Below are 57671 nucleotides of genomic sequence, written 5' to 3'. Positions count from 1 at the left end.
CCGCGAGCACACGTCGACGTCGGCGGGCAGGCGGTGCGCTCCGGCGTCGACCAGTTACCGGGGTCGTGTCGGGACTACTTTACCGCTCAGCGGTGGGTCGAACTGTCGAACGACCACCGCGGGGTGACGGTCGGCTGTCCGCTGAACCCGATGGTGCAGTTCGGCGGCTTCCGGTTCGGCGACCACAACCGCGAATTCGCCCTCGATCGGGCGCTCCTGCTCGGATGGGTGACCACGAATTACTACAACACGAACTTCCGCGCTCACCAGCCCGGACGTGTACGAGCGCGGTACCACCTGCGCCCCCACGACGGCCCCTTCGACGAGGCGCGGGCCCACACCGCGGGCGCGGGCGCCGAACACGCGATACCGCTCGTCCAGCCGATTGCGGAAGCGGGAATCAACCCGGCGCTCCCCGAGAGTGGAAGTCTCCTCGATCTCCCCGAACCGCCCGTGCTCATCCCCTTCATCCGCCCGACGCGGGCGATCGGGATCGAGACCGCCCCCGTCGCCGGCGTGGGCGTACTAACTGGCGGAAGCGGGGATACGGTGACCGACGGGCGCGAGCTCGACATCGGCCTGTTGAACGCGAGCGACGAGGCCCGCACCGCAGCGGTCGGCCCTGGCGTGCTCGACATTGCGGCGGCGCGAATCGTCGGGCTTCTGGGCGAGGACACCCCCGAACGGTCACTCGACGCGACCCGTGACGCGTTTGAGGTCGACCTCAGTCCGCGGGAATTGCGCGTCGTCCGTCTCTCCTTCGAGGGGGGCGCATGAAGGCGAGCGAGATTCGCACTTACCTGCGGTCGCTCGACGACGGGTGGGTTGACTGGGACGACACGGTCGACACGTTCAAAACGGGCGATCCGCACGCGGACGTGGAGGGGATCGCCGTCGGCTGGATGAGCTATATGTGGGCGCTGGAACGCGCCGTCGAACTCGGCTGCAACGTCTTCATCATCCACGAGGGTACGTACTACGACCATGACGAGGAACCGATCCCAGGGAATCACCCGCCGAGCGTCGTCGAGCTGATAGACGCCAAGCAGCGGTTCATCGAAGAGCACGGTCTCGTGATCCTCCGCTGCCACGATCTCTGGGACCAGTACCCGGAAATCGGTGTACCGGACGCGTGGGGGCGTCACCTCGGCTTTGAGCCAGACGACGAGGTGCCGGTAGAAACGATGTCGACGCCGCCCGCGGCGTTCGGACGCGGTGATTACTACCGCGTGTACGACGTCGGCGAGCGAACCGCCCGGGAAGCGGCCAGCCAGATCGCAGGTGCGGTCCGCAACGTCGGCCAGGACGCGGTCGAACTGCTCGGCGAGGCGACGACGCCCGTCTCTCGGATCGCCGTCGGAACTGGCGCAATCACGCCCTTCCGACACCTATTCGACGCGTACGATCCGGACATGGTCGTCTGCTCCGACGACGGGTTCACGTACTGGCGGGACGGGCACGTCGCGGTCGACGCGGGCGTGCCGGTCGTCGTCGTGAATCACGCGACCAGTGAGGTGAAAAGCGTCGAACTGCTCGCCGAACACCTCGACGGTGCGTTTCCCGACGTGCCGGTCTACCACGTCGAGCAGGGCTGCATGTTCGAGCTTGTCCGCGGGTGAGCCGGCGATCCCGCGTCGGGAGCCGGGTTTACAGCGTGGACGGCGTCACGCGAGGCCGTGTTCGGCCATCTTCTCGCGGAGAAACCGAGCCGAGCGGTCGAGGTGATCCTTTCCCTTCTCGGCGTCGTAGCCGTCCTCGATGGAGATCCAGCCGTCGAAGCCGGCGTCGGCGAGTATCGAGAACACCGCGTCGTAATCGATCATCCCTTCGCCGACGACACCGTGCTGGAGGATGTCGGCGTACCCCCGACCGCCCTCCGCCTCCATCTCGCGGAGATCCTCCATAGTCCCTCCTTCGAGGTACCGGTCGCTCGCGTGCATCGTCGCGACCCGATCGGCTACCGCTTCCAGCAGTTCGAGCGGATCGTCGCCCGCGATGATGGCGTTCGAGGGATCGTAGTTGACGCCGAACCACGCACTCTCGTCTACGCGATCGAGTAGGTCGAGAAAGAGGTCCATCTGCTGGGCGAACTCCGGGTGCTCCCAGTAGTCGTCCTTGTAGTGGTTCTCGAGCACGAGCGTCACCTCGTAGGCGGCCGCGTGGGGGAGCAGTTCCTCGATACAGTCGCTCACCCACGCCAATCCTTCCTCCCGGGAAACATCCGGTCGTCGCTGGCCCGAGAGAACCCGACAGTAGCTCCCGCCGAGCCGTGCGGTCGATTCGATGGCGCGCTTCTCCCGTTCAACCTCCTCTCGGCGCGTTTCGGGATCGGGGTTGGTGAAGTCCGGCGAGTAGCACATCATCGGAATCGAGAGTCCGCGGTCGGCGGCGGCCGATCGCAGGTACTCCAGTTCTGCAGGATCATCGTCGGGCGTGATGCCCCAGTAGAACTCGACACCGTCAACGCCGATGTCGCTTGCGACGTCGAACCATTCTTCGAGGTTCATCTCGCCGTCTATCAGTCGGCCGAGATAGCACTTTGGAAACGCGGCGAGCGGCATGTCAGGCGGTCACCTCCGTCTGTCTGGCCTGTATCGGGATCCGACTCATGCGTTCGGCGTCAGGACGCACTTGATGTAGTCGCGGTCGTGCATTCCCGCGAAGCAATCGCGCCACTCTTCGAGCGGTGCCACGCGGTCGACGATCGGTTCGACGTCGAGTTGACCAGTGCTGAGTAGTGTGATGACCTTCTCCCAGATTGACCACGTGTGCGAGAAGCTTCCCTGTACTGTGACCGCCTTCTGGACAACTGGATCCATGCTGTACTCCATCGGTTGCGGCCCCCAACCGACTTTGGTGATGTGACCGTCCGGACGAACCGCCTCCATCGCCGTTTCGAACGCTGCGGAAACGCCCGCAGCGTCGATGACGGTGTCGACGCCGAGGCCATCGCCGACGTCGTCGACCAAATCCGAGGGGTCGTCGGTCGCGGTGTGCGTCGCACCGAGCTGCTCGGCGACGCGGAGTCGATCTTGGTCGGCAGGTACTCCCTGAACAACGACAGTGCTCGCGCCGGCCAGCGCCGCCATCTGGACGCACAGGAGGCCGATCGGCCCAGGGCCGAGTACGAGCACGCTGTCGCCGGGGTTGACGTCTGCGTTTCCGCAGACGGCGTTGTAGGCGACGCTGCACGGTTCGGCCAGCGCGGCCCGCTCGAACGGGAGATCGTCGGGGATGTGGTGGAGACACCGCACCGGGACGGCGACGTACTGCGCCATCGCGCCGTCGGTCCCGTAGCCGAACCCTTTCCGGGAAGGGTCGAGGTTGTACAACCCTCGACGACTGAGCGGAGACGTCTCGTCGATCTCGGCCGCCGTCTCGCTGACGACGCGGTCGCCGGGTGCGAACTCGTCGCTTCTCTCAATCTCCTCGATCACGCCGCCGAACTCGTGGCCGAGCGTGACGGGATAGTTCACGTCCCAGCTGTGACTCCCGTGCCACTGGTGGACGTCACTGCCGCAGATTCCCACCGCCTCGACCCGAACCAGCGCCCCGCCCTCGTCGATCTCGGGAACGTCAACCTCTCGAAGCTCGACGCGCTCCGGTTCGTAGTTGACGACCGCCGGCATCCGGTCGCTCCGCTGTGCGACCTGCTCGGTCGTGGATTGCCTACTCATATCTGCCTGCAAGTCTTCCTGCTCACAAATAACTACTGATTATGGAGGTTCCGAGCGCTACAGTCTGTCACCGATGGTACAACACGAAAGCGATAGATCAACCGGATCGACGGCCAATCACGGCGTAGCGCGTCGAGATCGGAGCGGAACTTCCCGTTGGAGGTCGGGGCAACCTTCGGCGTTGGCGACGGTGTGAAGAGTGGTCGCTCCCGTCGTCCAGCACCGCAGGAGCCCGATATTTTATCACGTCGAACTTTGAACGTCACCTATGCCGAAAATCGCGTTCATCGGCGCCGGAAGTATCGTCTTCGCGCGGAACCTGATGGGGGATATCCTCTCGTTTCCCGAACTGGAGGGCAGTACGATCTCACTCATGGATATCGATCCGGATCGGCTCGATCGGACCGCGACGGCGGTCGACGCGATGCTCGAACACAACGACGTCGAGGCGGCCGTCGATGCGACTGTGGATCGGAGCGAAGCGCTGACCGATGCGGACTACGTCATCACTACGATCCACGTCGGCGGGCGCGAACCGTTCGAGAACGAGATCTACATCCCGCGGGAGTACGGCGTCAATCAGGCGGTCGGAGACACGCTCGGCCCAGGTGGAATCTTTCGATTCCTCCGCACAATTCCGGTGATGCTCGACCTTGCCCGGGATATGGAGGAGCTCTGCCCGGGCGCCTTGCTGCTGAACTACACAAATCCGATGGCGATGCTGTGTTGGGCGATCGACGAAGCGACGGACGTCGAAATCGTCGGACTCTGCCACAGCGTTCAGCACACCGCGGAGGCGATCGCGAAGTACGCCAAGGTCCCCGCAGACGAGCTCGAGTACTGGGTCGCGGGCATCAACCACATGGCGTGGTTCCTCGACGCCGAACACGACGGCGAGAGCGTCTACCCCGACCTGTACGAGGCGATGAACGATACGGAAATCTACAAGCGCGACACCGTCCGCTTCGAGATCCTTCGTCACTTCGACGCCTTCGTCACCGAGTCGAGTAATCACATGTCCGAATACGTCCCGTACTTCCGAACGGAGCCGGAACTCATCGAGGAGTTCTCCGTCGACGAGAACTTCGACGATTACTTCGTCGAGTGGATGCCGACTGGGCGGTACTTCGAACACTGGTGTTCCTACCAGGAGGAGGCGGCCGAGATGGATCCGTCGGACATCGATCCGGAGATCGAACGGTCCGAGGAGTACGGCGCCCGGATCATCCACTCGACGGAGACCGGCAAACGCCGCCGGATGAACCTCAACGTTCGCAACACCGACGGGCTGATCACCAACCTGGCGACCGACGCCTGCGTCGAAGTTCCGTGTCTCGTCGACGGCAGGGGAGTGAATCCGTGCTCCGTCGGCGCCCTCCCTCCGCACCTGGCCGCGCTCGATCGGGCGAACGTCGACGTCCAGCGTCTCGCTGTCACGGCCGGGCTGGACCACGACCAGACTGCCCTGCGGCAAGCCGTTAAGCTCGATCCGCTGACTGCGGCGTCCTGCAGCCTCGACGAGATCGACGCCATGGTTGACGACCTGCTGGCGGCGAACGCTGACTATCTGTCGGATCAACTCCTCGCGTAGGATCGGCGGTACCTTCAGGCGGCGACCGATTCGGTCGCCGGCGATGCGGCAACCGTCCGTGGGCGGCAGCGCGGCTCGGCGGCCGAGACAAACCGGAAAGACGCGGCGGCGAAAGGCAAACAGTTTAGCCGGCGTCGTTCGTGTGAGAGAATATGTCACGAGATCGGTCGACAGCGCCGTATCGAGACGCGTCGGTACCCACCGAGAGACGCGTCGAGGATCTCCTCGATCGGATGACCCTCGAAGAAAAAGTCGCGCAGCTCACGTCGATCTCCCCGATTCCGGTCGCCGGATTTCCCGGAAGCGACGATGCGCTGATCGACGAAGACGGGGCCCTCGACCGTATTCGCGCCCTCGAACTGTTCGAAAACGGCGTTGGGCACGTCACCCGTGTCGGAGGCGGCGGGGGGCTCGATCCCGATCGTGCCGCTGCGGTGACAGTCGAACTCCAGGACCTTCTCGTCGCCGAGACGCGTCTGGGCATCCCAGCGATCCCGCACGAGGAGTGTCTGGCCGGCTACATGGGGCCGGGCGGAACGACGTATCCGCAGGCGATCGGACTGGCGAGCACGTGGGACCCGGACCTGATCGAGGGGATGACGAAGCGAATTCGGGAGCAGCTTCTCGCCATCGGCACGGTCCACGCGCTCTCGCCGGTGCTCGACGTCGCCCGAGACCCCCGCTGGGGTCGGACCGAGGAGACGTTCGGCGAGGATCCACAGCTCGTCGCCGAGATGGCCGGCGCGTACATCCGCGGTCTCCAGGGCGAAGATCCGAGAGAGGGCGTCTCGGCGACGGTCAAACACTTCGCCGGCCACGGCGTCGGCGAGGGCGGCAAGAACCGTCCGACCGCTCACCTCGGCGAGCGTAAGTTGCGCGAAGTCCACCTCTACCCGTTCGAAGTCGCCGTCCGGCAGGCCGGCGTCGAGTCCGTGATGAACGCCTACCACGACATCGACGGCGTTCCCTGCGCGGCCGACCGCGAGTTGCTGACCGGTGTGCTCCGCGAGGAGTGGGGGTTCGACGGACCCGTCGTTTCGGATTACTTCAGCGTCATGCACCTCATCACGGAACACGGCGTCGCCGAGACGCCGCGTGAGGCCGCCGTCAGGGCGCTTACCGCCGGCATCGACGTCGAACTTCCGGCTGTCGACTGCTACGACCGGTTGGTCGACGCCGTCGACTCCGGCGAGATCTCCGAAGCGGCCGTCGATACTGCCGTCCGACGCGTCCTCCGACAGAAATTCCGGAAGGGACTGTTCGAAACACGCGGTGTCGACCCCGATGACGCTGGCGCGGCGTTCGGATCCGACGTGAACCGCGAGTACGCCCGCAAACTCGCCCGCGAGTCGGTGACGATTCTAAAAAACGACGGGCTCCTGCCGCTCTCCGATCCTGATTCGGTCGCGGTCGTCGGGCCGAAGGCTGACGCGCCCGTAGGGCAACTCGGCGACTATACCTATCCGGCCCACTATCCCGACGAAGAGTTGACCCGTCACGTCGTGACGCCGCTCGAAGCGTTCGAGTCACGGCTGGGCGAAGATGTCGTCACGTACAGCGAGGGATGCACGACGACCGGTTCGACGACCGACGGGTTCGACGAGACCATCGCCGTCGCCTCCGACAGCGACGTGACCGTCGCCTTCGTCGGCGCCCGGTCGGCACTTGCGCTCACCGACGATGTCGAGTCGCGGGCGGAACAGCCCGACCTCCCGACCAGCGGCGAGGGTGCCGACGTGACCGATCTCTCGCTACCGGGCGTTCAGAACGACCTGCTCGAGGAACTACACGCGACGGGGACGCCGCTCGTCGTTGTGATCGTCAGCGGCAAACCACACACCGTCACGTGGGCCGACGAGCACGTTCCAGCCGTGGTCCACGCCTGGCTTCCCGGCGAGGAAGGCGGCCACGGCATCGCGGACGTACTGTTCGGAGACGACGACCCGGGCGGTCGCCTGCCGATTTCGATTCCGAAGAACGTCGGCCAGCTCCCCGTATACTACAGCCGGCGGCCCAACAGCCGAAACGAGCGCCACGTCTACACGGACAGCGACCCGCTGTACCCCTTCGGACACGGGTGTTCGTATACGGAGTTCGCGTACGGCGACCTCGAACTCTCCGACCGCGAAATCGGCCCGGCAGGAACGGTTACGGCCGCGGTCACCGTCGAGAACACGGGCGAGCGGGCCGGCTCCGAGGTCGTCCAACTGTACGTCAGCGAGTGCGAGCCGTCGCTCGTCCGCCCGGTTCAGGAGCTCAAGGGCTTCCGACGAGTCCGCCTCGATGCGGGCGAAGCGGTCCGGATCTCGTTCGAACTGTCGGCGACAATGCTGGCCTCCCACGATCTTAACATGACCCTCGCGGTCGAACCCGGGCCGTTCGAGGTCCGGGTCGGCCGCTCCGCCGCGGCCATCGAGACGACCGAGACGTTCGACGTCGTCGGCAACCGCTACGAAATCCCGAGGGGCGGTCGCGAGTACACGACGCCGACGAGCGTCGAGCACGTCGACGCGGACTCGGGGGAGCCCTGATTCGAAGACGCACCCGACGAAGCCTCGCCGCCTTCGATTCAAATGGCGGATCGGCTCCGAGCTCGCGGTTCGACCGCGCCGAACTCGATGCTCCGATCTCTCACAGAACGTCGCGGTACTGCTGTTCGAGCCGGTCCGCGACCGGCGCGCGGTCGGTTTCGCGGAGGCGGGCAAGATACCGTCGAAGCTTCTCGGGACGCCGGGTGGCGTGGTACGGACCGCCCTCCGCGATCACCATCCAGAGCGGATCCCGAAGCCCGGTGGGCGCGTCGGGGTTCCCACCGCGCTCGCCGCGGGCGGACTCTCCCATCCGGGCGGCGTGCCACGCTTCGAGGCGCCGCGTGCCCTCGGCGACGACGTCGGGGTGCCCGCCAGCCAGATTCGTCGTCTGGTGCGGATCCGCGTCGATGTCGTACAGTTCCACGTCGTCGAAGTCGTGGAGCCCGTCGTGATACGTCCGCAGCAGGAGCCAGTTGCTCCAGCGGACGCCGCGCTGGCAGGTCAGCGCGCCCTGGCTGAGGACGAGATGATCGCGGCCGCTCTCACCTTCGCCGGCGAGCGCGGTGGCGAACGATCGCCCGTCCCACCCGTCGGCAGCACTCGTCCCGATCAGTTCGGCGAGCGTCGGCGCGAGATCGAGGGCGTAGTGAAAGCCGTCGTCGACGCCGACCCCGACACCCGGTCCACTCATTACCAGCGGAACGCGACCGGTCGGCAGGTCGGCCGTGTGGTGGTCGCCGTAGATGTTACACTCGCCCTGGTTCTCGCCGTGATCGGCGCTGACGATCACCAGCGTCTCGTCCCGGATGCCGTGACGTTCGAGTTGAGCGAGAAGCTCTCCGACGTAGTCGTCCATGTACCTGATCCCGACGTCGTAGCCGTCGATCCACTGTCGGAAGTCCTCGTGGGATTCGATCTGCGCCGGTGTCCGCTCCAAGCCGGGGTCCGCACCCCAGTCGATGCTCTGGTCGGGAGTCTTGCCGACGCCGTGGAGATCGCGGGCGCTGTGGGGGCCGTACCCCTTCCAGTGCTCCCGGATCGCCTCCTCGTCGGGCCACTCGGGCGCCGGATCGTCCTCGAACGGGTTGCCGTACGCCGCGGGCGTGTCGTAGGGCGTGTGCGGATCCCAGAAGTTAACGTGGAGGTACCAGTTTTCGTCGCTCGCGTGCGCGTCCAGCCATCCCTCGGCCCGGTCGTACACTTCGTCGGCGCGTTCGAACCCGCGTCCGCCGGTGTCTCGCCAGTCCTCGAACCCGTCGAGTACGTGCCAGGCCCCGTGTCTGGTCGGGAACGAACTGACGAGCGCGGTGTGGTGGCCAGCGCTCCGAAGGACTGCCGGCAGTGTCCGGAATCGCTCGTCCGTCGAGAACCCCCGGTCTCGACCGGTCCGCCGTGGCTCCGACGCGAGCCCCCCGTGGTTGACGACCCCGGTGTGGATGCCAAAGCGGCCGGAGAAGAGCGCTGTCCGCGACGGCAGACAGGGGAGATCCGACGCGTAATAGTCGGTGAACCGCATGCCGTCGTCCGCGAGGGCGTCGATGTTCGGCGTCGTGTTCCGGTCGTATCCGTAGCAACCCAGGTGATCGGCCCGGAGCGAATCGCAGTCGATGTACAGGATCCTCATGTGTCGTGGATCAAGCTACGTCGTCTTCGTTCATTCTGGTCAGATGACGTCGTCAAGGGCGGCATCCTCGTAGACGAGCTGTTCGAGTTTGTCGAGCGTGGCTGTCGGATTCTCGCGCTGCCAGATGTTGCGACCGACGGTTAGCCCCCGGCCGCCGGCGCGCATGAACGTGTGCACGTCGCGGAGAAACGCCTCCTCGCTCACCGACGCGCCGCCGCTCATCAGGACGGGAAGTTCGCCGGCGACGTGGACGGCCCACTCGACGGCTTCCCTGGTACCGGGGTGTTTGATCTTCGCCATGTCGGCCCCGAGTTCGAGTCCGACGCGCGCCGCGTAGGCGACGGTGTCGGGAGCGTCGTGGTCGTTGACTCCCTGTCCTCGCGGGTACGACCAGAGAACGACCGGGAGATCGGCCTCACGCGCCGCGTCACGCGCCCTGCTGAACTCCTTGAACATGTCCGCCTCGCGGTTCGATCCCGTGTAGACGGTGTACCCGATGGCGGCGGCGCCCAGCGCCGCCGCGTTCTCGACCGTCCAGATCGGCGGCGAGTACCGGTCACCCATCACCATCCCTGTCTTTCCGTTCAGCTTCGCGACCAGCGTCACGTCGTCCTCGTAAGAGGGGTAATACGTCTCGGCCACTCCCTTCTGGACCGCCAACCCCGTCACCGCGTCGTGGGTGGCGACGTCGAACACGGTCGACGGGTCCGCTCGCTCGGGCAGCGACTCGAACACGCTCGGCCCGCGTTCGAGGCCGTGATCCATCGCGATGAGTATCGATCGTCCGTTTCGGGAGAGTGGCGTCTCGGCTACTGAGCGCATCTGATGTCCGCTGCTTCCGGTGGCACCGTGATATCAGTTTTGGATGCGACAGCCCCTCGAACGTCGGTCACCGCATCGCCGCAGCAGGTGTCGCTACGACATTCACCCCGATTCTGCGCGTGCGGCCGGTCGACCGCACCCGGATCCGACCGACCACTCCCTCGGGACAACAGTTTAGTCACCGGGGGGAGACGCATCTGCACGACTAATCATTCATGGGTATCGATACTGAAACTCGGGAATACCTCGACGCCTGTCGGCAGGGGTTACCGCGGTCGCTCGACGATCGAAAGGTCGCGTTCGGCTTCGACGGCGTCGTCGATCGCGTCCGGACTGCAATCGCGACGCGATTCGGTCCCGACGACTACGAACGGATGGCAACGCTCGAGGAGTTCGGCAGACGGATCGTCGACGCCGGCGCACTCGACACCTCTTGTAGCATCGAATGGTTCAGCGAGCGGAAGCGAGCGGGAGGCCACACGGCGCACCTCGGTCGGGCGATGGAGCGTCTCGGTCACCGACCGACCATCGTCGGGACGTACGGGTCGCCACCGCGCGAGACGTTCACGCGCGAGTACGACCGCACGCGCCTGGTCTCGATCGGCGAAGCCCCGATCACCGACGCGATCGAGTTCGACGACGGAAAGGTGCTGTTGAGCGAGACTCGCCAGCTCGCAAAACTCGACTGGGAAGTAATTAGCTCGACCGTCGGAATAAACTCACTCGCTGCGTCCGTCGACCGAACGGAACTGCTCGGCCTCGGCTACTGGGCGACCATCCCTCAGATGCCCACCATCTGGGACGGTATGCGCGAAGAGCTCTGGCCGCGCCTCCGAGACCCGCCCCGCCGAATTCTCGTCGACCCAGCGGACGTCAGACGACTTTCGACGGAAACACTGACGGAGGGTCTCACGTCGCTGCGCGCGCTTGACGAGGTCGTCCCGGTGACCGTGAGCGCGAACCGGGCCGAAGCGCTCCGTTTCGCGGACCTCGGTGCCTCCGACGCGAACGAGGGAAAGCTCGACGATGTCGCCGCCACGCTGTGCACAGATCTCGGCGTCTCTGAAGTTGTGATCCACGCATTGACCGAGGCAGCGATGGCGAACGACGACGGGCGCTGGCGCGTTTCTATCCCCCACGAGCCGACGCCGGCGATCACCACGAGCGCCGGCGACCATTTCAACGCCGGCCTTCTCGTCGGGAAGCTCGCTGACGTCGAGGGAGGTGCACAGCTCGCCGCCGGAAGCGCCGTCGCCGGCTGGTTCGTTCGGAACGGCGGTCCCCCGACGTACGACGAACTTCGGACGTTCCTCGGCGGCTACGAGGACCTGTTCACCGACCAATGAACGGAAACTCAAAAGTCGGGCGCTTCATGGTGTTTACACGGTCAGAAGGGTTGGATCGGTCGACGAGAGTGATCAAGCGTGAATAAGGGGAGTTCCAGCGCGATGTCAGACAATTATCTATTCGGCGTCGTCGGCTACGGTTGGCTCGGCGGCGTACTCGCCGGACAGATCCGAGACCACGAGCGGGCGAAGGTTGTCTGCGTCGCGGACGTCTCCGCGGAGGCGCGGCGGCGCGCCGGTGCGGAGCTCGATTTGCCGGCACGGTCGCTGTACGAGGAGTACGATGACCTGCTGGCGACCGAGGAACTCGATGCCGTTGTCGTCGCCACTCCGCACGTGTTCCACCACGAACAGGTCGCGGCTGCACTCGATGCCGAGCTCGACGTGCTGTGCGAGAAACCGCTCTGCGTCGAACCGAGAAACGCGAAGGAGATCGTCGATCGGGTCGAGACGAGCGACCGAACGGTAATGCTCGGCTACCAGCGCCACCTCAGCGGCGCCTATCGGACGGCTCGTCGGCGCATCGCGGAGTCGACGGGCGACATCGTTTACGTCGACGCCGAGATCACCCAGCCGTACATGGATCTGTTTGGCGGCACGTGGCGGACCGATCCCGAACTCAGCGGCGGGAGCGTCACGTACGACACCGGCAACCATCTGATCGACGGCCTCCTCTGGACAACCGGACTGACTCCCGTCAGCGTCTCCGCGGAGATGGCGTTCGAAGACGGCGACCGCCGGGTCGAGTCCGACGCGGCGCTGAGCGTCGCGTTCGAGGGCGGAGTGACCGGAACCGTCGCCGTGTCGGGACGAACTCCGCGGTTCACCGAGCGTATTCGCGTCTGGACAGAGGATGAGGAAATTCGGTTCAACGAGGACGAGGTAGTAACGCTCGATGAAGACGGGAACGAGTGGCGCCCGCGCGTCGATCGCGGAGACGACCCGACCAAAGTCGAGGCGTTCGTCGACGCAATCGAATCCGGCGACGAGCCGCCGGCGACCGCCCGTGACTCGTTTCGCTCAGTCGCGCTGACCGCAGCAGCGTACGAGGCGGCGCGCACTGGTCGACGGGTCGATGTCGACCTCGATCCGTCGTAATCGCCGCTACTTTCGATTGCAGACGCTAGAACCACGCCGTTTACCGTGGGTAGGTGTCACCGAAACGGTTCGAGAAACGCGATGCCGCGGTCGAGCGAATCGATCGGATCGTCCGGTTCGTCGTGCTCGTAGATGAACCACTCGACGCCCTCCGCGCGCGCGGCATCGATGCAGGCCGCGAGGTCGACGTCACCCGTCCCAATCTCGACCGACGCTTTTCGCGCCACGTTCACATCCTTGACGTGGAGGAGGGACAGCCGGTCTCCGAGGGTGTGAATCCGTTCGACGGGATCGGCGCCCCCGGCGGCTACCCAGCCGACGTCCAGCTCAACGCCGATTCGCCCGTCAAGTGAGTCGAGCAGGAGATCGAAGGGAGTTGCTCCGTCGAGTGAACGGAACTCCCAGTGGTGATTGTGGTAGAGAAGTTCGATCTCCCGCCCTGCGGCGCGGTCGGCGAGCCCACTCAGGCGAGCGGCCGTTTCGCGGACGTTGTCCCGGGAGCTGAGATGCTCCTCGCCTATCGACACGGCGAGCGTCTTACACCCTATCGCGTCGTACAGATCGATCGTCCGCTCGAGTTCAGTCGGAAGCCCCGACAGTTCGGTGAACGGCCCGAGGTGCGCTCCGGGGACAGCAAGTGCCGTTCGGTCGAGGGTCTCGACGATTTCTTCCTCGTTCGCGTCCGGGAGGCGGTGGAGGAACTCCGCCCCGTCGTAACCAGCTTCAGCGGCGCGTTCGAGTACGGTAGGGAGGGGGGCATCCAGGTCCCTGAGCGTGAACAGATTAATGCCGATTCGCATGACGGGGGTACTCAGGTCGTGGTTAAGAATCTATCTTGCGCCGTCGCTCTCAGTCCGTGCGTGGGATTCGTGTGGTCGCGCCATCGTTACGAGTACTGCATGTTCAGCTCGATGACGTTGGCGGTGCTCAGAACGGCCTCGGGGAGATCCCGCTTGTAGCGCTCTCCACGAGTGCGGCTGAGGGGCGCGGCCACGCTGACGGCGCCGACGGCTCGGTCGTCCATATCCCTGATCGGTGCGGCGACACAACGGAGGCCGCGGTGCCACTCTTCGTCGTCGTAGGCGTACCCTCGCTCACGTATCTCGTCGAGCACCTCGACGAGGTAGTTTCGCTCGGTGATCGTGTTTCGGGTCTTGCCCTCGAGGCCGTGCCGGTCGAGGATCTCCTCGACGCGTTCGTGTGGGGTGAACGCGAGGATTGCTTTTCCCGCCGCCGTCTGACTGAGCAGAACTCGTTTGCCCGTGTGGAAACTCGTTCTCACCGCGCTTTCGCTCTCCTCTCTCGCGACGTAGACTCCCCTTCCGTGCTCTTCGACCATTAGACTCGCGATCTCCCCCGTTTCCTCGGCGAGTTTCCGCAATTCCGATTCGGCCGACCCGAGCAACTCGACTCTGTCCCGGACGAACTCGCCGAAGTCGAGAAAGCGGAGACCGATGCGGTACTCGTCGCCGTCAGCGACGATGAACTCGGCCTTCATCAGTGTTTGGAGGTGGTAGTGAATCGTGCTTTTCGGCAGATCAAGGTGCGCGGCGAGTTCGGTGACTCTGGCACCCTCGAGGTGTTTGAGCGCCTCTGCGACACGAAGCGTCGTGATCGACGCCTGGATCACAGTCGTTTCATCCTTCATGTTTGAGGAGAGGATTGTTAGCGTTTAACTAAATAGTTGTTCATTTCTGATGAACAGAGAACATATACTCAAATGAATGTTGGGCCACGGAAAACGCCTCAGTACCTCGTGCTCCTCCACAAAAGTGGATATAGATGTGACAGTTCGGCGTTCAATGGTGCCGAACAACTCTGTGCTGAAACAACAATACTGGCTTTGTAACACTCAACGTATCCCACGGCATTTCGTACCGACGTACAGTCTTTTCGACTCGTTTGTAACCGTTATAACCGTTATCGACTAACAGATGGATCGACCGCTACTCGTTCTGCTCGGATGAACATCCTTGAAGCCAGATGTGGCAGTGGTAGTCGATTCCACGGGCGCGGATTGATATCTCGGCGAGTGAACCCGGAGATACCACCTCAGTCTGCACCGGAGGCAGTTTTGTCCCCGTCCAAGAGGTACGACCGGATGGTCGCATCGAGATCCGCCCGTCGGAGAGCGATGTAAATGCCGAACCCAACCGGCAGTCCGATCAAAAGCGAAACGCTCAGGAAGGGGAGACTCACCGCGGCGCCCACGAGGACGCTGAAGATGGCTGTGACAGAGTACCCGTTGACGAACCAGAAGTTCGACTCCCGATCCGTCCGATAGAGAGCGGCGATATCGGTGTCTCGGTCCCGGATGATCCAGTAGTCAGCGAGAAGTACGCCAAGTGCAGGGCCCAGAAAGGCCGCGTAGGTGTTGATGAAGGTATAGAAGATATCACTCGTGAATAGCACCCACGGAAACGAGATGACGGAGAGGGCGCTAGTGAGAACGACGCCCTGTTTCCAACTCAGTCCGAGAGAATCCTGAAACACGTGCGTCGGGGGGAGAATGTTCAACGTCAGATTGGTCGAGATCTGGGCACCGAGAACGAAAAGGAGCATCAGACTACCCATGAGCGGGTTCGGGGCGACGATCATGATCGCGTCGACCGGATTCGGATTTCCGGTTGATACGCCGAACACGAGTCCGACGACCAACATGAACAACATCGGCGGCGCGATGCCGAGGAGATGACCGAGCACCTGATTTCGACTGCTACCCGGGTTCTTCAGATGCCGACTGAGATCGGAGGCATTTAGCGCGCCCGTCACGACAAATCCGACGGTTGCGGTGATGGTGGCGAAAAACTGCATCCCCCACGATCCGGGATAGTTGATCACGTCCGCCGGGATCGTCTGCGTGGTCAGGACCGTGTATATCGTGTACCCGAGCAGAATCGCGAGGACGCCGGCGGCCAGGGAATCGAACCACTTTATCGAGGTCACCCCGTTCAGGGCTAACAGAAGATTAAGGAGGAGGAACAGTACGAAGTACACCCAGACGTTCCCGAATCCCCAAAGCGTACTGGTGATGCTCTCAAGGGCGAGGGCTCCGATCCAGTTTCCGATTCCGAGCCATCCAATGGCCGGGATGATCCGCAGATAGTTGGGGATGACGGAGCCTTTGGTTCCGAACGCCGACCGTGTTTGAACCACGAACGGAATCCCCTTTTCATATCCGGGAAAACCATTCGCGATGAATCCGGCAGTCACGATCAGAGAACCGATTCCGATCGCGATTCCTGCTTGGAGGAGGTTGAGGTTCCCGTGTGGATACACCGCGAAGAACGCGACGGCGAACGCCTGGACGATGATGAGAGACGACCACCACACCGGAATGTAGTGGACGAGCCCCATCGTCCGATCGTCCTTTGAGATCGGTTCTAAACCTTCGAGATTGGTGCGATCACTCATTCCTCTGTCCTCCGTGACATGGGACAACAATCAACATATATCGGCTCTTGCTTAATTCTTTTGGATGGTTGGATAAATACGTTGGAAACTCGGTTAAGAGGGAGGGGTGCCGAAAAAACGAGTCCAACGAAGAGTGGTCGTCGGAGTACTCGATAGTATACCTCGCATCGCCGACGCACGAGGGGTTCTGGCTGCTGATCGGCAGGGTCGAAGGCCACCTCGGTATCTCATGTCGAACCAGATGGCAGTTCTACAATATACATTCGCTCTCATTGTACTTCGAATATGATTTCAACGGAAGAAAGTTTTTTAGTATTTTCTTCACAAGTAGTGGATTATGCTGGTCGAGGTAGACAGAGAACGGTTCGTCGACACGATGAAAGAGCAAGCGGAAATCGGGGGCACGGATGGTGGCGGCCTACACCGACTTGCCCTCTCTGACGAAGACAAGCAGATCCGTGACTGGTTCGCGACCCAGATGAAGAACGAAGGGCTCGAGATCACCGTAGACGAGTTCGGCAACATGTTCGGGTACAGGGAGGGAACCGATCCCGACGCCGGCACCGTCCTCGTAGGCTCGCACTTGGATTCCCAACCCTACGGCGGGATCTACGATGGTGCGATGGGCGTCGTCGCGGCGCTCGAACTGGTCCGAACGCTAAACGACGAGAGTATCGAGACGGAACGTCCGATCGAGATCGTCAACTGGACGAACGAGGAGGGCTCTCGGTTTCAGCCTGCCATGCAGGGGTCCGGCGTGTGGGCAGGCGAACACGACATCGAAAAGGAGTACGCTAAGACGGACGCGAGCGGGGACGTCTTCGAGGAGGAGCTCGAGCGGATCGACTACAAGGGCGAGACGCCTGCGGAACCGCAAAGAGAGTACGACTCGTATCTCGAACTCCACGTCGAACAGGGCCCGTACCTGGAGGAGAACGACGCAGACGTGGGTATCGTCACGGGTATCGTGGGGTTCACGTGGGGGGCGATCACCTTCCACGGCGAAGCCGACCACTCCGGTCCGACCCCGATGCACTACCGGAGTGACGCACTCGTGGCAGCCGCCGACGTCATCACCCAGATCCGACGGATTCCGAGCACCCTGGGTGAACGCACAGTCGGAACTACCGGCTATATCGATTCTCAGCCCAATTCTATCAACACCATCCCTGAACAGGTGACGTTTACTTGGGGCTTTCGTGATCCTGACGCCGACGTGATCGAGGAGGCGCGGGCCCAAGTCCTCGCAGAGGCAGAGTGGGCCGCCGAGCGCGAGGGGGTCGACTGGGACTACGAAGACCGTATGTGGGTCGATCCCGTTCACTTCGCGGATAGATGCGTTGACGCCGTAGCGCGCGCTGCGGAGCAGCTCAGCTACGATGGTATGCGGATCTTCAGTGGTGCCGGTCACGACGCAACGCACACGCACAAGGTGATGGACACCGGGATGGTGTTCTCCGTCTCGGAGAACGGAAAGAGTCACACAGAGGATGAGTACACGAGCTGGTCGGACTGCTACGCTGCGGCGAATACGCTTGCGAACGCAGCCTTCAAACTCACAACGGAGTGATAACTCGTGAACGCCAATTTCGACCGTGAGTTCACGCGCGCCGGTATCTGGAACTGGGAGAGATCGCACGTCGAAGACGAGGTGAGATCCGCCCAGTACGCGGAAGAGACGGGTCTCGACTCGGTGTGGCAGGGCGAGTCTCGACTGGTCCGGGACGCCATGACCCTGATGGGCGCGTACACGCAGGTGACCGACGAGATAGATATCGCCCCGGGCGTTACGAACTGTTACACGCGAAACGTGGCGCTGATGGCCCAGACGTTCTCGACGCTCCACGAGCTTTCGGGAGGGCGGATGAAACTCGGTATCGGCGCGTGGTGGGATCCGCTGGCTTCGAAAGTCGGTATTGATCGTGAGCGGCCACTTCGACGGATGTGGGAGTACTGCACCGTGACTAAGCGCCTGCTCGACCTCGAGAACGTTACCTATGAGGGTGACACGCTCCGTGTCGAGGACATCGAACTGGATCTCGTCCGCTCCAACGCCGAACCGCGTGACGTACCAATATACGTCGGTGCGACCGGCGAGACGATGCACAAACTCACTGGCGAACTCGTTGGAAACGGTATCGCCGGGGGGATATTCATGAACTATCTTATCCCTCCCGAGCACAACCTCAAAGGACTGGAGAAACTGAAAGAGGGAGTCGAGAAGCAGGACGGATCTTTGGAAGACGTCGACCGGCCACAGCTCATCGCAGTATCGATGGACGAGGATGTCGACTATGCCATCGACCAAGCGCGCAACCTCGCCACGCAGTATATCGGCCAGCAACCGCACATCACGAAGGCGTGCGGCATCGACGACGAACGGGCCGAGAAGGTCAAGGCGGAGCTGGGCGGTTGGCCGGCCACCGCCGCCGACATCAAACGGGCTTCCGAGTACGTCAGCGACGACGTCGTCACTAATATCGTCGCAGCGGGGACCCGCGATGACGTGATCGAACGCATCCGGGATTACTGTGCGGCCGGCTGTACCGAACCGGTGGTCTATCCACTGACGGACAACATGGAGGACGTCATCGACGCGCTGGCCGAGGCCAAAGCCGAGACGTAGCCGTCGACTCATCTTCGAACGTCCTCCAGCAGAACTCCCTCGTAGTGGAATACATGTTAGACTTCCCATCATATGGTGAACTTTTTACTTAATCGGGGTTCTCCGTAGAATCGTGCTAATCGATACCATCATCGTGAATGGGACGATAGTGACGGAGACAAACATCTTCGAGGCCGACCTTGCCATCGACGACGGGAAGATAGTCGGCGTCGGCACGCCATCGTCAATGCCCGACGCCGAAGAGCGCATTGACGCGTCGGGACTCCTGGTTATGCCCGGCGTCATCGACCCGCACGTCCACATCGACGACATGTTCTCCATCGATACGCACGAGACGGCCTCGGCGGCGGCGGCGCTCGGGGGCGTAACCTCGTACATCGACTTCGCGTGGCAAGCGTGGGAAGGCGACCTTTCGATCTTCTCGGAGGAAGGGACGCTGATGGAAGGGATCGAACGTAAACGAAACAAGGCCGAGGACGCTCACGTCGATTACAGCTTCCACGGGGCCATCACCCGGGAGGATCCCGCGGTCCTGGACGAGCTTTCTGACGCGATCAAGGCGGGCGTCCCCTCGTTCAAGATGTTCACAGCCTACGAACACGGGCTTTCGAACGGGTTTATGCACCAGGTGATGGAGGAGATAGCCGAACTCGACGCAGTCGGCGTCTACCACACGGAAGACTCTTCGATCACCGACATGCTCACCGAGCGATTCAAGCGGGAGGGCCGAGGTGATCCGACGGACTACCCACAGTCTCGCCCGGACTACGCCGAGGCGATGGCGGCCGACGACGCCATTCGGATGGCTCAGCAGACGGGGGCGAAGTACTACGGCATCCACACGTCGTGCCGGAAGGCGGCGGCAGTGATAAAGCGCTTCCGCGAGGACGGATCGAAGATCCGCGCCGAGACGTGTACCCACTATACGACGCTTACGGACGAAGTGTTCGAGGAACTCGGGAACCTCCCCATGATAGCGCCACCTATTCGGACCCAGGACGATATTGAGGCGATGTTCACGCATCTGTCGGACGGCACGCTCGACGTTGTGTCGACGGATCACTGCGGCTACAAGCGCGAGTCGAAGGAGGTAGAAAACTGGTGGGACTCCACGTTCGGCGCGAACGCGCTACAGGTGTCGTTGCCGGTGTTCCACGACGAGGCGGTGAACGAACGAGGGTTCTCGTATCCCTTCCTCGTCCGCGTCATGAGTCGAAATCCGGCGCACATCTTCGGCATGCCGAACAAGGGCACTCTCGACCCCGGTACCGACGCCGACATCGTCCTGTTCGACCCCGATGAGAGGTACACCATCACCGCCGAAGACAACGCGTCGAACGCCGACTTCTCAATCTACGAGGGGCGGGAAGTCACTGGCCGGGTGAGGAAGACGTTCGTCCGCGGTCAACTCGTCGCCGACGAGGGGGAGATCGTCACCGACCCGGGTTACGGCGAGTATATCCACCGGGAACGTCCCGATTGGAGCGCCTAGCGTTCGACGAGAGCGGAGATCCGCCGGGTGGAAGGGTCATCCGCGCTCAACTTCAATTCGAAAAACGGACGTTACTCGAAGGGCAACGCTATACCGTTACTGCGCCCTTCGGACGGATCGCTTGCCTCCCGTGTCCGCGAACAGTACGCCGATCCTCGTATCGTCGAGTTTGATGAGTACGCGTCGTAGATCATGATTCCATTGGACTGAACGTGCGACAGAGAGTCTCGTCATGAACGAATGAGGGATGTGGTGGATGATTCGGATCATTTTCCGGAATTACGTAACACTGAAAATCTCTTAATCGTCTAAGCGTACGATAATGCCCGCTCTCTAGCTCGAACAATCCGTAGCCGATTTACAGTTAGTGGTCCGACGATAGTGAACAAGGAACACGGTGCGATCACGGTCGTAATCCTCCGAGAACACGGCTATTCGGTTTCAGCCACTTTCTCACGAGACGCTCGATCAGGCTCATAACTCGTAGACTGCGGTCGGTTGGTCGCGAACGGCAGTTCGCGACGACTGAACGTCTCTTCCCTACTGAGGAGAACTGATGACAACTATACGGTTGTAAGGCGCCGTTCGATATCGATGTACATCCTCGTGGCAGACCGCATCTGCGTGTTAGAGGCTCACAAAGCCCTCGGCTCGGACGGCTTCGAGTCACGTGACCCGGGTCCTCGCTGATGGCGTATTCGTCGGAACGAAGCGGCAACGTGCGGTTTGACGCCTAGTTTCACCGGCTTTACGGGGTCCTTCCACGGGAAAAGGCACGTTCGACGTGGACAAACGTTCGAGGCGGCTCAGAGCTCGAATCGCGCAGGGGTTGACACACGGATGGCTACTCTCGGGCTTCGAGGCGCCGCAACCGTAACCGACCACTCCGAGAACAACGCCGCTCTCCTCCTAGATCTCCGCGGCACCTATCTTTTTACTTCCCTCAGGTCGTTTTCGACTGTGACAGAGAACCCCACACGCCTGTCCGCTGCAGGTATCGCGAGGCGAATCAGAGACGGCGAGCGCTCCCCCGTCGAGGTCGTCGAGGCGCATCTCGATCGCATCCACGAACGCAACGATGGGACGAACGCCTTCGTCACCATCACCGACGAGCTCGCCCACGAAATGGCCAGGGATGCCGAACGGGCCGTGCGAGACGGTGAACCGCTCGGGCCGCTCCACGGCGTTCCCGTCGCTATCAAGGATCTCGATGACGTCGAGGGAGTCCGTACCACGTCGGGGTCGGTGCTCTTCGAAGATCGCGTCGCCGAGTCCGACTCGCCGTTTGTTTCGCGTTTGAAAGACGCCGGTGCGATCGTGGTCGGCAAGACCAACACGCCGGAGTTCGGCCTGGGGACGACCACGAACAACAGGATCGTCGGGCCGACGGGGACGCCGTTCGATCCCGAGCGCGTCGCCGGCGGGTCCTCGGGCGGCGCGGCCGCCGCGCTCGGGGACTCGCTGGTCCCTCTCGCGCCGGGCTCCGACGCGGGCGGATCGATTCGCATTCCGGCCAGTCTCTGTGGCGTCTACGGGCTCAAGCCGACGTACGGGCTGGTACCGAACGTCGGGCGACCCGACGCCTTTGCGAGTCACACGCCGTTTTCGCACGTCGGGCCGATGGCTCGAACCGTCGAGGACGCGGCTATTTCGCTGGACGTGATGGCGGGTGTCCACCCGCGGGATCCGTTTTCCGTCCCCGCTCAGAGAGACTACCGCGCCGCCGTCGATCGCCCCATCGACGGCGTGAAGATAGCCTACAGCCCCGACATGGGCACGTATCCCATCGAACCCGCAGTACGGGAGGTGCTCGACGAGGCCGTCACGGCGTTCGAGCGAGCCGGTGCGACTGTCGATGAGGTGGGTCCCGAACTCAGCCACGAGCGACAGGAGATACTGGACGCCTTCTACACGATGGCCACCGTCCGCTGGCAGGCGCTGTTCGACAACCTCGAAGGGCAGGGCTTCGACCCCCGCGGCGAGGACCGCGACCGCTTGCGGCCCTACCTGGTCGATCTCATCATCGACGCCGAGGAGCCGACCACGCGGGAGTTGAATCGCGCCGACGTAGTCCGGACGCACGTCTTCGACGGCCTGCAGGACCTCCTCGAAGAGTACGACTTACTGGTAACGGCGACGCTGGGAACCGCGGCGTTCCCCCACGGTGAAGAACCGCAGGAGATAGACGGCGTCGACGTCGAACCCCTCCGCGGGTGGGTGCTCACGCAGCCGTACAACTTCACCGGCCACCCCGCCGCATCGATCCCCGCCGGATTCGTCGACGGTCTCCCGATCGGGATGCAGATCGCGGGCCGACGCCACGCCGACGATGACGTTCTCGCGGCGAGCGCCGCCTTCGAGCGGCAGCGTCCCTGGCACGACCGGTACCCCGAGTGAGGGGGCGACCCGCGGACGCGGCGGGAGAGACGAGCCGTCCGGAGCGCGGAAGGCGGTCGGAAGTCCGGCTCGCTGGAAGCGGTTCGGTGGACGCCACGCCGTCGGACGAGGGACGCAAGGACCGCGTCACCGAACCGGAACGTCGTCTCGGCGTCCACGTCGTCCGATCACTGTCAGTTGTCTTCGCCGACCGACCGAATCGGAAGGTCGATCCCCGTCGGATGGGCGCGCTCGTGGTAGACGGTGTTGGTCGCGACGTTCCAGTCGCGGTCGGCGTACAGCGGCCCTCCCGTGTTCGGGTTCACGTCGTAGCGCGGGTAGTTCGACGACGAGATGTCGAGGCGAATCCGGTGACCGGGCTTGAACACGTTCGCGGTAGGGTACGGCTCCACGGGGAACTCGTACACCTCTTCGGGCTCGACGAAGTCCGGGTCGCGGCGGTAGCCCCGGTACCGGGCTCGACAGATGGAGTCGCAGAGGTTGAGCGCGACTCCGTCGGGAAAGTCCTCGCTGGGCGGGTACTCGTCGATCAGTTTCGCGGTGAAATCAGTGTCCGGCGCGTCGGTGGATCCGTACACGGTGACGCGAATCGGTCCGGCGATCTCGACCGCTTCCGTCAGCGGAGCCGTGCGGAATACGAGCACGTCGTCGCGCTCTTCGAGGGGTCGATAGGGCGGAGCGGCGCCGACCGTCCACTCGCGCGTTCGCTGGTCGTACCCTCCCTGCCCCGTGATGCTGTGGAACGGCCGATTCTCGAGCGGATACGCTTCGATGGTTTCGTCGCGCCGCTCGGGCGTGATGTACGACGAACAGTTCCCGCCGACCGTCGGCACCGGGTCGCGAGGATCGAACCGGTAGCTCGTACTCGACGCCTCGTCCCCCGGTCTTTCGCGGCGCAGCGTCCCGTCCGCGTGGGCGTAGTACGTCGTGGTCTCCGCGTCCGGGAGCGGCCACTCGTCGGCGCTGTACCAGGCCCCGCCGTGGAACAGTCGGTCGCCGGCGACCCGCGAGCCGTCGCCGGTACCCATCCCGAAGTATTCGACCGGCGACTGGTCGCTCCACGTTTCCTCGCCTTTGAGGTAGTGATCGAAAAATCGGAGCCGGAGTTCCAGGTACGCTCTGGGACCCGATTCGCCGAACGAAACCTCGCCGGCGTACGGTTTCGACCACGCGTCGACGCCGCCGTGTATCCACGCGCCCATGACGAGGTACTGCTCGCTCTCTTTCATCTCCGACAGCGCGGCGAAGTTGTCGCAGGTCGCTTTCGCGTACGAGTCGTACCACGACCCCGCGTACACGGTCGGAACGTCGGCCATCTCCTCGTAATGAGCCTCGAAGTTGACGGCGGGCGATTCCCACAGTTCGTCGTCGCCGTCGGCGGTCGCGTAGTCGAAGAGCCACTCCTCGTAGCCGGGGACGTGCCGGAGCGGCGACTGCCCCGGGAAAACGGGTCCTTCCGCCAGTAGTTCGTCCGTCCGGACGTTTGCGAGCCGACGCTGCACGTCGGGATCCTCCAGGGCCCGCTGGGCGAAGCCGCCGCCGATCGTGAGCGCCCAGCACAGCCACCGCAACTCGAACGCGCCGTTTTGCCGCAGGGTCGCCTTCCACCCGTTAGCGGCCCCCTGATTGACGAACATCGCCTCAAGGTGGGGGGGATCGAGGCTCGCCAGGGCGTTCTGTACCCACGCGCTGTAGGAGGTTCCCATCGTTCCCACCTGCCTGTCGCAGTAGGGCTGGTCCGCCAGCCACTCCACCGTGTCGTACCCGTCTTCGGCCTCGTTGGCCAGGAGATAGAACTCGCCCTCGCTCGCGTACCGACCGCGGCAGTCCTGAAGCGCGACGACGTATCCCCGCCGTGCGTACCAGTGGCCGTGGCGTTCGATGCGCTTTCGATCGCGCTTGTCGTACGGCGTCCGAAGGAGGAGAGCGGGTCGCGGTTCGTCGATCGGTTCGCCGCTGTCGCGCGACGCGGGCCGATACACGTCCGTGGCGAGCCGCGTCCCGTCGCGCATCTCGACCATCCGGTCGAGCGCGACCGCAGTCGCGTATTTGGGCTGAGAAACCATACCCTACGCTCCGGATGAGATAGCAAAAAAGTACGCATAGAAGCCACGAAGGTAGAGAGGAGTTCAGGGAGTTCGTCTCTACGGTCCCGTCGGCAGTACCGGGTAATCCGGCTTTCGGTCGTTCACTAGTACTTTTCAGGCATTTTGAAATGAGCTTGACGTCGATCGATCTGAAGCCTATTAGTTACGATCTGTTCTAACTATCACGAGAATTTTTATACTATTTCCGCATACCCTCGTGCATGTCAGTACTTGGCATGCCGACCGAGATGTTCCTGATCTTCACGGCGACGCTGCTCGCGGGGAGTCTCGGGGCGATCCACTACGTGACCGTGCACGTGATCATGGGAAAGCCGGTCGACGAGTACATCCGGGAAGAACCGCCTACGGGCGAACTGACGCGTACAGGTGAGGAGCCGACCGCGGGAGGCGAGTGACGATGGCCGAGGTCAATCCGTTCTACCTCGGCGTCTTCGTCCTCTACCTGCTGATCATCCTCGCCATCGGCGCGTGGGGGTACGTGCGGACCGAGGACGTCGACGACTTCTGGGTGTACGGAAAGAAGCTCGGTCCGTGGTTAGCGACGTGGTCGTACGTCGCCAACTTCGTCAGCGCGGTCAGCGTGATCGGCTTCGTCGGGGCGGTGTACGGCGGCGGCTACTCGATTCTGACCGGGATCATCCTCGGACTGATGCTCGGCGTCAGCGGGCTGTACTTCGTCGTCCACAAGGTCCGGGAGCTCAATCACATCACGTTTCCGGATATCATCGCGGAACTGACCGGCTACGAGGCCGCGAGACCGATCGCCGGCACCGTTCTGTTCGCGAACGCCTGGGTGTATCTGATCATGCAACTGGTGGGCGCGGGGCTGCTGGTCACGGTCGTCACCGGCGTCCCCTACGAGTACATGATCTGGGTGATCGGGGGCGTGTTCATCCTCTACACCGTCCTGGGCGGGCTCGTCAGCGTTGCCTGGACCGACCTCATCCAGGGGACGCTGATGGTCGCAATGGTCCTCCTCGCGCTGGTGGTCATGACATTCGACCTCGGCGGCATCGCCACGATCAACCAGGAGTTCGCCGCAATCGAGCCGAGTCACGTCCGGCCCCTCGGCGGCGGGACGTACACGGTCATCGGCGTCCTCGGTTCGCTCGTCGCGTTCTTCGGGACGATTTTCACCTCGCAGGCCACGGTCGTCCGGATCAACGCGACGAAGGACATCCGCACCGCGAAGCTCCACCTCGCGGCCGCTGGCGTCATCCTCTCGGTGTTCTACGTGGCGCTGATCCTGCTCGGCGGGGCGACCACCGTCGCGCTGGAGAGCGCCGGACTGGGCGTCGATAACGTCGACCGGGCGTTCCCCGTACTGATCACGGAGTACGTCCCGACCGAGGTCGGCGTCGTCATCATCCTCGCGATCCTCAGCGGCATCCTCTCGACGACCGACACCCGCCTCCACGCCGTCGGCGTCACGGCGGCGCGGGACGTCTACGACTACTTCGCCGACGATCCCAGCGACCGACAGCTGTTGAAGGTCTCGCGGGCCTCGACGATCTTCTTCGGCCTCGCCGCGACGGCCATCGCGGTCGATCCGCCGGGAACGATCATCGAGCTGTACGAGTGGCGCGCGATTCTTTTGACCAGCGCGTTCCTCGTGCCGGTCTACGTCGCGCTGTACGCCCGCGGGATACCCGGGAAGGCCGTGTTGCTGTCGATCGTGTCGGGGACCGCGCTCGGCGTCGGGTGGGACTTCCTCGGCGGCCCGGTGGGCATCCCCGCCACGTTCATGGGAGTCGGCGCCGCCATCGTCACGCTCGGAATCGGCTACGCCCTCTGGAAAGGGGAGGCCGAACCCACCGTCGCGGTCGGCGGCTGACGACGCCCACGCCGCGCGCTCGCGGGTGGCACCGTCACCGCAGTGGGCGATCCTCACGCAGTCGGCGCGCTCGCACGTCGTCAAAGGCGGAAACGTGGTGGCCCGCGAGGGCGCGGTCGTCGACGACTCCTGGGTGACCTAGTCGAGATCGCCCGAGAGGACGGTCCGGGCCGCACCGACGAGCGCATCGAGGCCGTCCCGCGCGGCCGAGAGGTCGACGTGCTCGTCGTACGTGTGGGCCTGCGTGATGTCGCCCGGCCCCCAGGTAATGGCCTCAATGCCGGCGTCGTTCACGAAGTTTCGCACGTCCGTCGAGGCGGTGACGCCCCACGGTTCCGTCGGCGCGTCCGCGACTTCGGCGGCGTGGCGTCGGAACACCTCCGCCAGGGGACTGTCCGTGTCGATCGCCGCCGACTCGTACGTCCGGGTCCGTTCCCACGACGCCTCGACGCCGTGTTCCTCGGCGACCTCGGCGAGCAGTTCGTCGATCTCTGAGTCGATGTCTGCGACGGTTTCGTCGGGGAGGAAGCGCCGGTCGACGGTGACGGTTGCACGCTCGGGCACGACGTTCTCCTTCGTCCCCGCCTCGAACATCGTGACGGTGGCGTACGCTCGCCCGACGAGATCGTGCTCGCGGGCTCGGATCTCCTCGTCGTAGGTCTCGAGCGCGTCGAGTACCGGTCGCGCGCGCTGGATAGCGTTCTCGCCCTGATCGGGGCGGCTCGCGTGCGACGGGTCGCCCCGGACGGTGATCTCGTACCAGGCGAGCCCCTTCTCGCTCGTCGCCGTTCGCATCCCCGTCGGTTCGAGCACGACCCCGTAATCGCCGTCGTAACCGCGCTCTAACAGGGTCTTCGTCCCCGGCTCCGCCGTCTCCTCGCCGATGGCGGCGTGGAACACGATCGAACCCGGAAGCTCGCCCGATCTGATCTCCTCGGCGAGCAGTGCCGTCGCGAGCATCCCCACCGCGACCCCGGTTTTCATGTCCACGCTCCCGCGACCGTAGAGGCTGCCGTCCTCGACGGCGGCGCCGTACGGATCGTGCGTCCAGTGGTCGCGGTCGCCCGCCGGGACGACGTCGATGTGGCCGTTCAGAACGAGCGCCGGGTCGCCTTCGCCGACGCGGACGCCGACCTGCGGTCGGTCCGGGTAGGGTTCGTCTACGAGCGACGCGTCGATTCCGCGCTCGGCGAACCACTCGACGATGAACTCCGAGCACCTCCGTTCGTTGCCCGGCGGATTCTCGCTCTCGATGCTCACCAGGTCGGCGATGAGCGCCTCTAGTTCGTCAACGTTGGCTGTGGCCGACATGGACTCCCGTATCGGGCCGCCTGTGAAAAATCATATTGGTGACCCGCTTACACGATCCGAGAAAACCAGCGTACTTTCGGATATCGTTCGAACATCGAGAAACGTGATGGCGAATTTACGAACCGTCCGTAAGAAAGCAGGAACCGGCGCACTCCCGCCCTGGCCGTGAAGCGTTCAAGCACCGGGAAGATCGGGCGAGTCCCCCTCCGAGATCGCGATGGCGACGTTCTTCGTCTGGAGGTACGTGTCGAGCGCTTCGAGGCCCTTCTCGCGCCCGACGCCGCTGTGTTTGTACCCTCCGAACGGGGTCTGCACCGTGTCGCCGAACCACTTGTTCACGTAGACGTTCCCGGCCTCTAACCGCCGCGCCAAGCGGTGCGCTCGCACGATATCACGGGTGAAGACTCCAGCGGTCAGCCCATAATCGGTCTCGTTGGCGCCTCAGCCTCGTCACCGAAGGCGATGACCGAAAGCACGGGGCCGAAGATCTCCTCCCGAGCGATCCGCATGTCGTTTTGCACGCCCGTGAAAACCGTCGGTTCGACAAAGTACCCCGGCCGGTCGAGCGCTGACCCGCCGGTGTGGAGCGTCGCGCCTTCGGCCTGCCCGTCCGCGACGTACTCCAACACGCGATCACGGTGCTCGCGCGAGGCCAGCGGACCGAGATCGGGATCATCCCACCCGGGGCCTATTTCGTAGCCCTCGGCGATCCCAACGACCCGGTCGACCAGCTCGTCGTGAACAGCCTCGTGGACGAGGAGGCGATCTACGGCCGAACAGACCTGCCCGGCGTTGGTAAAGATCCCCGCCGCGATGGCGTCCGCCGCCGTATCGAGATCAGCGTCCGGGAAGACGAGCGCCGGATTCTTTCCGCCGAGTTCGAGCGTCACGGGCGTGACCGTCTCCGCCGCCCGTTTCATGATCCGTCGGCCGGTCGGGACGCTTCCGGTAAAGGTGATCGTGTCCACGCCGGGGTGAGAGACGAGCGCTTCCCCCGTGGGATCGCCGGGGCCGGTGACGACGTTGACGACGCCGTCCGGAAGACCCGCCTCCGAGCAGAGTTCTGCGAGGCGGAGGGTCGTAAGCGACGTCTGCGGCGCGGGCTTGACGACCACCGCATTGCCGGCGACGAGCGCCGGAGCGACGCCGCGCGCGAACAGATTCCCGGGGAAGTTCCACGGCGTGATTTGCGCGCTCACCCCATACGGTTCGCGAACGGTGAAATCCACTTGCTGCGGCCCGATCGGGACGCTCCGCCCCTCGAGCTTGTCCGCCGCGCCCGCAAAGTACTCAAAGTACCGGCGGGCCCCGTCCACGTCGCTTCGGGCCTGTGAGAGCGGCTTCCCCTGATCTTTGCTCTCGATGGCCGCGAGTTCGGCGGCGCGTTCCGCCACGAGCTCGCCGACGCGGTGAACGAGGCGCCCGCGTTCGCCGGGATCCGTGTCGCGCCACGACTCGAAGGCGGCGCGGGCCGCGGCCACCGCGCGATCGACGTCGTCGTCGGTTCCGACCGCAACCTCCGCGAAGGGCTCGCCGGACGCGGGATCGTACGTCGGCGAGTAGTCGCCGCCGGACGGCCCCGTCCGCTCGCCGCCGATGTGGAGGTCGTAGCGTTGCTCGAAAGCGATGGTCGGCCGGGTCATACGGGGAGAGGGACTGCGGGGACGATAGTTCTTTGGCACCGGGTCGGTCGGCAGCGGCCGTGCGGACCGCCGTTCGGAGCTGTGGACCGATTCCGAACGGAGACGAAGGGGCGCGGCGACGAACCGAAGTTTGATACCAGTACCCACGGTTGAGAACGTATGAGTCTCTCCGGAAAGTCGGTGATCGTGACCGGCGCGGGGTCCGGTATGGGCTGTGCCGTTTCCCGGCGATTCGCGACGCGTGGAGCCGCGGTCGCCTGCGTGGACGTGGACGCGGACGCGGCGGAGGCGACTGCGACCGAAATCGAGCGCGAAGGCGGCGTGGCGCTCGCAGTCGAGGCAGACGTGTCGCGCGCCGACGAAGTCGAGGCGATGGTCGACCGGACCGTCGAGGCGTTCGGCGGGCTCGACGTGCTCCACAACAACGCGGGCGTTCCGCAGCGAGCGACGCCCGTCGAGGAGGTCGCGGTGGACGAGTGGGACCGGATTCTCGACGTTAACCTCAAGAGCGCGTTTCTCGGCGTTAAGTACGCCGTTCCTCACCTGCGCGAGGGGGGCGGCGCGATCCTCAACACCGCTTCGACCGCGGCGATTCGGCCGCGAACCGGGCTTTCGGCGTACGTCGCGTCGAAAGGCGGAATGGTCGCGCTGACGAAGCAGTTAGCCTACGAGCTCGCGCCGGACGTTCGCGTGAACGCTATCTGCCCGGTGGCGACGGACACGCCGATGCTGGCAGACTTCGCCGGTGAGGACCTCAGCGTCGAGGGAATGCGGGAGACGATCCCGCTCGGCCGCCTCGCCGTGCCTGGAGATATCGCGGCCGCGGCGGTCTTTCTAGCCAGTGACGACGCAGCGATGATAACGGGGACGGCGCTGGAGGTCGACGGAGGGAGAGATATCTGATGACCGCCCGGCAGGACGTGTACGATGCCGTCGACGCTAGACGCGACGAGGTCGTCACCTTCCTCTCCGAGTTCCTCCGAATCGAAACCGAGAACCCGCCGGGCCGAAACTACCGCGAAGGAGCGGCGTTTCTCGGCAATGCGCTCGCAGAGCGGGGCTACGACGTGGAGTACGTCGAAGTGCCCGAGGCGGTCGTGGAGCGTCACTACCCCGATCGAACCGCCTACGAGCGGGTCAACGTCCTCGGGCGCAAATCGTTCGGAGACGGGCCGAACGTCCACTTCACTGGTCATTACGACGTCGTTCCCGCGGGTGCGGACTGGACGCGGGATCCGTTCGCCGCCCAGCTAGAGAGCGGGCGTCTCTACGGCCGTGGTGCGAGCGACATGAAATCCGGCATCGCCGCCAGCCTTCTCGCGATCGACGCGCTCGAAGCGGCCGGGATCGAGTTCGGCGGCTCGATCACGCAGAGCATGACCGTCGACGAGGAAACGGGGGGATTCACCGGCCTCGGGTATCTCGTCCGGGAGGGCCATCTCGACGATACGGACTACTGTGTCTACACCGAGTGTTTCGACTCCTCGCGGGTTTGTCTGGGTCACCGGGGCGTTCTGAAGTTCCGCGTCGTCGCCCACGGGCGGAAAGCCCACGGGTGCATGGCTCAGGACGGAACGAACGCCATCTCGGCGATGAGCGACTTCCTCACTCGGGTCGAGGAGCACCGGGAGGAACTCCACCGCCGGACGACCGACCTTCCGGTCATTCCCGAGGGGTCCCGGCGGGCGGACATTTCGGCGACGATGGTGGACGCGGGCTACTCCGAGAACGTCGTCCCCGACCGCTGTACGGCGACCTTCTACCGCGTCCTCGTTCCCGACGAATCGGTCGCGGACGCCCGCAACGAGATCAGAGAGCGGATCGCCGAAACGGAGGCGAACGTCGGCGCATCGCTCGACTACGAGGAGATCATGTTCGCCGAGCCGACCAGCGTCCCCCGAGACTGCGAGGTGAGCCAGACCTACGCGCGGAACGTCGCGGCGTTTCACGGGGAGGCGGAGTTCGTGATCTCGCCGGGCTCCGACGACCAGCGATTCGTCGTCAACGACGCCGGCGTCGAGGAGTGCATCGTGTACGGACCCGGCCTTCTCGACCAGGCCCACGTCGCGGACGAGTACGTCCCCGTCGAGGAAGTGCTCACCGCGGCGAAGGTCATGGCGGTCTCGACGGCGGAACTCGTCGGAGATCTAACGAGGTGACATCCTCCCACGACTGAAGTCGTGGGCTTTCTCCTTGAATCTCTGTAACCCCGACTTGAAGCTGCTCAGAATACCTTCGTCACCCGCCGAATTTTCCGACCGTTTCTGACCTGTACGACGAGGCCTGCGGCGGGTCTAACTTTCACTCGTGCGTATCCCGTGACGACGAGCTGTTGATCACTCGTTCCACCGTCGGGACGCCGTAGATCGGACGAGATCCCACGGAGGGACGGAATCTCAGGCGTCCGGCCACCGTTCGATGTAGATCGTTTTGTCGGTGTAAAAGTGGATCATGTCTTCGCCCTGCGCGTGGAGGTCGCCGAAGAACGACGCTTTGCGGCCACCGAAGTGGAAGAACGCCATCGGACCGACCGTCCCCACGTTGACGCCGAGATTGCCGGCTTCGGCCTCGTGTTTGAACGCGTTTGCATCGACGCCGCTCGTGGTGAACAGGCTCGCAGCGTTTCCGAATTTGCTGTTGTTGAGGCGTTCGATCGCGGAGTCGAGATCGGCCACCGGCGAGAGTCCGAGGACCGGCCCGAAGATCTCTTCTCGAGAGATGACCATGTCCTCGGTCACGTCGCCGAAGACCGTCGGTCCGAGGAAATTTCCGCCTTCGTGGCCCGCAACGGTCACGTCACGCCCGTCTCGGAGGAGCGTCGCTCCCTCTTCGATCCCGGTTTGAATGTAGTTGCGAACGCGCTGTTCGTGCTCGCGGCTGATGAGAGCGCCGATATCGGTGTCCTCGTCGAGGCCGTTTCCGACGGTCTGGTCCTCGGCGATCGTAACGACGAGATCGGCAAATTCGCCGTACACGGATTCCTCGACGAGGACGACGTCGTTCGCCAAGCACCGCTCACCCGCGCACGCGCAGGCCGAGCTCACGGTTTTCTCCGCGGCGAACTCGAGGTCGGCGCTTTCCGTTACGATAATGTGATTCTTCGCGCCGCCCTGCGCCTGGACGCGCTTCCCGTTCGCAGCCGCCTTCTCGTAGATGAGTTCTGCGACCGGGGTGCTCCCGACGAACGAGATCCCCGCGACGTCATCGTGTTCGATGAGGGCGTTGACCGTGTCGACGCCGCCGTTGATCAGGTTGATCACGCCGTCCGGGAACCCGGCTTCGTCGATCAGCTCGAACAACCGCTGTGCGGTGAGCGGATCCTGCTCGCTCGGTTTGAGGACGAACGAATTCCCGGTCGCAACCGCGTACGGAAGGAACCAGAGGGGGATCATCCCCGGGAAGTTGAACGGGGTGATCGCAGCGAAGACGCCGAGCGGCTTTCGGACCGCCGTTTCGTCGATCGCGGGCGCCGCGTTGGGTAGATGCCCCGCCTGCATCGTCGTCGGAATGCCGCACGCGACTTCGACGTTCTCGATTCCCCGACGAAGTTCACCGCGGGCCTCTTTGAGGGTCTTCCCGTGATCCTGCACGAGAGTGCGCGCGATCTCGTCCTGCCGTTCTTCGAGCAGTTGCTTGAATCTGAACAGGGGCTGGATCCGTTCTTCGACCGGGCGCCGCGACCAGTCTTCGAACGCGTCCCGTGCCGTCGCGACGACCTCGTCGACTTCCTCGCGCGATGTGAACGGAACGGTACTCAGGTGGGCGCCCGTCGCGGGGTTGATAATATCGAGCCCCTCCTCGGCGGGCGTCCGCCAACCGCCGTTTACGTAATTCCTGGCCGGTTCGTGCTCGGACTGGGTCTCTGTCGATCCCATGGGTGGGTATCTACATCACCGTACAATAAACTTTAGGTCGCGGTTCAAGTATCTCTCGATGAGTTCGAACACTCTCCTCTTAGTAAGCCGTTGGCGTAAATTTTGTATCAAGAATTCGCTCGTAGACCAAAGATTAATCACGAAAGAGGGAGCATCTGGGAGCGTATGTCTAGCAAGAAGGAGACCGCTATCGAACAGGACGACAATCTCAACGAAATCGAGAGTCTGGACCGCGAATTCGTGTTCGGCACGTGGTCGTACCAGAGCGAGGTAAGCCCGACACAGATCGTCCGCGCTGAAGGCGTTCGTTTCACGGATGCGGCCGGAAACGAGTGCATCGACCTCTCAGGGCAGCTCATGTGCTCGAACCTGGGACATTCGGCTGAGGCGGTCGCGGAGGCGATCGCCTCACAGGCGCGCGAGGGGGCGTATTTTGCGCCGGGGTTTACCACCGAAGCGCGGGCCCGCCTCGGAGAAAAACTCGCGGAAGTCACCCCCGGAAATCTCTCCAAGACTTTTTTTTCGACCAGCGGGACGGAAGCGGTCGAGGCCGCGATCAAGATCGCCCGCTTCTACACGGGAAAACAGAAGATTGTGTCCAGGTACCGGTCCTATCACGGTGCGACCTACGGGTCCATCAGCGCCACGGGAGATCCCCGTCGGTTGATGGCCGAACCGGGTATTCCTGGGATGATCAAAGCCCCGGATCCGTACGCGTACGGTTCGACGCTAGAGCCGATGCAGAGCCTCGACTACATCGAGGAGATGCTGATGCTCGAAGGAGACACCGTCGCGGCTATCCTCGTCGAACCGATCGTCGGATCGAACGGGATTCTCGTTCCGCCGGACGAGTACCTGCCGCGATTAAAGGAACTCGCGCACGAACACGGCGCTTTGTTGATCTGCGACGAAGTTATGTCCGGATTCGGTCGGACGGGGGAGTGGTTCGGCTGTGACGTGTTCGACGTCACGCCCGATATCGTGACGATGGCGAAGGGTCTCACCGGCGCTTACGCGCCGCTAGGTGCGACGATCGTGACGGACGAGATCGCCGCCCACTTCGAGGACGAAATGTTCTGCCACGGCCACACCTACTCGGGACACCCCGTCGCGGTCGCCGCGGGCCTCGCTGCAATCGAAGCGTATCAGGAGGACGACCTGATCGACCACGCCCGCGAAGTCGGCTCGTACCTCGGCGAGCGGTTAGTCGAACTCGAAACGGACCACCCGAGCGTCGGTGATACCCGGGGCGTCGGGCTGTTCCGCGGTATCGAACTCACGAAGAGAAAAGACGAGCGGGAGCCGTTCGGTCGTCGGGAACACAAGATCTCGAAAGGATCGACGACTGTCGACGAGGTCGCTGCGGAGGCCTACGAGCAGGGTGCGTACGTCGCCAACATGATCAACACGCTCATCATCGCGCCTCCGTTGACGATTACGGAAGCGGAGATCGACGAGGCGGTCGACGCCCTCGACGCTGCACTCGACGTATCTGATGCGGCAATGGACGCGTGACTTCGCCCGCATTCTATCCGCCCACCGCTCTCGCGGTCAGTTTCTGGGGAAAGGGCAATACCGCCCTCGTTTCGGGCGAGACGCTACAACGATCCCGACGGTACGTCGAATCCCCGTTCCGGTGCTCTCGGTTAACGCGACAGGGATCTCCGGTCCGCAGAGAACGCGAACTCGGAAAATGTCTCCAACACCCGTGCTGCCGACGAACTCGTTCGAATATCGGTCGAGCTGTTTGGCAGTAGATTAAATAATGTTCGAAGACAACGGAGTCGTGATGAGCTCTTCGGAATCTAGAGACGTCAGCTTCGACGAAAAAGACCTCCAGTTGCTCGAGTACGTCGAGAACGACTTCGACAAGAGTCTCGAAGAACTGGCGGACGAACTCGGCCTCTCGAAGTCGGCTATCCACTACCGATTGAAAAAGCACCGCGAGCGCGGTGTGATCAAGGCCGTGACCGCGACGCTCGATCCGCTCGCGTTCGGGCTCAATATGATGGTGATCACGAACGTATCGGTCACCCACGAAAGCGGATACGCCGAGGACATCGGTGAGCGCCTCTCCGCGGTAAAGGGGGTCGAACAGGTCTATTACACGATGGGCGATATCGATTTCGTGGTGATCTCTCGCGTCCAGAACCGCGAGCAGATGAACGACCTCATCGACGAGATCGTGAGCATCGACGGGGTCAACGAGACCTCGTCGCAGTTCGTCATGAAAGAGCTGAAAACGGACCCGAAGGTCATCTCGAACATGTCCGAGGAGATGCGGACCAACGTCGGCAGTCAGGCCGACTGATCAATCTCTTTCCTTCCTCGCGTTCACGCGCCGCTCAACGCGGGATCAAGTCTGTTACAACTGAGTGAAAGGATGGAGCTGGCCACACTCCTCTAATCTTTGATCGATTCAGCAAATTTTAATAGTGTGTGAATGTCTATCGCATACATCGCCGTATGAGAACAAAATACACGTTACGTACAGAAATGGGGGAGATGATTGAACTGAGATCGGATTCTCCAGCATATATTCCAAGAAGGGGTGACGGCAGATGAGCGTGTTCGGACTCCCGCTCGGAACGTTTCTCGCGCTCTTCTTCTGGATACCTTTCTGGTGGCTGATCGCGGGACTCAGCCTGTACCGGATGAACAAACACGACCGGGAGAAACGGCGCGCAGGGACCGCATCCAGGCGTCGCCGATCGATCGCGCGGGAGGATTGATACGATGGCGGACCCGCTGCTCATCGTGCCGTTCGTTCTGTACCTCCTGGCGCTGCTCGGATTCGGGTTCGTCGCTAACCGCTACATGAACAGCCTGGACGATTTCCTCCTCGGCGGTCGGTCGATCGGAAGCGGCGTCACCGCGCTAACGTTACAGGCGACCTCGATGAGCGGGTTCATGTTCATGGGCGGGCCCGCCCTGGCGTTCAAACAGGGCGTCTGGGCGCTCTGGTATGCGGCTGGCGATTTTGGCGGTGGATTAGTGAATCTCGGCGTTCTCGGTCGGGGACTGCGACAAATCACCGAAGCTCTCGGCTCGCTCACGCCGATCGAGTGGCTCGAAGATCGCTACCCGCACCCGAGCGTCCGAATCGTCGGTGCGACGATCGCGATCGTGTTTCTGTCGGCGTACGTCTTCGCGCAGTTCATCGCCGCCGGGAAAGCGATCGAAGCCATCAGCGGACTACCGTTTCTGTACGGCTTGCTGATCGGCGCGGGTATCATCGTCCTGTACACGTTCGTCGGCGGCTACCTGGCCGTCGCGTGGACCGACGCGTTTCAAGCTATCGTGATGGCGGTCGGGATCAACTTGATCCTCGTTTCGGGGGTGCTGTCCGTCGGCGGAATCACGCCCCTGTTCGATCGCATCGCCGCGAAGGACCCCACCTACCTCTCGATCTGGGGGAAAGGGCTGGAGCACGCCGGCGAATTCGGGGTCATCGCCGGCGCAGTCCTCATTTATGCGATCGGGTACATGGGACTCCCTCACGCGGTCGTCCGGCACCTCAGCATGAAGGACGCCGAGACGACGAAAAAGGCGACGGTTTGGAACGTGTTCTACAACACGTTCTTCGTCTATCAACCCTATCTGCTCGGCCTCCTTGCGATCGTCCTTCTCCCGAACCTGGGCGACCCGGAGATGGCAATCCCGACGCTCGCGTTCCAACTGCTACCGACTGTCGTCGCGGCGATCGTGCTCGCCGCGCTCATGGCAGCCGTCATGAGCACGGCCGACTCGCTGCTCATCATGGCTGGATCGATCCTGTCGCGCGACGTCATCCAGCGGTTCAGCCGACGAGACCTCGCCGATCGACAAATGCTCGTGTGGTCACGCGCGCTCGTCCTCGCGATCGGGGTCGCCGGAATCGCCGTTGCCGCCGTTCAGCCGCCGGGGATCTTCGAACTCGTCATCTTTGCGTTCGGCGGGCTCGGAACCGCATTCTTGGTTCCCAACGTCGCCGGCGTCTACTGGGATCGTGCAAACTGGCCGGGTGCCCTCGCGGGGATGGTCGGCGGTGCCGGGACGAACATCGTCTGGACGGCGTGGAACCTCCAGGAGCCGACGGCGATTCACCCGTTCTTCGCCGGCCTCGTTCTCTCCGTCGCGTCGCTTGTCGTCGTCACGCTCCTCACCGAACCCCCGGACAAAGAGGTGATCGCGGAGATCCGAGCCGCACGCGACGCGATCGGCGCACCGGCCGGCACGGCGGAAAAGTCGTCGCCGTCACTCGCACCGGAGGCGACGGCGATTGCGAAACACCTCGAGCGGGTGTCCGAACCGACCGCTCCGCCGACCTCGCGAGGGAACCACCCGACCGCCGACTGAGGGATCCATGGAGACAATCGAGTCGTTTCCGCTGCGCGTCGACGCGGCCGAGGCCGCTCGGACGCTGGTCGAATCCGACGAGCGCATGGACCGTGCGACACCGCACTCGATACTGTACTACCCGTACGGCGTCTTCGCGTTCGAGGTGCGAGCGGAGGCACTCCTCAACTCCTTTCGCGAGAAGGTCACCTGTGCGGTGGATCTCATCAACGAAAAAGAGCTCCTCGTCGACGAACAACCGACGCCCGAACAGCGCTCCGTTCCGCAGCAGAACGTCCTTTCGACGCCGCACTCGGTCGCAGACGTAGAGAGCGCTGCGCGAACGTATCTCTTCGAGGTCACACAACAGCGGCTCAAACTCGTCCGAACGCCGACGCTGCGAGCGTTGTCACGGGCGCTCCTGTATCGGCCGTTTCACGCTCTCGAGTGCACGACCGTCTCCGGCGACGAGTACGACTACGTCGTCGACGGCGTCAGCGGTAAGTTCCATCGCATCTACCTCGATACGCGAAGATAACCGAACGAGCTCTCGGCTCTCGACGCACCTCGAACACTCCACGGCCGAGAGAACGCCTCGAGGAGGTTACGACACGAGATACACCGCGTCAGACCGGATCTCGACGCGCGGTCCGTTCTCCATCGTTATTCGAAACCCGCCTCGATCGCTTCGTCGAGAGCCTCGACCGCCTGCTCTACGTCCGTCCGGGTCGCCACCAGCGGGGGTGCGACGATGATTTGGAACGACGGGCGACCGCCACCGAAGAGCACGCCTCTCTCCCGAGCAGCTTTCAGAACGTCCGAGACCGGGTTGGTCCCCTGGTCGACGCGCGGATCGTGGAACGGCTCGCCCGTTTCGGGGTGAGCGAACTCGATTCCCCAGAGGAAGCCGCGACCCCGAACGCGGCTCACGACGTCGTGGGCTGCGGCGAGTTCCTCCAGTCCGTCTCGGAGTACAGGTTCGAGTTCCCGAACGTTCTCGATCGGGCCGTCGGCGTACGCCTCGATGGCGGCGATCCCGGCCGCACACGCGATCGGGTGACCGCCGAACGTCTGCCCGAGGTCGAAGCCCTCCCGGCGGACGAAGGCTGCGAGCTCCGGCCGCACCATGACGCCCGCCAACGGGACGTACGCGCCCGTGATCCCCTTCGCGAACGTGAGGATGTCGGGATCGACGTTCTCCGTTTCGATTCCGAACCACTCTCCGCACCGCCCGAATCCGGTGATGACCTCGTCCGCAATCAGCGCGACGTCGTACTCGTCACAGAGATCCCGGACGTGGGAGAAATATCCCGGCGGGGCGGGGAATGCGCCGCTGCTCCCGGCCACCGGTTCGACGAGCACCGCGGCGACCGAGTCGGGCCCCTCGTTTCGGATGACGAACTCGAGATGCTCGCCCGCGCGCCGAGCGAGCGTTTCGGGATCCTCGGTGTCGAAAGCCCGCGGAAGCGGCGGCAGGAACTTCGCGGCCCCGGTGGTGGCCGCGTGGCGCTCGACCGTGGCGCGCGTGTTCGGATCGCCCGTGAGGCTCCCCGCGCCGTACGTTCCTCCGTGGTACGAGCGCCAGCGCGTGAGCACCGTGGACGCGTCCTTGTACTCGCGGGCGAGCTGGACGGCGACTTCGTTGGCTTCGCTCCCCGATATCGAAAAGAAGGTGTGCGAGAGGTCACCGGGGGCGATCTCGGCGAGGCGGGTCGCTAACTCCTCGCGCGGAGGGGAACGCTTTGCAGAGGAGACGTAGGGGAGACGCCGGGCCTGTTTGACCATCGCCTGAACGATCGAGTCCTCGCTGTGCCCGAGGTTCGTGCAGTACAGCTGCGAGCTGAAATCGAGATACTCGTCGCCGTCGTCGTCCCGGACGCGGACCCCCTCCCCGTCCGCGAGCGTGAGGACCTCGCCGTCCGGATCGTACCAGTGCGGGATGTTTGCCGCGTCGACCTGCAGTGCCGTGTCCTGAGGAGACATGTGGCAGTGATTGTTGTCCCGAGATATAAATGTTTATTTAAACAGCGTTCGACCACCACCCATATTTTCGACGTATATGTGAGTATTTGGCGTTCACTCTTAAATTGAGCAAAAACGCGGATCCTCGTAAAGCAGTAGAGACAGCTGAACGTCGTGACGAATTTTCAGCATTCGCGACAGCGCGCCGCGAAGTTGTCGAGCACGCGCGTCGCCGTCGAATCCTCGAACGAGTGTTCGCCGTTCGACCAGTCGCTCGGGCGATCCATTACCCGCTCCGTGAATTCCGGGTGGAACTGGACAGTCCAGAGCGGCGCGCTCTCGTGACGGGTACAGAAGTAGTCGTTGTAGTCGGTGCTCGCCGTCGATACCATCCCCGCACCGGGTTCGGTTACTAGATCCGCGTGCAGGACGGGGACGACCGGCTCGACGCCGGCGAGGACGGCGTCCCCAGCGTCCAGTTCGGTCATCTCGACGAACGTCGCGCGGCGCTCGTCCTTCGCGACCTCGCCGCCGAGCGCCTGGTTGACGAGCTGGTGTCCGAAGCAGACGCCGAGGAGGGGAACCTCGCGGTCGATGCAGCGACGGACGAGCTCGCGCTGGGGGTCGAGCCACCCGTCGTGGTCCGCGTCGTAGACGCTGGCTGTACTCCCGCAGAGGACGACGCCATCCACGCCGTCGAGTGACGGTAGGGTCGGATCGTCCGCGAAGACGCGGTACTCCGAGCCGGGGAGCAGGCGCACGATCTCCGGTCCGAGGTACCGGTAGTCCGGGTTGACCTCGTTGTCGAGAACGAGTAGCATCACGATTTGAAACGCGTGAGGACAAAATATAATATTTTCGAACGTAGTTGTACAGGAGTCGGGGACTTCGAATGATAGGGAACGAATCTACGTCGACGGCAATTGCGGTACAACCTCGCCGCGCGTCCGCGCGGTGGACGCCATGACCGATCACGGCGAACGGATGCGTGCGTGCATCGATGAGGAAGGTATCGAGCACGTGTTCGTCGAGTTCGCGGACGTAAACGGCATCTCGCGGTCGAAACAGATCGCCGCGGAGTACTTCATCGAGCACTGGGACGGGGGGTTTCCGATGAATCTCCTGTTGCTCGTACAGACGCCGCGAAACGACGTGCCGCAGGGCACGGGGCTCGGCGAAGAGATAGACTACGGCGACGGAACGGTCCGACCCGATCCGTCGACGTTCCGGGTGCTCCCGTGGCGCGAGAACGCGGCGCGCGTTCTGTGTGATTTCACCCGCGACGGGCAACCGGTCGAGGCGGCGCCCCGAACCGCGCTCAAGCGCGTTATCGAGACTGCGGACGTCGACTTCGACCTCTTCGTCGGCAGCGAACTCGAGTTCTACCTCCTGGACGAGGATTACACGCCGTGTACTGACCACAAACACGAGTGCGTATCGTGGGCGACCGAGGAGATCGCACCGTTCTATGACACTGTGACCGAGTGGTGTGCCGGATACGGCATCGACCTGCATTCGCTTCAACACGAGCACGGCGCGGGTCAGCTCGAGATACTGTTCGACTACGGGCGTCCGCTCGCTCAAGCCGACACGACGTTCGATTTCAAGCGGCTCATCAAGCAGGCGGGCCGCCACCACGATCAGTGGGCGACGTTCATGGCGAAGCCGTTCGGTGATCGATCCGGAAGCGGCTACCATCTCCACGTTAGCGCCTTCGAGGGCGGCGAAAACGTCTTCGAAGGGGCGGAGGGAGAGCTCTCCGAGACCGGCCGCCACTTCGTCGGCGGGCTACTGGCGCACGCCGACGCGCTCGCGGCGCTCGGAACGCCAACGATCAACGCGTTCAAGCGCTACGCGCCGGAGGAGTTCGCACCGTACACCGCCTCGTGGGGTTACGACAACCGAATGACGGCGATCCGAGTTCCGCCCGGGACGGTCAGGCTGGAGAATCGGATCGCCAGCGCCGACGCGAACCCCTACCTCGTCATCGCCAGCACGATCGCGGCGGGGCTGCACGGCGTCGAGGAGGGACTGGAGCCCGAAGCGGCCGTCACCGGTGATCCTGTCGGTCACTGTCCGGAGCTGCCCCGGTCACCCACGCGGGCGCTTCGAGCGCTCGAAGCCGACAAAGAACTTTCCGAGCGGCTGGGGAGGGAAGTAACCGCGGCGTACGCCGCGACGAAGCGGCGCGAGTTACGGGCGTTCAACGACCACGTGACAGATTGGGAGCGCGAGCAGTACGTCGAAACGCTATAGCGACTGTTCGTCCGCGAGTCGCGGAGCGAGATCTTTGAACGCTTCGAGGTGCTCGTCGACGTACGCTCGATCGTGCTGGACGCTGATGGTCCACTGTTGGGCGATGCCGTGGGGCTGGGCCATGACGCCCCGGTTGAGCATCCCGAAGAAGTAGTTCTCCTGGAGGTCTGGATCGACGTGGGTTTGGAAGTCTCGGTAGTTCCGGATCTCGTGGTCGGTGAACACGGCGGTTCCCTGAGTCGTCACCTGATCGACGTGGCCGACGAGACCGGCGTCCTCCATGACGTCCTCGTACCCCTGCGCGAGCGCGTCGCCGAGGGCGTACGCGCGCTCGTAGGCTTCGTCGGTGAGCACGTCTCGGAGGACGGTCACGAGCGCGCGGAGGACGAGCGGGTTACCGTTGTAGGTGCCGAAGTGGGCGGCGTCGTCCTCGATGGTCCGCATAATCTCCTCGCTGCCGCCGAACGCGCCGACGGGGAAGTTGCCGCCGATGCTCTTCGCCATCGCGACGAGATCCGGTTCGACGCCGTAGTACTCGGCCGCGCCCCCCGGCGCGACCTTTGCGCCGGTCTTCACTTCGTCGAAGATGTAGACCAGGCCGTACTCGTCGCAGAGCTCGCGCAGGCCGTGCAGGAACCGCTCTCGCGGCTGGGTGACGGCGACGTTCATCACGATCGGTTCGACGATGACGGCGCCGATCTCGTTACGGTGTTCGCGGAGAATAGACTCGACGGCCTCGAGGTCGTTGAACGGCGCGACTTCGACGGTTTCGGCGACCTGTTCCGGAACACCCGCGCTCTCGACGAGCTTCGCCGGGCGCTTCGGGTGTCCCCACTTCCCCTCGGGGGTGGACTTGCTGATGAGGACGTAATCGTGGACACCGTGGTACGACCCCTCTATCTTCAGGATCTTGTCCCGGCCGCTGTACGCGCGAGCGACGCGAATGGCGTGCATGGTGCTGTCGGTGCCGCTGTTCGTGAAGCGGACGAGGTCAATCGGGTCCCACCGCCGCTTTATTTCGACGGCGGCCTCCGAGAGGAGCTCGTGCGGGTGACAGTAGAGCGTCCCGTCGCCTAGCTGGTCGGCGACAGCCTCGTTGACGGCTGGATGAGCGTGGCCGACCATCGCCGCGCCGTTGTTGAGTGCGAAGTCGAGGTAGGCGTTCCCGTCGACGTCGTAGAGGTGGACGCCCGACGCGCGCTCGACGAAGAGCGGGTGGGGGTCCCAGTTCCGGAAGGTGCTTGCGACGCCCGCAGGCACGTGCGCGCGGGTCTCGCGGTGAAGTCTCTCGCTGGTCGGCGTTCGTTCGACGTACTCGGATTCGATGTCTGGCCAGAGTTGCATGGTGTTTCGGGTAGGCGTTCGTAGGCGGTTCGGACCGGCAGCGGTCAGCGTGGGCGGAGGTGGGTCCAGCATCGAGGGGCTGAGGTTCGGCGTCCGAGCCGCCGCGATCCTACAATTCATTGCGTCGTCGGAGCAGTTCGCTTCCCACGATGAGGACGATGCTGAACAGCAACACGACGGTGGAGATCGCGTTGATGACCGGACTGATGCCGTGGTTCATGCGCGACCACAGGTAGACCGGGAGCGTGTTCTTCACCCCGCTGGTAAAGAAGGCGATGAGGAAGTCGTCGAACGAAAGTGCGAAGGCGAACATCGCTCCGCTCACGATGCCGGGCATGAGCATCGGGATGGTGACGCGGCGGTACGTCTGCCAGCGGCTCGCCCCGAGGTCGCGTGCCGCCTCTTCGAGATGCGGGTCGAAGCCGCTGAGGCTGGCGCTAACGGTGATAAGGACGAACGGCGTGACGAAGACGAGCTGCCCGATCATCACCGTCTTCAGGTCGGTACTGAAGCCGAGGTATTTGAACCACATCAGGAGACCGACGCCGAGGATGAGTCCGGGGACGGTCATCGGTGCGATGATGAGCGAGCGGTAGACGCTCTTGAGTTTGAACTCGTAGCGGACGAGGCTGATGGCACCGAGCGTCCCGAGAGTTGTGCCGATAACAGTGACGAACACGGCGACGATGGCGCTGTTGGTCGCCGAATCGATGAGCACCTGGTCGGTGACCATCTCCGCGTACCATTGCACTGTGAAGCCGCTCCAGGGAAGCGTCGAGTAGGTTCCTTTCTCGAAGGAGAAGACGACGAGCACGACGATAGGGAAATAGAGGAATGCGAACACGAGCAGAGTCCAGACGTGGATCCAGTAGGTGTCGAGAACGTCCCGGAGGCGGCGGAGCGGGAGGCCAGTTTCGGTCATCTCCGACGGGCGGTCGCCGGTCGTAACGTCGGTTCCGCCGCTCATGTCAGATCATCTCCTCGATCTCGACGTGGCGCATCAGGGCGCGTAGCACCACCATCACGATGAGCATCAGGACGCTCGCGATGGCTGCGCCCATAGGCCAGTCGCCGCCGAAGCCGAACTGATAGTCGATCAGCGGGCCGACGAACGTCGTGCCGCCCCCGAGCATCGAAGGGACGATGTACGATCCCATGCTGAAGATGAACACGAACATGGTGCCCCCGACCAGGCCGGAGAACGAGAGCGGAAGGATGATACGCCGGAACACGACCCAGCGGGAGGCGCCGAGATCGTAGGCGGCATCGATGAGCGACTGGTCCATCTTCTCCAAACTGGTGTAGAGCGGGAGTATCATGAACGGCAGCCAGAGGTAGGTCAGCCCGAGCCAAATGGAAAACTTCGTGTTCAACAACCAATCGATGGGCTGATCGATGAAACCGGCGTAGATGAGCGCGGAGTTGACCACCCCGCGCGATCCGAGGATGAGCCGCCACCCGTAGACGCGAACGATAAAATTTGTCCACCACGGGATCATCACCAGTATCAGAAGCTGGTTCTTGTGGGACCCGCCCCTGCGGGCGATGAAGTAGGCGATCGGGTACGCAATGACGATCGCCGACAGCGTAGTGAGCACCGAGATGAGTACGGTGTTGGTGAACGCCGTCCGGGGAACGAATCCGGTGAAAACCTCGACGAAGTTGTCGAGACTGTAGTCGGGAATCAGGACGAGGTTCTCCATCTCCATGGTCGCAATCGTCACCATGATGAACAGCGGACCGACGAAGAACAACAGCTGCAAGAGGAGAACCGGGCCGCTTGTTACGACGACGCCGGCCGGGAGCGGAGAGCGGTCGACCGCTCTCTCGAAGCGCTCACCCAGCGCCGAGCGTTTCCCGTCACTTGTTGCCATGGTCTAACACAGTCCTTCGCACGGACCCTCTTCAATCTTGTCTTTGATTCTGCCGATTGGCAAGTACTCCTTAATACGTTCAATTGAATCGGACTTTGATGATATTCTGTCCCATTAGGTAAGGTAATTTATAAGAAGATATATTAATCGGGAGGGTAATCTGTCAGTTCATACGATGGCAAATGAGAGCACGGATGACGGTCACGGACGGAGATACAGCGCCGAGCCAACCGACGGACGGCGAGCCTTCCTGAAGGTAGCGGGCGCGGCGAGCGTCGCAGGGCTAACCGGTTGTATGGGAAAGCGAGACGTAGGAGCGAGCGGCGGGGGTGGGACGACCGAGGAGAGCGGCGACGAACAAGTACTCAACATCCTCACGTGGGAGGGATACGATCACGACGACCTGCTCGGAAAGTACAAAGACCGCGGGGTAGACGTGAACGTGAAGCTCATCGGCTCCGACACGGAGGCGTTCAACATCCTCCAGGGCGGCGGGACCAGCGAGTACGACGTGATGGTCATCGACAACACGTGGGTCCAGCGCCACGCACGCGCGGGCACTATCGAAGCGCTCGACCCTGAGGACTTCAGGGAGATGGATAATTTCATCGAGCGCTACCAGTATCCGTTCGAGCCGTTCAGCTGGGAGGACGAGATGTACGGCGTTCCGACCCGGTGGGGTTGGGACTCGCTCACCATCAACACGAACGAAGTGGACGAGGAGATGGCGACCGAAACCGGGTACGAACTGTTCTGGACCGGCGGCGAGAGCGGCGAATTCAAAGGGAAAGTGGGCACTGTCGACTGGCCGACGTGGGTCATCCCGGCTATCGCTATTCGGCTCGGGTACGAGCCGTACCAGCAGAGCGAAGACGAACTCGCGGACATCAAAGAGAAGCTCATCCAAATGTTCGAGAACGTCGAGGCCGTCTACGGGGGCGGGAGCGACACGCGACAGGCGATGCAGAACGAGGACATTTGGCTTGCGCCCATCGGGAATTACTACTTCAGCACGATGTACCACGAGGGCGCAAAGTGGGTGAAGACGCTGCTCACTGAGCAGGCGGGCGGCATCGCGTGGACCGAGGGGGCCTGCGTGGTGAAGAATCCGCACAACCGCAAGCTTGCGGTCGAATTCATCAACGACGTCACGACCCCCGAGGGACAGTACTCGGTCTGCTGGAAACCCGGCAACAAGGGGATTCCGGTGAACGAAAACGCCTACGACCAGTTTTCCGAGGAGGAACAGGTCTCGCTCACGTTCAACCAGAACGGCTTCGACGCGGCCGAGACCATCGTCGAGAAGTGCATTCCGTACCAGTTCTCCGAACACACGGACGAATGGACGGACATGTGGTCGGAGGCGAAGGCGCGAGCGGGGTTGTAGTATGCCCGTAGAGCAGACAGGAGCAAGCGCCGAATCGGCAGCCTCCAGATCGGCCGAAGAGACGGGTCACATCCGCATCGGCGGGTTACGCAAAGAGTACGACGACGTCACCGCGGTGGCAGACTTCGACATCGAAATCCGCCCCGGCGAGTTCATCACGCTGGTCGGTCCGTCCGGCTGCGGGAAAACGACGACGCTGCGCTGTGTCAGCGGGCTCGAAACGCCAACTGACGGGGACATCTTCATCGACGGCGAGCGCGTCACCGACCTGACCGCGAACAAACGGAACACGAGCATGGTCTTCCAGGAGTGGGCCCTCTTTCCCCACATGACGGTCAAAGAGAACATAGCGTTCGGGCTCGAGATGGACAACGTCCCGAAGCCCGAGCGTGAGGAACGGGTTACGGAGGTACTCGAACTCGTTGAGCTTCCCGGATACGGTGACCGCAGCATCGGCGAACTTTCCGGCGGCCAGAAACAGCGCGTCGCCATGGCCCGCGCCATCGTTCGTGAGCCGGACGTCCTCCTGCTGGACGAGCCGCTGGCGAGCCTCGACCGGGGGCTCCGTCAGCGCATGCAGGTCGAACTGAAGGACATCCAGGAGCAACTCGGGATCACCTTCCTCTACGTCACGCACGATCAGGAGGCGGCGATGACGATGTCCGACCGGATTGCGGTGATGAACGAGGGGAGATTGGAGCAGGTCGGCCCGCCCACAGAGCTGTACGACCACCCGGAAACGACGTTTGTGGCGACGTTCCTCGGCGAAACGAATCTCCTGACCGGAGTGACGACCAGCTCCGAGGAAGGGCTCGGCGTCGACACGGGCACGGAGACGCTCGCCGTCGGCGACAGCGGTTTCCCCCCGGGTGTCGAGGTGGGCGTGTCGGTTCGACCCGAGAACGTCACACTTACCCGCCCCGGCGGCGGTGACGAGCTGGCGAACCGGTATCGGGGGACCGTCGACGACGTCATCTACAAGGGTGCGACTACGAAGTACGTTGTCGATATCGGGACTCGAACGCTGGTCGCACAGCGACAAAAGACGCGGCAGGAATCGCAGTTTCAGGAGGGGGAAGCGGTCGTCGTCGGTTTCGAACCCTCGGACTGCGAGCTCATCGAGCAGTAACCATGCTCCACGCAACGGGACCACTTCTGACCGTCGACGTGGGTTCGCGCGAGACTGAACTGGAGGATATCGACGCGGTGCTGGAGGCGTTCATCGGCGGACGCGGGGTGGCGACGCGGCTCGCTCACGAGCGGATCCCGTTCGGAGTCGATCCGTTCGATCCGACTAACAGCCTGTTCTTCACGACGGGGCCGATGCAGATCTCGCGGATGAGCTTCACCGGGCGGATGAACTGCACGGGCGTCTCGCCGTTAACCGGCGGCCTCCTCTCTTCGAACGCCGGCGGCTTCCTCTCCAGAAATTTCGCCGCGACCGGCTACGGTGCGGTCCAGCTTACGGGCGAGAGTGACGACCTGCTCGTCGTCCACGTCACCGACGAGGGCGTCGAGTTCGAGGACGTTCCCGACCTCGAAGGAGCCGCCGTCCCCGAAGTAGAGGCATCTCTCGACGAAGAACGAGGGTTCGGCAGCGAACACCTCGCCGCGATCGGACCGGCGGGCGAGAACCGCGTCCGGTTCGCCGCCATCGTGACCTCGTCCGGCCGCGCTTTCGGCCGAGGCGGGTTAGGGGCCGTACTGGGTGCAAAGGGCGTGAAGGCGATCACCTTCGACGGCGCTGCCAGCCACGACATCGACGTTCCGGCTATCCAGACGGAGGTTCATCGCGAAGCCGCCACCGATGACCATATCATGAAACGGCAAGGCACCGCGAGCATAACCGACCTCGCGAACGAGGTCCGTGCGCTTCCCACCCGCTACTTCGCCGAACGCTCCTTCGAGGGCGTCGAGGGAATCAACGGCGACGCGGTCGAGGAGAAGAAGTACCGGAAGGGTACCTGCTCCGCCTGCGCGTTCGCCTGCAAACTACCGACGCGCGACGGGGAAGCGAACATCGAGACAGAGGGTCCGGAGTTCGAGACGGTGATGGCGTTCGGCTCGAACCAGGCTGTCGACGACGTCGTTGCCGTCATGAAATCGAACGAACTCTGTGACTCTCTCGGGATGGACACCATCTCCTGTGGCGACGTCGTCGCAGCGTACCTGAAAGCGGAAGGCGAATTTGGCAATGTGGACCTGGTCCACGAGACGGTCAAAAAGATCGCCTATCGGGAGGGCGTCGGCGATTTCCTCGCGGAGGGAGTCGATCGAATCGCCGATGAACTGGGCGTTGAAAACTGGACCGTGAAGGGTATGGAGTTTCCCGCCCACGACGGGCGTGCGCTCCACGGTCAAGGACTGGCGTTTGCAACCGCCAACCGCGGCGCTGACCACATGTACGCTGAGTTCTACGACTACGAGTACCCCCTCGTGAGCCAAGAGGAGGCGTTCCCTCCCGAGGGACTAGAGGGAAAGGCTTCGACCCTCGTCGCCGCCGAGAACGCGAACGCGGTGAAGGACAGCGGCGTCGTGTGCAAGTTTTCGGGGAGTTACGTGACCCCGGAACGCCTCGAAGCGCTCTTCGGCGCCGACTACGGGGACTTACTCGCGGTCGGTGCACGGATCGTCGATCTCGAGCGTCACTTCAACAACCGACGCGGCTTCGACCGCGGGGACGATACGCTCCCCTACGGCCTGCCGGGGTTCGACGAGGCTCTCTCGACCTACTACGCGGAACGGGGCTGGAGCGACGACGGGACGGTTCCGGAAGCGCGGGTTTCTGCGGCCGTGTAAGCGGTAGTCTCTCCGGAAGAACCACGGTGACATCGTCGGCGCTCGCAAGTTTTCTCCTCGTCGTGAGACCGAGTACGTCGAACGGATACCATCTTCCCGGCTAGCGGAGTCGAGGCGGGTTCGAAACTCCAGACCACCGGAGGTACAGCGCGGTCGCCTGTGCGGGCGGTTGGCAAGGCGTTCTGCGAACCGCAACTCCGCCGCGTGGATCACGCCCATCCTGTCAGTATCGATGTCAGACATAGGCGCGTAATGACAGAGACAACGTCAAGCACGGATCCGTCCTCTCCCCTTCACGAGTTACTGGCCTTCGGGTTACGGGTGAAGGCCAGCGAACAGCGTCCGGTTACTCAAACGAACTGAGAGATCCCTCGCCTGCTCGAGATCGAACAGAGCCTCTCCCGACTGCCGTTGGCAGCGCCTGGAGAACGCTCGATGCACTGATCGGTTTCGACGATACACATAAATACGTGATACTCTTTGTATTGCTACTAGTTACCAAACATGCCACGAGTGAACGTGAGCGGTGTAGTAGCACAGCTAGTACAGAGACCGCGGAGGCGCACCGTAACGATCCTCTTTTCCGCGTACTTCCTCGCACTCTTTCTCTCCGTGATGCCGCCGTTCTTCAGTTTCGTGAACCGGATGGAGCCGTCGGTGTTCGGTCTGTCGTTCGTCCTGTTCTGGACACTGTTCGTCGGAGTCATGATGGCACTTGGCCTTTCTGCGCTCTACTGGATCGAGTGCAAACGAGGGGAGGTAGTCGGATGACGCTCTCAGATCTCCTACCGGCTCTGCTTATTTTCGCGTATCTCGCGCTGCTCGGCGTAGTGGTTCTACTCTACGGTCGTATGCGGGACAGTACGATGGAGGAGTACGCCGTCGCCGGGCGGTCGTACCCGTGGTGGATGATGATATTCACCGTGTTAGCGACCTGGCTCGTGGCGAGTGTGTATACGAGTTGGTTTGCGTGGGCGGGATCGGGCGGCGTGATCGCCTTCTACCTGGTGATTTACACCATTGCCGCGCTGGTCGTCTATTACGCTCTCGCACCGCGGGTGTGGAAGTGGGGGAAGCTCCACGACCTCTACAACATGCCCGATTTCATCCGCCTTCGGTACAACTCGCCGGGCCTGGCCGTCCTGATGGCGATCGGCGGGATCATCATCGGAGCGCCGTGGCAGGTCCTGAGCATCAAGACGTTCGGTTTCCTCATGGAGGAGGCGACTAACGGGACGATTCCGTTCAACGTCGGGATGGGCATCATCACGCTCGTCGTTCTCGGTTATATCGTGTTCGCAGGGATGCGAAGCGTCGTGATCACAGATTTCGTCCAGGGGATAATTTCCACAATCATTCTGTTGGTCGCCCTCGTCTGGATCGCCCACAGCCTGTTCGGCGGCTTCGGCCCTCTGCTCGGCCAAGTCGCGGCGAAAACTCCAAGCCTGCTGACGGTGCAGGACAGTAGCGGCTACTGGGCGTCAATTATCCTCACCGGGACGATCGGCGGGTACGCCTGGCTCGAAGTATTCAACCGGATCTTCCTGGCAAAGGACGTGCGGGAGGTGAAAAAGGTCGCCGTCGGCGCTCCGCTTCTCGCGGTCGTCGCTACCTTCGCTCTGCTCGTGCTTGGAATGGGTGCGAGCCTCGTTCCGCAGGTAACCGAGGCCGGCGAGAGCGCTTTCTTCGTGATGGCACGAATGGCCGGTGGACCACTCCTTCTCGCAGGCGTTGGCATTATCGTCCTCGCCGCGGGGATGTCGAGCATCGATTCGCAGCTCGCCACGCTGGGCGTCGTCACGTCCTGGAACGTCGTCAAAGAACTCAAGCCCGATATTTCGACGAAGGACGCGGTGAACATCTCGCGCGCCGTTATCGTGCTGTGGGTCGCGATCGCGTTCTACCTGGCGACGCTCGATCTCCCGCTTCTGGCGAAGATCGCGATTTGGGCCTATGAGGGGATCGTTCACCTCGTTCCTCCAATTGTCCTGGGACTGTTTTGGAAGCGGGGTAACAAGTACGGCGCGTTCGCCGGCATCGTTCTCGGGCTTACGGTTACCTTCACTATCAACCTCACCATGGCCTCTAGCTTCGGCGGTCCCGCTATCGCCGGGTTCACCGGTGCTATCATCGGGTTACCGGTGAACGTGGCGATGTACGTGGTCGGCGCGTATCTCGGACCGGAGGTCGACTACGTGGACGAACTCTTCGAAGAGATCTCCGAGTACGACGGGTCCAAAACGCTCGATTTGAAGAGCCGCGGGAACGTCCTCGGCGAGTACGAACCGCTCTCGCCGGTCGATAACGACTAAACGATGACAGAGAAAAACCTTGCCGTCTACTGGGACGACAGCTTTCTGGCCCACGAGCCGCCGGCGGGCGAGTTCGAGGCAGAGTGGACCGGCCGACTTGCGGTGAAAGAGCCGCACCCGGATCGCGAGGAGCGAATTCGCAATATCCGCCACATCATCGAACACACCATCGCGGACCGCGTCGACTGGGAGCCCGTTGATCCAGTGACCGACGAACAGCTCGCTCGCGTCCACGAGCCCGAGTACGTCGACGCGTTCGAGCGTTTCTGCGAGGCTGGCGGCGGGCGACTCACGGCCGAAACCGGTGCGAACGAGGCGTCTTGGACCGCAGCACGACACGCGGCTGGCGCCGCCGTGCAAGTGACAGAGCGGGCGTTCGAGAGCGACGAGCTGCCGTACGCGCTCTGTCGCCCGAGCGGTCACCACGCTCAGCCGGCGCAGGCCGACGGTTTCTGCTTTTTCAACAACGTCGCGATTGCGGCTGAACACGCCCGGGAGACCGGTCTGGCCGATCGCGTAGCAATCCTCGATTGGGACGTCCACCACGGAAACGGGACCCAGGAAGCGTTCTACGACCGTGACGACGTGCTCTTCGTCAGCCTTCACAACGAGCACTGGTCGTGGGATCCGGAAGCGCACCCTCAAACCGGTGACGGAGACGAGTACGGGGCGGGCGACGGATACGGGTACAATCTCAACGTCCCGCTGCCGCCGGGCACCGGTAACGACGGGTACGCGTACGCCTTCGATCGAATCGTGGAGCCCGTAATCGGGGCGTTCGATCCGGATCTCCTGCTCATCAGTGCGGGGCAGGATCCCGGTACAGTCGACCCGCTCGGCCGGTGTGTCGTCACGAAGGAGGGATTCGAGACGTTTGGCCGACGCGCCCGGCGGTTGAGCGAGCAGTCCGCCGACGGCCGACTCGTGCTCGTCCAAGAGGGCGGGTACCAAATCAGCCACCTCCCCTACGCGACTCTCGGTGTCCTCGAAGGCGCGCTCGGAATCGAAACGGGGATCGAAGATCCGTTTGCCTGGCTCGACGAGGACGTCGAGTCGGCGCGGCGAGCGATCGACGACGTTGCAACGGCGTTCGCTGACCGCTGGCCCGCCGTCGATACCTGACCGGCTGGCAGCTGTCGGGTACGTTTCGGAAGAATCGGGATCGACGACGGCGCGCGGATCATCTACGGCCTCGGTGATTCCTTCGTGCAGACGTCCTCGTCGAGCCAGGCGAACGGATCTACGGGACGGTGACTCGGCTTCCCGCCGAGATTCATCCCAGATACGGCCTCGATCCGGGCTATGAGAAACCGCGCCCGCGACGTCGCCGTCCGGTACTGGCGGACGGCGGAACCGCGGAACCGCGGAACGGATTCGCGAATTCGTAACGGTCAGTACTCTCTGTCGATAGTGATATGCCCTCAGCTATCGCGTAGCAAACCGGGGAAGCACTCATGAACCGTCACTTCAAACCGGAGGGGTATTCCAGCGTCTCACCCTACCTGATAGTCAAAGACGCTCAGCGCGTCATCGACTTTCTCGCGGCTGTGTTCGACGCGGCTGAACTCCGGCGGTATGATCGGCCCGATGGGTCCATCATGCACGTCGAAGTACGCCTTGACGACACAGTTATCATGCTCGGAGAAGGGGATGACACCGTTTCGGCGTCCGCATCAGTGGTCCACGTCTACGTGCCAGATGTCGATACCGCCTACCAGCGTGCGCTCGAAACAGGTGGTACCGCCATCCAGGAGCCGATGCAGCGGGAGGACGACCCAGATCGGCGGGGGATGGTGAGAGATCCCGAGGGAAACCTGTGGGCAATCGCGACGCGGAGCGAGTGACGTGACAGAGTAACTTGGACGCCGACCACGGTTGAGAGATAGGTTCAATCGAGAACTATAGTCGGAATGACCCTTGTCCTCTCCCTCTCCACTCTCGCGACGGAGCGATGAGGCTTTAGCCGGTGAGCGCCTATTATTCAGTACGACGAGAATGAGTACAGAGGCGGATCTCTCTCCGATCGAAAAGCGAGCGTACGACCTGATTGTTTCCGAAGGTAGCCTCCTCCAGAGCAATCTGTGGAAAACACTCGACGTTTCGAGCCGTACAGGCAGCCGTCTCGCGACTGCTCTCGAAGGGAAGGGACTTCTCACGCGAGAGCAGACGACGAGCGAGGGCCAGCGGACCTACCTGCTTAAACCGACGAACGGCCGCGCCCCTGCGCCCTCTCGGACGCAGAGCGGACGCGCAGCGGTCGGATCAACTGCCGAGACGGATGCTGACCCGGATACCCGAGAAACGCGCGCGTTGGCACTCATCCGCGAGCGGGGGGGACTCTACCAGAGCGAGCTCTGGAAGGAACTGGGGGTGAGCAGTCGAACGGGAAGTCGTCTGGCGACCAGCCTCGAATCCGAGGGACTGATCCGCCGGGAAGAAGCGACGCACGACGGACGGCAAACGTACGTCCTTCTCCCAGCGAAGGAGGAGCTCGACTTCTCGTTACTGATGGCCGGGAATGCGTTCTCTCCGCTCGTCGGGACCGACGAGATCGATCCTCTCACGTCCGATGTCTTTACCCGGTGGATCGTACGCCTTGCCTCCAAGGGGCGGTAACTGCCCCAGCGTGTACGAGAGAGAGAGGACATCCTCGCGGAAGGTTGAGGCCCAAAAACAGGAAGGAGTGCGGTTAGCTTTCGAGGGTCGCGTCGAGTGTGATGTCCGGGCCGGCTAACGCCTTCGAGACCGGGCAATTCTCCTTGGCGCGCTGGGCGAGCTCGTCGAACGTCTCCTGGTCGATGTCGGGAACGGCGGCTTCTAGTGTGAGCTCGATGCGCGGAATTTCGAAGCCCCCGCTGTCGGCTCGTTCGAGGTGAACATCCGCCTGGGTGTGGAGGCGATCGGGCGCGTACCCCTCTTCTTCGAGGAACGCCGTCAGCTGCATCGAGAAACAGCCCGAGTGGGCTGCCCCGATGAGCTCTTCGGGATTCGTCCCGGGCTCGTCTTCGAAGCGGGTCGGGAATCGGAAAGTCCCTTCGATTTGCCCACTCTCGGTCTCGAAGTCGCCGCTTCCGTCCTTTCCACCCTGCCAGGTCGTTTCAGCTTGTCTTGCGGTCATCTCCATCTCGTCGTACGGTCGGCATTCATTTGGAGATACCGGCGCAGGAGTTTTTCGGCGGCGACGGTGGTGGCTTGAGCGACGCATCCTGGCCGTTGGTCTCGCCATCCGCGAGTGGGATCTCCTGACTCCTGCAGAACGCGCCGAGGCCGAGAATTGACCGAGGTCAGTCCCGCACCCTGGCGGCGATCCGAACGCTCACTTGGTCGAACAACTCGGGCGTGACGTCCTTGACCGCGTCCCTCACGTGACGGCTGTCGAACATATCCCGAACGACGTCGAGGCGAAACAGCCGAAAGCGACGCTTGACCCGACTCGCCTTGACCCACCGACCGGACCCGAGTCGCCGGAAATCATCGTTACGTGGTATCGCCGGACTCCTCACGACTGGTTTCGCGTGAACTACAGTGATCCGAACACGGGATTTCGCGCAGGGTGACACCGAGACGAGGACCATCCCGACCTCGGCCGGGCTCACTTCCAGCACTCGACAGCGGAAGCCGAAGATCGGCGGGGCGTCGCATCCGAGCACGAGACTCCGCCACTCATTCTTCGGGAGATCATGGGAAAAACTCCTCGAGGGCGTTCTTCCACAACTCCGCCAAGGGTTCTGATAGAGATCTGAGCGTAGCCTGCGGGCGGAATCCCGATTCCGCCCAGTGAGACGCCAGTAGCCGCCCCCGACACCTTACCGTAATCGAATCAAATCATTTAATTAATATCTTCTGTGAATTATATCCGGACATGGTAGGATATTCTCGGCGGAAATTCCTCGGGACGAGCGGCGTGGTGGTCGGGGGAGTTGGACTGACGGCGCGTAGTGCGACAGCCGCTCCGCGGGAGCGTTTCCTGGTCAACACCGCCTCGGTCGACGACCGATCCAACCTCGACGTCGTCCACCGCCTCGAACCGGTCAGCCTCTCCGTCGTTCGCGGCGCGGAACGCGACGTGAAAGACCTGGGCGAGCGGTACGCACGCGACGTGAGCGTCGCGCGCACCGACCCCGTCGACAGGCCGGCGCGAGCGAGCGAGAGCGCGAGCGACGAACCGCTGTACGACCTCCAGTGGGACAAACGGGACCAGCGGATCCCCGAGGTTCACGAGGTGACGCGCGGCGAAGGATCGCGCGTCGCCGTCATCGACACTGGGATCGCCGCGGACCACCCCGACCTCGAACGCGCTGTGAACGAGGGCCTCTCGAGAAACTTCACGGAGGACGACCTCGGCGTCGGCGAACCGTACGGCGGCTACCACGGAACCCACGTCGCCGGCATCGTCGCCGCGTCCGACCGAAACGAGGTCGGCGTCGTCGGCAGCGCACCCGCCGCCGAACTCGTCGACTGCCGCGTGTTCTCCGAGACGGACGCCGCGGAGACGCTGACGGGATTCTTCGGCGACGTTCTCGCGGCGATCGTCTACAGCGCCGAGATCGACGCGGACGCTGCGAACCTGAGTCTTGGGGCGTACCTCGACCGACGGGGACTCGGCCCGTTCTGGGGGAAGGCGCTCAATCGGACGGCGACCTACGCCACCCGACGGGGCACACTCCTCGTCCACGCGGCGGGGAACGTCAGTACCGACCTCCAGCACGACGGGAACCACGTCGACACCAGCGAGAGCGCGAGGAGCGTCAACGTCAGCGCCACGGGACCCGTCGGGTTCGCGTGGGGGGATCCCGGACTGGAGGCGCCGCCGCACGCGCCCTCGTTCTACACGAACTACGGGACGAACGCCATCGATCTCGCCGCACCCGGCGGCAGCGCGAGCGCCGACGTTCTGGACGACGATGGGGACGACAGGCCCGAAGGCTGGTTCCGGGACTTCGTGCTGAACTGCGTCGCTATCCCGGACTACGCCGCCGACGGGACGTACGAAGGGACGGAGTACGGCTACGACTGGGTCGCCGGCACCTCGATGGCCGCGCCGCAAGTGACCGCTGCCGTGGCGCTGGTCCGGAGCGTCCACCCAGACTTCACCGCCGGGCAGGTGCAGACCGCGTTGGAGCAGGCCGCGTCGGTCCCGGAGGGCTACGACAAATCCTACTACGGATCGGGGTACCTGAACACGCTCGGCGCGGTACAAAACTGAGCGACTCTCGCCGCCGGCGGCGCCGCGCATTCAGCGTTCGTCGGAGACGGTTCCCTCGGCGCGTCGATGTTCAACCCTCCACAGACGTCGCGAGTCCGTCGATCCCGCGCGCCGAGGAGCGGCTCGCCGATCGGTCGAAAAACGGTGTGCCGCCCGGCGGTCGCTTGGAGGATCGCGGCGGGCGATACGGCGCGGTCGGGTTCCGTCAAAAAAACGCACTCGGCCCCCGTCCGCACCGGCGATGAGCGCGTTGTCTCCGCTGTCGGGGAACTCGACCGTCGGTACTCCCATACCGACGTGACCGAACTTCGCTGCGAAGCTCGCTCGGACCGCAACGCGGTTTTATATGACTGTACGAAGTCACCCGTCACGTGTACGACGTCATAATCGTCGGCGGGGGAATCGTGGGCGCTTCGGTCGGATACCACCTGTCGAGCGCCGGCGCCAGCGCGCTTCTCGTCGACCGGCGGGATCCCGGTCGAGCGACCGACGCCGGAGCCGGCATCGTCTCGCCCGAAACCAGCCGTCACGACTCCGAAACGTGGTACGAGTTTGCCGTCGAGGCGGCGAGCTACTACCGCTCGCTGACAGCCGAGTTAGGAGAGAGCGGGGTAGAAGAGACCGGGTACAGCCAGTGCGGCATCCTCGTAGCCAGTCGTTCGGAGGACGATACGGCCTTCTCCGAAGGCCGGAAACGCATCTACGCCCGACGGGCGAAATCGGATCACCCACCGGCCGATCGGCTGTACGACGTGTCGCCCGAGGAGGCGCGGGATCGGTTCCCGGCTCTAGGCGACGTTCCAAGCGCCATCTACTACGAAAACG

At 63.3% G+C, this 57671-nt stretch carries 45 protein-coding genes and 3 pseudogenes (1 of these 48 running past the window's edge); 31 read left to right on the top strand and 17 right to left on the bottom strand.

Annotated features, from left to right (window positions below):
• Nucleotides 1-777 carry the end of an alpha-mannosidase gene (locus CNO20_RS08900; protein WP_101295802.1) on the top strand. Its footprint begins 795 nt before the window's first position, so the window shows 777 of its 1572 coding nt (coding positions 796-1572); its start codon lies beyond the left edge, outside the window; it ends in the stop codon at nt 775-777.
• Nucleotides 774-1619, top strand: coding sequence for a Nif3-like dinuclear metal center hexameric protein (locus tag CNO20_RS08895; RefSeq protein ID WP_101295801.1), 846 nt, complete (start codon nt 774-776; stop codon nt 1617-1619). Before CNO20_RS08900 ends, CNO20_RS08895 begins: the two co-directional genes overlap by 4 nt.
• 45 nt (nt 1620-1664) lie before the next feature.
• Here the strand turns inward: CNO20_RS08895 and CNO20_RS08890 are convergent, their stop codons facing one another.
• A complete protein-coding gene (locus CNO20_RS08890) occupies nt 1665-2507 on the bottom strand; it encodes a sugar phosphate isomerase/epimerase family protein (protein WP_199174781.1) in 843 nt (280 codons plus the stop codon).
• 99 nt (nt 2508-2606) lie between these two features.
• Nucleotides 2607-3677 (bottom strand): zinc-binding dehydrogenase, encoded by a 1071-nt coding sequence (locus CNO20_RS08885; RefSeq protein ID WP_199174780.1) that lies wholly within the window; start codon nt 3675-3677, stop codon nt 2607-2609.
• Nucleotides 3678-3945: 268 nt separating this feature from the next.
• Between CNO20_RS08885 and melA the strand changes: the two genes are divergently transcribed.
• Complete coding sequence (gene melA / locus CNO20_RS08880; RefSeq protein ID WP_101295799.1) at nt 3946-5268, top strand: alpha-galactosidase; 1323 nt, start codon at nt 3946-3948, stop codon at nt 5266-5268.
• Between the two features lie 152 nt (nt 5269-5420).
• On the top strand, nt 5421-7799 hold the full coding sequence (locus tag CNO20_RS08875) for a glycoside hydrolase family 3 N-terminal domain-containing protein (RefSeq protein ID WP_199174779.1): 2379 nt from the start codon (nt 5421-5423) through the stop codon (nt 7797-7799).
• A gap of 100 nt (nt 7800-7899) precedes the next feature.
• On the opposite strand, the gene CNO20_RS08870 is transcribed toward CNO20_RS08875, so the two are convergent.
• Together CNO20_RS08870 and CNO20_RS08865 are read right to left on the bottom strand one after the other, a co-directional pair.
• Nucleotides 7900-9423, bottom strand: coding sequence for a sulfatase family protein (locus CNO20_RS08870; protein WP_101295798.1), 1524 nt, complete (start codon nt 9421-9423; stop codon nt 7900-7902).
• 39 nt (nt 9424-9462) lie between these two features.
• Nucleotides 9463-10245 carry a class I fructose-bisphosphate aldolase gene (locus CNO20_RS08865; protein ID WP_101295797.1) on the bottom strand — a complete coding sequence of 261 codons (783 nt, stop codon included), beginning with the start codon at nt 10243-10245 and terminating at the stop codon, nt 9463-9465.
• 215 nt (nt 10246-10460) lie between these two features.
• On the opposite strand from CNO20_RS08865, the gene CNO20_RS08860 reads away from it, so the two are divergent.
• On the top strand, nt 10461-11591 hold the full coding sequence (locus CNO20_RS08860; protein ID WP_101295796.1) for a carbohydrate kinase family protein: 1131 nt from the start codon (nt 10461-10463) through the stop codon (nt 11589-11591).
• A 102-nt stretch (nt 11592-11693) separates the two neighbouring features.
• Nucleotides 11694-12689, top strand: coding sequence for a Gfo/Idh/MocA family protein (locus CNO20_RS08855; protein WP_101295795.1), 996 nt, complete (start codon nt 11694-11696; stop codon nt 12687-12689).
• A 56-nt stretch (nt 12690-12745) separates the two neighbouring features.
• Here CNO20_RS08855 and CNO20_RS08850 read toward each other — a convergent pair whose 3' ends face one another.
• The 3 genes from CNO20_RS08850 to CNO20_RS08840 form a co-directional block, all read right to left on the bottom strand.
• Nucleotides 12746-13489, bottom strand: coding sequence for a sugar phosphate isomerase/epimerase family protein (locus CNO20_RS08850; protein ID WP_101295794.1), 744 nt, complete (start codon nt 13487-13489; stop codon nt 12746-12748).
• Between the two features lie 86 nt (nt 13490-13575).
• On the bottom strand, nt 13576-14337 hold the full coding sequence (locus CNO20_RS08845; RefSeq protein ID WP_101295793.1) for an IclR family transcriptional regulator: 762 nt from the start codon (nt 14335-14337) through the stop codon (nt 13576-13578).
• Nucleotides 14338-14741: 404 nt separating this feature from the next.
• The gene (locus CNO20_RS08840; RefSeq protein WP_101295792.1) at nt 14742-16103 is read right to left on the bottom strand and encodes a cytosine permease; all 1362 of its coding nucleotides are present in this window, start codon (nt 16101-16103) and stop codon (nt 14742-14744) included.
• A 337-nt stretch (nt 16104-16440) separates the two neighbouring features.
• Between CNO20_RS08840 and CNO20_RS08835 the strand changes: the two genes are divergently transcribed.
• The 4 genes from CNO20_RS08835 to CNO20_RS08820 all read left to right on the top strand — a co-directional run bounded on the left by CNO20_RS08835 (nt 16441) and on the right by CNO20_RS08820 (nt 22618).
• On the top strand, nt 16441-17673 hold the full coding sequence (locus CNO20_RS08835) for a Zn-dependent hydrolase (RefSeq protein WP_101295791.1): 1233 nt from the start codon (nt 16441-16443) through the stop codon (nt 17671-17673).
• A 6-nt stretch (nt 17674-17679) separates the two neighbouring features.
• Nucleotides 17680-18729: an LLM class flavin-dependent oxidoreductase gene (locus tag CNO20_RS08830; protein WP_101295790.1), complete on the top strand. Its 1050-nt coding sequence runs from the start codon at nt 17680-17682 to the stop codon at nt 18727-18729.
• A gap of 112 nt (nt 18730-18841) precedes the next feature.
• Nucleotides 18842-20221 (top strand): dihydroorotase, encoded by a 1380-nt coding sequence (locus CNO20_RS08825; RefSeq protein WP_101295789.1) that lies wholly within the window; start codon nt 18842-18844, stop codon nt 20219-20221.
• 960 nt (nt 20222-21181) lie between these two features.
• On the top strand, nt 21182-22618 hold the full coding sequence (locus CNO20_RS08820; protein ID WP_101295788.1) for an amidase: 1437 nt from the start codon (nt 21182-21184) through the stop codon (nt 22616-22618).
• Between the two features lie 173 nt (nt 22619-22791).
• On the opposite strand, the gene CNO20_RS08815 is transcribed toward CNO20_RS08820, so the two are convergent.
• Nucleotides 22792-24684 (bottom strand): CocE/NonD family hydrolase, encoded by a 1893-nt coding sequence (locus CNO20_RS08815; protein WP_101295787.1) that lies wholly within the window; start codon nt 24682-24684, stop codon nt 22792-22794.
• A gap of 242 nt (nt 24685-24926) precedes the next feature.
• Between CNO20_RS08815 and CNO20_RS08810 the strand changes: the two genes are divergently transcribed.
• Both CNO20_RS08810 and CNO20_RS08805 read left to right on the top strand, forming a co-directional pair.
• Nucleotides 24927-25121 carry a hypothetical protein gene (locus CNO20_RS08810; RefSeq protein WP_101295786.1) on the top strand — a complete coding sequence of 65 codons (195 nt, stop codon included), beginning with the start codon at nt 24927-24929 and terminating at the stop codon, nt 25119-25121.
• A gap of 2 nt (nt 25122-25123) precedes the next feature.
• Nucleotides 25124-26560 carry a sodium:solute symporter family protein gene (locus CNO20_RS08805; protein WP_101295785.1) on the top strand — a complete coding sequence of 479 codons (1437 nt, stop codon included), beginning with the start codon at nt 25124-25126 and terminating at the stop codon, nt 26558-26560.
• Between the two features lie 138 nt (nt 26561-26698).
• Here CNO20_RS08805 and CNO20_RS08800 read toward each other — a convergent pair whose 3' ends face one another.
• Nucleotides 26699-27871 carry a M20 family metallopeptidase gene (locus tag CNO20_RS08800; protein WP_101295784.1) on the bottom strand — a complete coding sequence of 391 codons (1173 nt, stop codon included), beginning with the start codon at nt 27869-27871 and terminating at the stop codon, nt 26699-26701.
• Nucleotides 27872-28045: 174 nt separating this feature from the next.
• Nucleotides 28046-29514: pseudogene (locus CNO20_RS08795) on the bottom strand (aldehyde dehydrogenase family protein).
• 159 nt (nt 29515-29673) lie between these two features.
• Here CNO20_RS08795 and CNO20_RS08790 point away from each other — a divergent pair.
• Together CNO20_RS08790 and CNO20_RS08785 are read left to right on the top strand one after the other, a co-directional pair.
• Nucleotides 29674-30417 (top strand): SDR family oxidoreductase, encoded by a 744-nt coding sequence (locus CNO20_RS08790; RefSeq protein ID WP_101295783.1) that lies wholly within the window; start codon nt 29674-29676, stop codon nt 30415-30417.
• Complete coding sequence (locus tag CNO20_RS08785) at nt 30417-31673, top strand: ArgE/DapE family deacylase (protein ID WP_101295782.1); 1257 nt, start codon at nt 30417-30419, stop codon at nt 31671-31673. Before CNO20_RS08790 ends, CNO20_RS08785 begins: the two co-directional genes overlap by 1 nt.
• 237 nt (nt 31674-31910) lie before the next feature.
• Here the strand turns inward: CNO20_RS08785 and CNO20_RS08780 are convergent, their stop codons facing one another.
• Complete coding sequence (locus CNO20_RS08780; protein WP_101295781.1) at nt 31911-33389, bottom strand: CoA-acylating methylmalonate-semialdehyde dehydrogenase; 1479 nt, start codon at nt 33387-33389, stop codon at nt 31911-31913.
• Between the two features lie 165 nt (nt 33390-33554).
• Between CNO20_RS08780 and CNO20_RS08775 the strand changes: the two genes are divergently transcribed.
• From CNO20_RS08775 to CNO20_RS08760, 5 genes are all read left to right on the top strand, one after another.
• Nucleotides 33555-34904 carry an aminotransferase family protein gene (locus CNO20_RS08775; protein WP_101295780.1) on the top strand — a complete coding sequence of 450 codons (1350 nt, stop codon included), beginning with the start codon at nt 33555-33557 and terminating at the stop codon, nt 34902-34904.
• A gap of 274 nt (nt 34905-35178) precedes the next feature.
• Nucleotides 35179-35700, top strand: a complete 522-nt coding sequence (locus CNO20_RS08770) for an Lrp/AsnC family transcriptional regulator (protein WP_101296181.1) — start codon at nt 35179-35181, stop codon at nt 35698-35700.
• A 250-nt stretch (nt 35701-35950) separates the two neighbouring features.
• Entirely contained in the window at nt 35951-36121 is a 171-nt protein-coding gene (locus tag CNO20_RS23280) for a hypothetical protein (protein WP_199174776.1), read from the top strand.
• Between the two features lie 4 nt (nt 36122-36125).
• Nucleotides 36126-37727 (top strand): sodium/proline symporter, encoded by a 1602-nt coding sequence (locus CNO20_RS08765; protein WP_101295779.1) that lies wholly within the window; start codon nt 36126-36128, stop codon nt 37725-37727.
• 7 nt (nt 37728-37734) lie between these two features.
• Nucleotides 37735-38244 (top strand): hypothetical protein, encoded by a 510-nt coding sequence (locus tag CNO20_RS08760; protein WP_101295778.1) that lies wholly within the window; start codon nt 37735-37737, stop codon nt 38242-38244.
• Between the two features lie 125 nt (nt 38245-38369).
• On the opposite strand, the gene CNO20_RS08755 is transcribed toward CNO20_RS08760, so the two are convergent.
• Together CNO20_RS08755 and CNO20_RS08750 are read right to left on the bottom strand one after the other, a co-directional pair.
• Nucleotides 38370-39689, bottom strand: a complete 1320-nt coding sequence (locus CNO20_RS08755) for an aminotransferase family protein (protein WP_101295777.1) — start codon at nt 39687-39689, stop codon at nt 38370-38372.
• Nucleotides 39690-39853: 164 nt separating this feature from the next.
• Nucleotides 39854-40489, bottom strand: coding sequence for a type 1 glutamine amidotransferase (locus CNO20_RS08750; RefSeq protein WP_101295776.1), 636 nt, complete (start codon nt 40487-40489; stop codon nt 39854-39856).
• A gap of 142 nt (nt 40490-40631) precedes the next feature.
• On the opposite strand from CNO20_RS08750, the gene CNO20_RS08745 reads away from it, so the two are divergent.
• On the top strand, nt 40632-41924 hold the full coding sequence (locus CNO20_RS08745) for a glutamine synthetase family protein (RefSeq protein ID WP_101295775.1): 1293 nt from the start codon (nt 40632-40634) through the stop codon (nt 41922-41924).
• On the opposite strand, the gene CNO20_RS08740 is transcribed toward CNO20_RS08745, so the two are convergent.
• The 3 genes from CNO20_RS08740 to CNO20_RS08730 all read right to left on the bottom strand — a co-directional run bounded on the left by CNO20_RS08740 (nt 41919) and on the right by CNO20_RS08730 (nt 45142).
• Nucleotides 41919-43268 (bottom strand): aspartate aminotransferase family protein, encoded by a 1350-nt coding sequence (locus CNO20_RS08740; protein ID WP_101295774.1) that lies wholly within the window; start codon nt 43266-43268, stop codon nt 41919-41921. The genes CNO20_RS08745 and CNO20_RS08740 overlap by 6 nt on opposite strands.
• A gap of 109 nt (nt 43269-43377) precedes the next feature.
• Nucleotides 43378-44235, bottom strand: coding sequence for an ABC transporter permease (locus tag CNO20_RS08735; RefSeq protein WP_101295773.1), 858 nt, complete (start codon nt 44233-44235; stop codon nt 43378-43380).
• A 1-nt stretch (nt 44236) separates the two neighbouring features.
• Entirely contained in the window at nt 44237-45142 is a 906-nt protein-coding gene (locus tag CNO20_RS08730; protein WP_101295772.1) for an ABC transporter permease, read from the bottom strand.
• Between the two features lie 295 nt (nt 45143-45437).
• Here CNO20_RS08730 and CNO20_RS08725 point away from each other — a divergent pair, with 295 nt between their 5' ends.
• The 8 genes and pseudogenes from CNO20_RS08725 to CNO20_RS23695 all read left to right on the top strand — a co-directional run.
• Complete coding sequence (locus tag CNO20_RS08725) at nt 45438-46529, top strand: ABC transporter substrate-binding protein (protein ID WP_158237380.1); 1092 nt, start codon at nt 45438-45440, stop codon at nt 46527-46529.
• 1 nt (nt 46530) lies between these two features.
• The gene (locus CNO20_RS08720; RefSeq protein ID WP_101295770.1) at nt 46531-47658 is read left to right on the top strand and encodes an ABC transporter ATP-binding protein; all 1128 of its coding nucleotides are present in this window, start codon (nt 46531-46533) and stop codon (nt 47656-47658) included.
• 2 nt (nt 47659-47660) lie between these two features.
• The gene (locus CNO20_RS08715) at nt 47661-49328 is read left to right on the top strand and encodes an aldehyde ferredoxin oxidoreductase family protein (protein WP_101295769.1); all 1668 of its coding nucleotides are present in this window, start codon (nt 47661-47663) and stop codon (nt 49326-49328) included.
• A gap of 519 nt (nt 49329-49847) precedes the next feature.
• On the top strand, nt 49848-50099 hold the full coding sequence (locus CNO20_RS08710) for a hypothetical protein (protein WP_143423166.1): 252 nt from the start codon (nt 49848-49850) through the stop codon (nt 50097-50099).
• Nucleotides 50096-51640, top strand: a complete 1545-nt coding sequence (locus tag CNO20_RS08705) for a sodium:solute symporter family protein (protein WP_101295767.1) — start codon at nt 50096-50098, stop codon at nt 51638-51640. The genes CNO20_RS08710 and CNO20_RS08705 overlap by 4 nt, the downstream gene beginning before the upstream one ends.
• Before the next feature lie 3 nt (nt 51641-51643).
• Nucleotides 51644-52762, top strand: coding sequence for a class II histone deacetylase (locus CNO20_RS08700; protein ID WP_101295766.1), 1119 nt, complete (start codon nt 51644-51646; stop codon nt 52760-52762).
• A gap of 332 nt (nt 52763-53094) precedes the next feature.
• Complete coding sequence (locus CNO20_RS08695; protein WP_101295765.1) at nt 53095-53484, top strand: VOC family protein; 390 nt, start codon at nt 53095-53097, stop codon at nt 53482-53484.
• 418 nt (nt 53485-53902) lie between these two features.
• Nucleotides 53903-54256, top strand: a pseudogene (locus CNO20_RS23695) (helix-turn-helix transcriptional regulator); the annotation flags it as partial.
• Nucleotides 54257-54329: 73 nt separating this feature from the next.
• On the opposite strand, the gene CNO20_RS08685 reads toward CNO20_RS23695, so the two are convergent.
• The gene (locus CNO20_RS08685; protein ID WP_101296180.1) at nt 54330-54758 is read right to left on the bottom strand and encodes an OsmC family protein; all 429 of its coding nucleotides are present in this window, start codon (nt 54756-54758) and stop codon (nt 54330-54332) included.
• 247 nt (nt 54759-55005) lie between these two features.
• Between CNO20_RS08685 and CNO20_RS23690 the strand changes: the two are divergent.
• From CNO20_RS23690 to CNO20_RS08670, 3 genes and pseudogenes are all read left to right on the top strand, one after another.
• A pseudogene (locus tag CNO20_RS23690) lies at nt 55006-55372 on the top strand (hypothetical protein).
• A 130-nt stretch (nt 55373-55502) separates the two neighbouring features.
• Nucleotides 55503-56846, top strand: coding sequence for a S8 family peptidase (locus CNO20_RS08675; RefSeq protein WP_101295763.1), 1344 nt, complete (start codon nt 55503-55505; stop codon nt 56844-56846).
• Between the two features lie 371 nt (nt 56847-57217).
• The coding region (locus CNO20_RS08670) for an FAD-dependent oxidoreductase (RefSeq protein ID WP_233204035.1) at nt 57218-57671 on the top strand (454 nt) is incomplete at its 3' end.

This window comes from Halegenticoccus soli (assembly GCF_002844195.1).
In the GTDB taxonomy this organism is placed as follows: domain Archaea; phylum Halobacteriota; class Halobacteria; order Halobacteriales; family Haloferacaceae; genus Halegenticoccus; species Halegenticoccus soli.
Note: the sequence above shows the minus strand (reverse complement) of the source record. Positions and strands in the feature narration are given on the sequence as shown.

Bases quoted from the DNA above. Each gene is read 5' to 3' on its own strand.
- CNO20_RS08895 (WP_101295801.1), top strand. From the start codon at position 774: ATGAAGGCGAGCGAGATTCGCACTTACCTGCGGTCGCTCGACGACGGG.
- CNO20_RS08890 (WP_199174781.1), bottom strand. From the start codon at position 2,507: ATGAACCTCGAAGAATGGTTCGACGTCGCAAGCGACATCGGCGTTGAC.
- CNO20_RS08885 (WP_199174780.1), bottom strand. From the start codon at position 3,677: ATGAGTAGGCAATCCACGACCGAGCAGGTCGCACAGCGGAGCGACCGG.
- melA (WP_101295799.1), top strand. From the start codon at position 3,946: ATGCCGAAAATCGCGTTCATCGGCGCCGGAAGTATCGTCTTCGCGCGG.
- CNO20_RS08875 (WP_199174779.1), top strand. From the start codon at position 5,421: ATGTCACGAGATCGGTCGACAGCGCCGTATCGAGACGCGTCGGTACCC.
- CNO20_RS08870 (WP_101295798.1), bottom strand. From the start codon at position 9,423: ATGAGGATCCTGTACATCGACTGCGATTCGCTCCGGGCCGATCACCTG.
- CNO20_RS08865 (WP_101295797.1), bottom strand. From the start codon at position 10,245: ATGCGCTCAGTAGCCGAGACGCCACTCTCCCGAAACGGACGATCGATA.
- CNO20_RS08860 (WP_101295796.1), top strand. From the start codon at position 10,461: ATGGGTATCGATACTGAAACTCGGGAATACCTCGACGCCTGTCGGCAG.
- CNO20_RS08855 (WP_101295795.1), top strand. From the start codon at position 11,694: ATGTCAGACAATTATCTATTCGGCGTCGTCGGCTACGGTTGGCTCGGC.
- CNO20_RS08850 (WP_101295794.1), bottom strand. From the start codon at position 13,489: ATGCGAATCGGCATTAATCTGTTCACGCTCAGGGACCTGGATGCCCCC.
- CNO20_RS08845 (WP_101295793.1), bottom strand. From the start codon at position 14,337: ATGAAGGATGAAACGACTGTGATCCAGGCGTCGATCACGACGCTTCGT.
- CNO20_RS08840 (WP_101295792.1), bottom strand. From the start codon at position 16,103: ATGAGTGATCGCACCAATCTCGAAGGTTTAGAACCGATCTCAAAGGAC.
- CNO20_RS08835 (WP_101295791.1), top strand. From the start codon at position 16,441: ATGCTGGTCGAGGTAGACAGAGAACGGTTCGTCGACACGATGAAAGAG.
- CNO20_RS08815 (WP_101295787.1), bottom strand. From the start codon at position 24,684: ATGGTTTCTCAGCCCAAATACGCGACTGCGGTCGCGCTCGACCGGATG.
- CNO20_RS08810 (WP_101295786.1), top strand. From the start codon at position 24,927: ATGTCAGTACTTGGCATGCCGACCGAGATGTTCCTGATCTTCACGGCG.
- CNO20_RS08805 (WP_101295785.1), top strand. From the start codon at position 25,124: ATGGCCGAGGTCAATCCGTTCTACCTCGGCGTCTTCGTCCTCTACCTG.
- CNO20_RS08800 (WP_101295784.1), bottom strand. From the start codon at position 27,871: ATGTCGGCCACAGCCAACGTTGACGAACTAGAGGCGCTCATCGCCGAC.
- CNO20_RS08790 (WP_101295783.1), top strand. From the start codon at position 29,674: ATGAGTCTCTCCGGAAAGTCGGTGATCGTGACCGGCGCGGGGTCCGGT.
- CNO20_RS08785 (WP_101295782.1), top strand. From the start codon at position 30,417: ATGACCGCCCGGCAGGACGTGTACGATGCCGTCGACGCTAGACGCGAC.
- CNO20_RS08780 (WP_101295781.1), bottom strand. From the start codon at position 33,389: ATGGGATCGACAGAGACCCAGTCCGAGCACGAACCGGCCAGGAATTAC.
- CNO20_RS08775 (WP_101295780.1), top strand. From the start codon at position 33,555: ATGTCTAGCAAGAAGGAGACCGCTATCGAACAGGACGACAATCTCAAC.
- CNO20_RS08770 (WP_101296181.1), top strand. From the start codon at position 35,179: ATGAGCTCTTCGGAATCTAGAGACGTCAGCTTCGACGAAAAAGACCTC.
- CNO20_RS23280 (WP_199174776.1), top strand. From the start codon at position 35,951: ATGAGCGTGTTCGGACTCCCGCTCGGAACGTTTCTCGCGCTCTTCTTC.
- CNO20_RS08765 (WP_101295779.1), top strand. From the start codon at position 36,126: ATGGCGGACCCGCTGCTCATCGTGCCGTTCGTTCTGTACCTCCTGGCG.
- CNO20_RS08760 (WP_101295778.1), top strand. From the start codon at position 37,735: ATGGAGACAATCGAGTCGTTTCCGCTGCGCGTCGACGCGGCCGAGGCC.
- CNO20_RS08755 (WP_101295777.1), bottom strand. From the start codon at position 39,689: ATGTCTCCTCAGGACACGGCACTGCAGGTCGACGCGGCAAACATCCCG.
- CNO20_RS08750 (WP_101295776.1), bottom strand. From the start codon at position 40,489: ATGCTACTCGTTCTCGACAACGAGGTCAACCCGGACTACCGGTACCTC.
- CNO20_RS08745 (WP_101295775.1), top strand. From the start codon at position 40,632: ATGACCGATCACGGCGAACGGATGCGTGCGTGCATCGATGAGGAAGGT.
- CNO20_RS08740 (WP_101295774.1), bottom strand. From the start codon at position 43,268: ATGCAACTCTGGCCAGACATCGAATCCGAGTACGTCGAACGAACGCCG.
- CNO20_RS08735 (WP_101295773.1), bottom strand. From the start codon at position 44,235: ATGAGCGGCGGAACCGACGTTACGACCGGCGACCGCCCGTCGGAGATG.
- CNO20_RS08730 (WP_101295772.1), bottom strand. From the start codon at position 45,142: ATGGCAACAAGTGACGGGAAACGCTCGGCGCTGGGTGAGCGCTTCGAG.
- CNO20_RS08725 (WP_158237380.1), top strand. From the start codon at position 45,438: ATGGGAAAGCGAGACGTAGGAGCGAGCGGCGGGGGTGGGACGACCGAG.
- CNO20_RS08720 (WP_101295770.1), top strand. From the start codon at position 46,531: ATGCCCGTAGAGCAGACAGGAGCAAGCGCCGAATCGGCAGCCTCCAGA.
- CNO20_RS08715 (WP_101295769.1), top strand. From the start codon at position 47,661: ATGCTCCACGCAACGGGACCACTTCTGACCGTCGACGTGGGTTCGCGC.
- CNO20_RS08705 (WP_101295767.1), top strand. From the start codon at position 50,096: ATGACGCTCTCAGATCTCCTACCGGCTCTGCTTATTTTCGCGTATCTC.
- CNO20_RS08700 (WP_101295766.1), top strand. From the start codon at position 51,644: ATGACAGAGAAAAACCTTGCCGTCTACTGGGACGACAGCTTTCTGGCC.
- CNO20_RS08695 (WP_101295765.1), top strand. From the start codon at position 53,095: ATGAACCGTCACTTCAAACCGGAGGGGTATTCCAGCGTCTCACCCTAC.
- CNO20_RS08685 (WP_101296180.1), bottom strand. From the start codon at position 54,758: ATGACCGCAAGACAAGCTGAAACGACCTGGCAGGGTGGAAAGGACGGA.
- CNO20_RS08675 (WP_101295763.1), top strand. From the start codon at position 55,503: ATGGTAGGATATTCTCGGCGGAAATTCCTCGGGACGAGCGGCGTGGTG.